44 protein-coding genes and 1 tRNA gene (2 of these 45 cut by a window edge) are annotated in these 57671 nt (G+C 36.8%); 30 read left to right on the top strand and 15 right to left on the bottom strand.

Annotated elements, in window-relative coordinates; all coding sequences use genetic code 11:
- Positions 1-733, bottom strand: partial view of a DUF6291 domain-containing protein gene (locus VJJ03_RS06345; protein ID WP_323974490.1) — the 5' portion only. Its footprint begins 77 nt before the window's first position; only the first 733 of its 810 coding nucleotides appear in the window; its start codon is at positions 731-733; its stop codon lies off the left edge, out of view.
- Positions 734-1258: 525 nt separating this feature from the next.
- Between VJJ03_RS06345 and nirK the strand changes: the two genes are divergently transcribed.
- The 5 genes from nirK to VJJ03_RS06320 all read left to right on the top strand — a co-directional run bounded on the left by nirK (position 1259) and on the right by VJJ03_RS06320 (position 6618).
- Complete coding sequence (gene nirK / locus VJJ03_RS06340) at positions 1259-2701, top strand: copper-containing nitrite reductase (RefSeq protein WP_323974488.1); 1443 nt, start codon at positions 1259-1261, stop codon at positions 2699-2701.
- Positions 2702-2814: 113 nt separating this feature from the next.
- Complete coding sequence (locus VJJ03_RS06335; RefSeq protein WP_083808025.1) at positions 2815-3537, top strand: formylglycine-generating enzyme family protein; 723 nt, start codon at positions 2815-2817, stop codon at positions 3535-3537.
- A 142-nt stretch (positions 3538-3679) separates the two neighbouring features.
- The gene (locus VJJ03_RS06330) at positions 3680-4351 is read left to right on the top strand and encodes an SCO family protein (RefSeq protein WP_323974486.1); all 672 of its coding nucleotides are present in this window, start codon (positions 3680-3682) and stop codon (positions 4349-4351) included.
- A 116-nt stretch (positions 4352-4467) separates the two neighbouring features.
- Positions 4468-5901: an L-serine ammonia-lyase gene (locus tag VJJ03_RS06325; RefSeq protein ID WP_323974484.1), complete on the top strand. Its 1434-nt coding sequence runs from the start codon at positions 4468-4470 to the stop codon at positions 5899-5901.
- 84 nt (positions 5902-5985) lie between these two features.
- Positions 5986-6618 (top strand): endonuclease III domain-containing protein, encoded by a 633-nt coding sequence (locus tag VJJ03_RS06320; protein ID WP_009746058.1) that lies wholly within the window; start codon positions 5986-5988, stop codon positions 6616-6618.
- Positions 6619-6700: 82 nt separating this feature from the next.
- On the opposite strand, the gene metE is transcribed toward VJJ03_RS06320, so the two are convergent.
- Positions 6701-9007, bottom strand: coding sequence for a 5-methyltetrahydropteroyltriglutamate--homocysteine S-methyltransferase (metE, locus tag VJJ03_RS06315; RefSeq protein ID WP_323974482.1), 2307 nt, complete (start codon positions 9005-9007; stop codon positions 6701-6703).
- A 398-nt stretch (positions 9008-9405) separates the two neighbouring features.
- Between metE and VJJ03_RS06310 the strand changes: the two genes are divergently transcribed.
- Positions 9406-12225 carry a TonB-dependent receptor gene (locus VJJ03_RS06310; RefSeq protein ID WP_323974480.1) on the top strand — a complete coding sequence of 940 codons (2820 nt, stop codon included), beginning with the start codon at positions 9406-9408 and terminating at the stop codon, positions 12223-12225.
- An 87-nt stretch (positions 12226-12312) separates the two neighbouring features.
- Here VJJ03_RS06310 and VJJ03_RS06305 read toward each other — a convergent pair whose 3' ends face one another.
- Positions 12313-14313: a hypothetical protein gene (locus tag VJJ03_RS06305; RefSeq protein WP_009746055.1), complete on the bottom strand. Its 2001-nt coding sequence runs from the start codon at positions 14311-14313 to the stop codon at positions 12313-12315.
- Positions 14314-14504: 191 nt separating this feature from the next.
- A complete protein-coding gene (gene rpe / locus VJJ03_RS06300; RefSeq protein WP_009746054.1) occupies positions 14505-15152 on the bottom strand; it encodes a ribulose-phosphate 3-epimerase in 648 nt (215 codons plus the stop codon).
- A gap of 148 nt (positions 15153-15300) precedes the next feature.
- Here rpe and VJJ03_RS06295 point away from each other — a divergent pair, with 148 nt between their 5' ends.
- From VJJ03_RS06295 to VJJ03_RS06255, 9 genes are all read left to right on the top strand, one after another.
- Positions 15301-17490, top strand: a complete 2190-nt coding sequence (locus tag VJJ03_RS06295) for a heavy metal translocating P-type ATPase (RefSeq protein WP_009746053.1) — start codon at positions 15301-15303, stop codon at positions 17488-17490.
- A gap of 162 nt (positions 17491-17652) precedes the next feature.
- Positions 17653-17859, top strand: a complete 207-nt coding sequence (locus tag VJJ03_RS06290) for a heavy-metal-associated domain-containing protein (RefSeq protein ID WP_009746052.1) — start codon at positions 17653-17655, stop codon at positions 17857-17859.
- Positions 17860-17895: 36 nt separating this feature from the next.
- Positions 17896-18759, top strand: a complete 864-nt coding sequence (locus VJJ03_RS06285) for a sigma-70 family RNA polymerase sigma factor (protein ID WP_009746051.1) — start codon at positions 17896-17898, stop codon at positions 18757-18759.
- Positions 18760-19035: 276 nt separating this feature from the next.
- Complete coding sequence (locus tag VJJ03_RS06280; protein ID WP_323974478.1) at positions 19036-21564, top strand: hypothetical protein; 2529 nt, start codon at positions 19036-19038, stop codon at positions 21562-21564.
- Positions 21565-21566: 2 nt separating this feature from the next.
- Positions 21567-21992: a bactofilin family protein gene (locus tag VJJ03_RS06275; RefSeq protein ID WP_009746049.1), complete on the top strand. Its 426-nt coding sequence runs from the start codon at positions 21567-21569 to the stop codon at positions 21990-21992.
- Positions 21967-22182 carry an AtpZ/AtpI family protein gene (locus tag VJJ03_RS06270; protein ID WP_009746048.1) on the top strand — a complete coding sequence of 72 codons (216 nt, stop codon included), beginning with the start codon at positions 21967-21969 and terminating at the stop codon, positions 22180-22182. The genes VJJ03_RS06275 and VJJ03_RS06270 overlap by 26 nt, the downstream gene beginning before the upstream one ends.
- A 10-nt stretch (positions 22183-22192) precedes the next feature.
- Positions 22193-22885: a M949_RS01915 family surface polysaccharide biosynthesis protein gene (locus VJJ03_RS06265; protein WP_416377847.1), complete on the top strand. Its 693-nt coding sequence runs from the start codon at positions 22193-22195 to the stop codon at positions 22883-22885.
- Positions 22886-22913: 28 nt separating this feature from the next.
- Complete coding sequence (locus tag VJJ03_RS06260; RefSeq protein ID WP_009746046.1) at positions 22914-24632, top strand: phospho-sugar mutase; 1719 nt, start codon at positions 22914-22916, stop codon at positions 24630-24632.
- A gap of 49 nt (positions 24633-24681) precedes the next feature.
- Entirely contained in the window at positions 24682-26511 is a 1830-nt protein-coding gene (locus VJJ03_RS06255; RefSeq protein ID WP_323974474.1) for an ABC transporter ATP-binding protein, read from the top strand.
- A 1-nt stretch (position 26512) separates the two neighbouring features.
- Here VJJ03_RS06255 and VJJ03_RS06250 read toward each other — a convergent pair whose 3' ends face one another.
- Both VJJ03_RS06250 and VJJ03_RS06245 read right to left on the bottom strand, forming a co-directional pair.
- On the bottom strand, positions 26513-27355 hold the full coding sequence (locus tag VJJ03_RS06250) for an ion transporter (protein ID WP_040358434.1): 843 nt from the start codon (positions 27353-27355) through the stop codon (positions 26513-26515).
- Between the two features lie 59 nt (positions 27356-27414).
- Positions 27415-27825, bottom strand: a complete 411-nt coding sequence (locus tag VJJ03_RS06245) for a BrxA/BrxB family bacilliredoxin (protein WP_323974472.1) — start codon at positions 27823-27825, stop codon at positions 27415-27417.
- A 163-nt stretch (positions 27826-27988) separates the two neighbouring features.
- Here VJJ03_RS06245 and VJJ03_RS06240 point away from each other — a divergent pair, with 163 nt between their 5' ends.
- Genes VJJ03_RS06240 through VJJ03_RS06230 form a run of 3 tightly spaced genes read left to right on the top strand, consistent with a single transcriptional unit; the run spans position 27989 to position 30782 of the window.
- Positions 27989-28456 (top strand): hypothetical protein, encoded by a 468-nt coding sequence (locus VJJ03_RS06240; protein ID WP_009746042.1) that lies wholly within the window; start codon positions 27989-27991, stop codon positions 28454-28456.
- A gap of 36 nt (positions 28457-28492) precedes the next feature.
- A complete protein-coding gene (gene ribB / locus VJJ03_RS06235; protein ID WP_009746041.1) occupies positions 28493-29620 on the top strand; it encodes a 3,4-dihydroxy-2-butanone-4-phosphate synthase in 1128 nt (375 codons plus the stop codon).
- Between the two features lies 1 nt (position 29621).
- A complete protein-coding gene (locus tag VJJ03_RS06230; protein ID WP_323974470.1) occupies positions 29622-30782 on the top strand; it encodes a GlmU family protein in 1161 nt (386 codons plus the stop codon).
- A 394-nt stretch (positions 30783-31176) separates the two neighbouring features.
- On the opposite strand, the gene VJJ03_RS06225 is transcribed toward VJJ03_RS06230, so the two are convergent.
- From VJJ03_RS06225 to mrdA, 6 genes are all read right to left on the bottom strand, one after another.
- The gene (locus VJJ03_RS06225) at positions 31177-31599 is read right to left on the bottom strand and encodes a lipocalin family protein (RefSeq protein WP_323974468.1); all 423 of its coding nucleotides are present in this window, start codon (positions 31597-31599) and stop codon (positions 31177-31179) included.
- Positions 31600-31792: 193 nt separating this feature from the next.
- On the bottom strand, positions 31793-33088 hold the full coding sequence (locus VJJ03_RS06220; protein ID WP_323974466.1) for an NAD-dependent succinate-semialdehyde dehydrogenase: 1296 nt from the start codon (positions 33086-33088) through the stop codon (positions 31793-31795).
- A 96-nt stretch (positions 33089-33184) separates the two neighbouring features.
- Positions 33185-35329 carry a prolyl oligopeptidase family serine peptidase gene (locus VJJ03_RS06215; protein ID WP_323974464.1) on the bottom strand — a complete coding sequence of 715 codons (2145 nt, stop codon included), beginning with the start codon at positions 35327-35329 and terminating at the stop codon, positions 33185-33187.
- Between the two features lie 222 nt (positions 35330-35551).
- Positions 35552-37705: a prolyl oligopeptidase family serine peptidase gene (locus VJJ03_RS06210; RefSeq protein ID WP_323974462.1), complete on the bottom strand. Its 2154-nt coding sequence runs from the start codon at positions 37703-37705 to the stop codon at positions 35552-35554.
- Positions 37706-37867: 162 nt separating this feature from the next.
- Positions 37868-39133 (bottom strand): rod shape-determining protein RodA, encoded by a 1266-nt coding sequence (gene rodA / locus VJJ03_RS06205; protein ID WP_009746034.1) that lies wholly within the window; start codon positions 39131-39133, stop codon positions 37868-37870.
- A 9-nt stretch (positions 39134-39142) separates the two neighbouring features.
- A complete protein-coding gene (gene mrdA / locus VJJ03_RS06200) occupies positions 39143-41008 on the bottom strand; it encodes a penicillin-binding protein 2 (protein WP_009746033.1) in 1866 nt (621 codons plus the stop codon).
- A gap of 546 nt (positions 41009-41554) precedes the next feature.
- On the opposite strand from mrdA, the gene VJJ03_RS06195 reads away from it, so the two are divergent.
- The 4 genes from VJJ03_RS06195 (at position 41555) to VJJ03_RS06180 (ending at position 45892) form a co-directional block, all read left to right on the top strand.
- Positions 41555-43012: a sugar-binding protein gene (locus tag VJJ03_RS06195; RefSeq protein ID WP_009746032.1), complete on the top strand. Its 1458-nt coding sequence runs from the start codon at positions 41555-41557 to the stop codon at positions 43010-43012.
- 124 nt (positions 43013-43136) lie between these two features.
- Complete coding sequence (locus tag VJJ03_RS06190) at positions 43137-44582, top strand: sugar-binding protein (protein ID WP_009746031.1); 1446 nt, start codon at positions 43137-43139, stop codon at positions 44580-44582.
- A gap of 101 nt (positions 44583-44683) precedes the next feature.
- The gene (locus VJJ03_RS06185) at positions 44684-45694 is read left to right on the top strand and encodes a glycosyltransferase (RefSeq protein ID WP_323974460.1); all 1011 of its coding nucleotides are present in this window, start codon (positions 44684-44686) and stop codon (positions 45692-45694) included.
- A gap of 124 nt (positions 45695-45818) precedes the next feature.
- A tRNA-Asn gene (locus VJJ03_RS06180) sits at positions 45819-45892 on the top strand.
- A gap of 124 nt (positions 45893-46016) precedes the next feature.
- Here VJJ03_RS06180 and VJJ03_RS06175 read toward each other — a convergent pair.
- Both VJJ03_RS06175 and VJJ03_RS06170 read right to left on the bottom strand, forming a co-directional pair.
- Complete coding sequence (locus tag VJJ03_RS06175; RefSeq protein WP_323974458.1) at positions 46017-47957, bottom strand: DUF349 domain-containing protein; 1941 nt, start codon at positions 47955-47957, stop codon at positions 46017-46019.
- A 145-nt stretch (positions 47958-48102) separates the two neighbouring features.
- A complete protein-coding gene (locus VJJ03_RS06170; RefSeq protein WP_040358427.1) occupies positions 48103-48834 on the bottom strand; it encodes a 16S rRNA (uracil(1498)-N(3))-methyltransferase in 732 nt (243 codons plus the stop codon).
- A gap of 258 nt (positions 48835-49092) precedes the next feature.
- Here VJJ03_RS06170 and VJJ03_RS06165 point away from each other — a divergent pair, with 258 nt between their 5' ends.
- From VJJ03_RS06165 to VJJ03_RS06135, 7 genes are all read left to right on the top strand, one after another.
- Positions 49093-49662, top strand: a complete 570-nt coding sequence (locus tag VJJ03_RS06165; protein WP_009746026.1) for a DUF1599 domain-containing protein — start codon at positions 49093-49095, stop codon at positions 49660-49662.
- The gene (locus VJJ03_RS06160) at positions 49649-50746 is read left to right on the top strand and encodes a BT_3928 family protein (protein ID WP_009746025.1); all 1098 of its coding nucleotides are present in this window, start codon (positions 49649-49651) and stop codon (positions 50744-50746) included. The genes VJJ03_RS06165 and VJJ03_RS06160 overlap by 14 nt, the downstream gene beginning before the upstream one ends.
- Positions 50746-51570 carry a twin-arginine translocase subunit TatC gene (gene tatC, locus VJJ03_RS06155; RefSeq protein ID WP_009746024.1) on the top strand — a complete coding sequence of 275 codons (825 nt, stop codon included), beginning with the start codon at positions 50746-50748 and terminating at the stop codon, positions 51568-51570. Before VJJ03_RS06160 ends, tatC begins: the two co-directional genes overlap by 1 nt.
- Before the next feature lie 10 nt (positions 51571-51580).
- The gene (locus VJJ03_RS06150) at positions 51581-52231 is read left to right on the top strand and encodes a hypothetical protein (RefSeq protein WP_009746023.1); all 651 of its coding nucleotides are present in this window, start codon (positions 51581-51583) and stop codon (positions 52229-52231) included.
- 73 nt (positions 52232-52304) lie between these two features.
- Entirely contained in the window at positions 52305-54242 is a 1938-nt protein-coding gene (locus VJJ03_RS06145; protein WP_009746022.1) for a helicase associated domain-containing protein, read from the top strand.
- A complete protein-coding gene (lptB, locus tag VJJ03_RS06140) occupies positions 54242-54976 on the top strand; it encodes an LPS export ABC transporter ATP-binding protein (RefSeq protein WP_009746021.1) in 735 nt (244 codons plus the stop codon). Before VJJ03_RS06145 ends, lptB begins: the two co-directional genes overlap by 1 nt.
- A gap of 31 nt (positions 54977-55007) precedes the next feature.
- Complete coding sequence (locus VJJ03_RS06135; protein WP_323974499.1) at positions 55008-55853, top strand: transketolase; 846 nt, start codon at positions 55008-55010, stop codon at positions 55851-55853.
- Between the two features lie 50 nt (positions 55854-55903).
- Here VJJ03_RS06135 and VJJ03_RS06130 read toward each other — a convergent pair whose 3' ends face one another.
- On the bottom strand, positions 55904-56971 hold the full coding sequence (locus VJJ03_RS06130; protein ID WP_009746019.1) for a branched-chain amino acid aminotransferase: 1068 nt from the start codon (positions 56969-56971) through the stop codon (positions 55904-55906).
- A 376-nt stretch (positions 56972-57347) separates the two neighbouring features.
- Between VJJ03_RS06130 and fmt the strand changes: the two genes are divergently transcribed.
- A protein-coding gene (gene fmt / locus VJJ03_RS06125) for a methionyl-tRNA formyltransferase (RefSeq protein ID WP_323974456.1) crosses the window boundary here: on the top strand, positions 57348-57671 show its 5' end (the start). 621 nt of this gene lie beyond the right edge of the window; 324 of the gene's 945 nt are visible here — the first part of the coding sequence; the start codon lies at positions 57348-57350; its stop codon lies beyond the right edge, outside the window.

Here is a 57671-nt window from a genome sequence, read left to right as displayed (position 1 = left end):
CTTTTTTCTGCTTCTCTACTGCCTCCTCCTGTTTCCTTTTCCGGATCCAATTCTTAAAATGGCTACAGTAGTCCCGAATATCTTTCTCATATTCTCCCTGTGATTCCAAGTGTTCGTGGAACTGACACAAGAGCTTAGAGAGCTGTTGCTTATCATTGATATTTAGTATCTTGAACATTACTTGTGTAAGCCTTTCATTGCTAAGGTATTCTTCCTTAAGTGCTTCTATGGGTTTAATCTCCCAGTATGTATTCCTTTTTTTAGGAATATAAGGGACAATCTGGTCTATAGAGATACTTTCCATAGAATTATGAGCAGGCTCCGCTATGTTTTCCTCTTTTTTAGTTTCTTTTCCCTTGGAAGGACGGTTTTTTTTACTACGAGCCTCCTCTTCAGCTTCTTCTAAGGAGAGTTCTTGGGCTACTACTTTGTTGTAAAGCTCAGGATGCCACCGCTTAAGGTTTCCCATACGTCCCTTTTTTCTGTTATTCACGGCGCTTTGGTGCCACTGTTTGGCTTCTCGGTTGAACTGAGCCTTGAAGGAAGCAAAGGCAATGCGAGTTACAAAGTCATCCACAGGGAAGGGAGGAATCTCTTGCGGTTGAGGGTCAAGATGATTGTTTAGGTGTTGCTGGTAGGCTTTGATGGTTTTGAAGAGCTTACCGGCTTGTTCGTCGGTGAGCTCGTCCAGTACTTCGAGCATGTCATTGTAGAGGATGAAGAATTTTTTCATAATAATGAAGGGATTTGTTTACTGAAATCATGAAGCTGAAGGGCGATGTGCTCCCTTCAATAACACCGCAAATATACAACATTTTTGTAGCTATGTCAAGGAAAAACAGAAAGAGAAGTGTCCACCCCTTAATAAGTGAAAAACGAAAAGTGAAAAACGAAAAGTGAAAAACGAAAAATTCTTCACTTTTAACTGTTCACTATTCATTATTCACTATTCACTGTTTACTGTTCACTTTCAAAGGAAGGTAAAGAATCCTTTTCCTTGAAAAATGGAGAAGTCGCTGGTGATGATGAATGATTTCGTTGTTTGTTTTTCGTTCCTTATTTTATTTCTTCTTCTTTATTTTTTTGTATTTGTATTTTTCTTCTTTTTTGTCTTTGTTTTAAGCGATAACAGGGATAGTAAGTATCGCACACGGCGAGTGTGGGGATAAGAAAAATTTTCTAAAAAAACTTGAAAAGATATTTGTTTGTTTATCAAGAAAAATTTATCTTTGCCAGGTTCAATAAACACTATATTTTAATGAAAGAACGTACAAGAAAATTAATGACTTTAATGGCTTTCTCGGCACTATTTGTAGCCTGTGGAGGAGAAGAGCCTAAGAAAGAAACAACCCCTATAGCAACTGTAGATATTCCTGTGGAAGGAGAAGCGGTTCAGGCAGAGCTTACCTCCCCCCCTCATGTACCTAAACCTGTAGGAACTCGTAAGGCAATGAAGATTAAGGTGGATTTGGAGATTATCGAGAAAGAGGGGGAAATTATGGATGGTACCAAGTATCTCTTCTGGACATTTGGAGGTACAGTGCCTGGAAGTTTCATCCGTGTACGGGTGGGAGATGAAGTGGAATTCACTCTTAAGAACCATCAGGATAACAAGCTCCCTCATAATATAGATATGCATGCGGTAACAGGTCCTGGAGGAGGTGCTGAAGCAACTTTGGTCGCTCCTGGTGAACAACGCACTTTCACCTTCAAATGCTTAAGTCCGGGTCTGTTTGTGTATCACTGTGCACAAGCACCAGTACCTTTGCATATCGCCAATGGGATGTATGGACTTATCTTGGTAGAACCCGAAGGAGGACTTCCTCCGGTGGATAAGGAGTATTATGTGATGCAAGGGGATTTCTATACTGATGGAGCCTATGGAGCAGGAGGAACACAAGCCTTTAACCAAGATAAAGCTTTGGCTGAAACACCTGATTATGTAGTATTTAACGGTAGGGTGGGAGCTCTTACCAATGATGGAGCTCTTACAGCAAATCCTGGAGAAACCGTCCGTCTTTTTGTGGGAAATGGAGGTCCTAATAAGGTCTCTTCTTTTCACGTAATTGGTGAAATCTTTGACCGTGTACATGTGGAAGGTGCCAGCTTAATCAATGAAAATGTACAAACAACCCTTATCCCTGCCGGTGGAGCCGCTATCGTGGAATTCAAGGTAGATGTACCTGGATCCTATGTGATTGTGGATCACTCCATCTATCGTGCTTTTAATAAGGGTGCGTTGGGATTACTTGTTGCTAAAGGAGAAGAAAATAGAAAAATATATGGTAAAAATGACCCTAAACCGTATGTCTCTGACCTGAAAATAGCAGTAACCCCTAAGAATGAGGGAACCATTGTAGCTAAAACTAAGCAACAACAGATAGACGATGGAAAAGCTGTATATACCAAAACCTGTGTTGCCTGTCATCAAGCGCAAGGACAAGGACTCGAAGGAGCTTTCCCTCCATTGGCAAAATCCGACTTCCTTAATGCCGATGTGAATAGGGCTATCGGTATTGTATTGCACGGAAAAACAGGAAAAGTTACCGTGAATGGAAAAACTTATGAAAGTGCTATGACCCCACAACCCCTCTCAGTGCAGGAAGTAGCCGATGTGCTTACTTATGTATATAACACTTGGGAAAACAGCAAAAAGGTGGTAACTCCTGAAATGGTACAGAAAGTGAAAGATCAAAAATAAAAGTGAAAAATAACCACTTATCTATTCAAGTTCCAAGCATTGGCTTGGTGGTGATACTCTCTGCCCTCTCCCTGCTTTTGCAGGGTACTTTATGGGGGCAGAAGGTAACTCCTATGGTACTTATAAAGGAAGGAAGCTACCTACCTATGTATGGAGTAAAGGAAAAGGATAAAGGAACTCAAAGAGTGAAAATAGCCTCTTTCTACTTGGATGTATATCCGGTAACCAATGCACAATATAAGGACTTCTTAGAGAAAAATCCTCAATATCAGCGCTCCCGTATAAAGGCTATCTTTGCTAAGAAAAGTTACCTATCCCAGTGGAAGGATGATTTGGACTTTGCTCCTCTTGACCCGCAGGCTCCTGTAACCAATATATCATGGTTTACCGCTAAGAAATATTGTGAATGTCAGGGAAAGCGCCTCCCCACTACCGATGAATGGGAGTATGTTGCCCAAGCGGATGCAACTACTCCTAATGCACAAAACAAGAAAAGCTATTCGGATTATATTACTCATTGGCTGCAAACCCCTAAAACCTATGAAAACAAGATAGGAAGCACCCCGAAAAACTATTGGGGAGTGTATGATATGCATGGCTTGGTATGGGAGTGGGTCAGTGATTTCAATAGTGTATTCTTCTCTGGAGAGGCACGTAAAGATAATTTTGGCGATGATGCGCTCTTCTGTGGAGGAAGTGCCCTGAATGCCTCAGACCTTACTAACTATGGTGCTTTCATGCGCTATTCTCTCAGAGGCACCCTAAAGGCAAACTATACCAATAAAAATTTAGGCTTCAGGTGTGCTAAGTCAAGGGAAACGAAAAGTGAAAAATGAAAAGTATCGCCAGACAAGTGTGACAGTTTAGAAAGTCGCCCAAGCGAATATATGAATAAAACTAAGTCATTCCTGTATGAGCCATAGCTGCTCAATACTTGAAATAGAACAAATAAATTAAGAATTATAACCATTAATTATTATGAAAAAATTATTATTCATGGCTGTGAGCCTCCTTATGCTCCAAGCCTGTAAAAACAATACCACAGAGGCTAAATCATCTACTGAGGCCACTTCAGAGCAGCCTGCTGCTGAGCCAAACGCTTCTCAGAAGACAGATACACAGGCAAAATCTACAGAAATCTCCGACCTTTCTATCTACAACCTGCCAGAGACCTGGACTACCCAAAATGGGAAGGATATTCAGTGGAAGGACTTTAAAGGAAATGTTTTGGTGGTAGTGATGATATATACCTCCTGCAAAACGGCTTGCCCTATCCTTATTCAGGATATGCGTGAGATTCGCAAGGCAGTGGAAGCTCAGAACATCGCTCATAAGGATAAAGTCAAGTACATCTTGGTGAGTATTGATCCTAAGGTGGATACTCCTGAACACTTGAAAAAGTTCGCTCAAGAGAATAATATGGATGATGACCAATGGGTATTCCTTCGCTCCGATGAGGAAAAAACACGTGAGTTCGCAGCTGTCTTGGCAGTGAATTATAAACAAATCTCTCCTATTGACTTCTCCCATTCCAATATCATTAGTGTATTCAATGCACAGGGAGAACTTGCTGTCCAACAGGAAGGATTAGGTATTGACCGTACCAGCATCGTAGAAGAGGTGAAAAAACAACTTGAAAAAGTAAACTAATAACTGTATTTAGACTATAAATAAATAACAGAAACCTTCCCTATAAGAAGAAAAAATTCCCTATTAATCATTGAAAAATCAATCATTAATTTGTAATTTTGCACCAAAATTTTTTTATGGAATACGTAAGTGTTTTTGAAATGCTTAAGATAGGGATAGGTCCCTCCAGTTCTCATACACTAGGACCTTGGCGAGCTGCAGAAGCCTTTCTCAAGGAACTTAAGGAAAAACAAATCTTAGAAAAAGTTCAAAGTGTACGGGTGGACTTATATGGCTCCTTGTCCCTTACCGGAAAAGGACATGCTACTGACTTGGCGGCTATGTTAGGACTTAGTGGAACAGACCCTGAATATATCCCTGTGGAGAGTATTTCCTCCATTATTGAAACTATTAGAAAAGATAAAAAACTACACTTAGCAGGGAAATTCTTTATTCACTTTGACCCAGAAAAGGAAGTCGTTTTTAATAAGAAATTTTTACCTTTTCATGCTAATGGAATTACCTTCACGGCACAAGGAAAAGGAATGGAAACTTATGAATCCACCTTTTATTCCATAGGGGGAGGATTCATTGTCAAAGAAAAAACAGAAGAGTCCACAAAAGGAGAAGCAAAACAACAACCGGCTTTCCCTTATGAGTTTGATTCCGCTAGGGAGCTCTTAGCACACTGCCAGAGAGAGGGAAAGGAGATTTCTGAAATTGTCTTTGAGGACGAAAAAGCCCTCCGTAATCCGCAGAAAATACATGCTGAACTCTTACGCGTATGGAGTACAATGGCAGAATGTGCCTATATAGGGTGCCATACAGAAGGGACGCTCCCTGGAGGACTCAATGTAAGGCGTAGGGCTTATGATATACATAAAAAACTCATGGGAGGGGAGGTAATACCTTATGCTTCTTTTCAGGATTGGATAGAGGCAATCCGAAAGAGAAAAGTGGACTTCCGTGATACCCTTAAGTGGGTAACTTGTTTCTCCTTAGCGGTCAATGAGGTGAATGCCTCCTTAGGAAGGGTGGTAACCGCCCCTACCAATGGAAGTTCAGGGGTTATTCCTGCCGTATTACTTTATTATCTGACTATAGATAATCACAAAGGAACTCAGGCGCAAGTGGAGCAATTCCTCCTTACGGCAGGGATTATAGGAAGTCTCTTCAAAAAGCATGCTACTATCTCGGCTGCTATGGGAGGCTGCCAAGCTGAAATAGGAGTATCCTCTGCTATGGCGGCAGCGGGATTGTGTGAACTCTGGGGAGGGACACCCGAACAAGTGATGATAGCTGCTGAAATAGCTATGGAACACCACTTAGGACTCACTTGTGACCCTATTGGAGGATTGGTACAAATTCCTTGTATAGAACGCAATGCTATGGGAGCTATTAAGGCGATTAACGCTGCTGAATTGGCGCTGGAAACCAACCCTAAGAATGCAAAAGTACCTTTGGATAAGGTCATCCAAACTATGTGGCAAACCGCTCAGGATATGAACACTAAGTACAAAGAAACTTCAGAAGCAGGACTCGCAGTTGCTGTAAGTATAGCAGATTGTTAAGAATATTTTTATTACTTTAATATTTGGTGTTATAAGAGGGCTATCCCTAAAGGGATAGCTTTCTTTGTAATACTCCATAACCCCATGAACAAAAAAGAAAAAATACGCTTTATTATGGATACTTTGGAGGAACTATATCCTAACCCTCCTATCCCTCTTAATCATAAGGATCCTTATACCTTGCTTATTGCAGTTATCCTTTCTGCCCAGTGCACTGATGCTCGGGTGAACCAAATTACGCCTTTGCTTTTTGCTCAGGCTGATAACCCTTATGATATGGTCAAGCTCACTCAAGAGGAGATACGCCAGATTATTAAGCCTGTGGGACTCTCTCCTATGAAGTCCTATGGTATCTATCACCTCTCCCACATCCTTATTGAAAAGTATCAAGGGCAAGTACCTCAGTCCTTTCAAGCATTAGAAGCCCTCCCTTCTGTAGGACATAAAACAGCAAGTGTGGTTATGAGTACTGCCTTCGGGGTGCCTGCTTTCCCTGTGGATACACATATCCATCGGATGTTACAGCGTTGGGAAATCTCCGATGGTTCCTCCGTAGTGCAAAGTGAAAAGGACGCAAAAAAAGCCTTCCCTAAGCACAAATGGAACAAACTCCATCTGCAGATTATCTATTATGCCCGAGAATACTCCCCAGCACGCAATTGGGATATCTTTAAGGATATTATCACCTGTAAGATAAAAGGTAAAGATGAAAAATAAAAGATTACTTTTTACTTAACTTAACTAAAAAGGAGGCTATCAATTTCTTGACAACCTCCTTTTCGAACAATAAAAACAAACATTATTTCTTATACTCCTCTCTGAGCTTCTTAGCCGTTGCTACCATGGCGGATAATGCTAATTTGGTTTCCTCCCAATGGCGTGTTTTGAGTCCACAGTCAGGATTCACCCAGAGATTTCTGAAAGGGATCACAGCAATAGCTTTCTTCATTAGGTGGTAAATTTCCTCCTCAGAAGGCACTCGTGGGGAGTGAATATCATATACACCAGGACCTATTTCATTTGGATATTTGAAATCGGCAAATACATCCAAAAGTTCCATTTGAGAGCGAGAGCATTCAATAGTAATCACATCGGCATCCATATTGGCAATAGCTTCTATCATGTCATTGAACTCAGAATAGCACATGTGGGTATGGATTTGTGTTTTGTCCTCCACTCCTGAGGCGGAAATACGGAAAGCCTTAATAGCCCAGTTGAAATAATCCTTCCACTCATCTCGTCGCAAAGGTAATCCTTCACGGATAGCAGGTTCGTCTATCTGGATTATTTTAATGCCTGCTTTCTCTAAATCCATCACTTCATCGCGGATAGCAAGGGCGATTTGGTAACAAGTCTCCCAGCGAGGTTGGTCATCACGTACAAAAGACCACTGGAGAATGGTTACCGGTCCTGTAAGCATTCCCTTTACAGGAAGCTTGGTCAGGGATTGTGCGTACTTGCTCCAACGCACTGTCATAGGATTGGGGCGGGAAACATCTCCGAAGATAATAGGAGGCTTTACGCAGCGGGAACCATAGCTCTGTACCCAGCCGAACTTGGAAAAAGTATAGCCATTGAGCAGCTCTCCAAAGTATTCCACCATGTCATTACGTTCAAATTCTCCATGTACCAACACATCAATTCCTGTTTGCTCTTGCCAACGGATGGAGTCCTCTATTTCTTTTTCAAGAAGGCGGTCATATTCTTTCTCGCTAAGCACTCCTTTCTTGAAGGAGGCTCTCCAAGAACGTACCTCTTGTGTTTGTGGGAAGGAGCCAATGGTAGTGGTAGGGAAAAGGGGCAAGTGTAGGGCTTCTTCTTGCATTTTTCGGCGGATAGAAAAAGGACTCTTGCGCTTGCTGTCACTCTCAGTAATCTTTTTTACACGCTCTTTAACTTTAGGGTCATGAATTAGCGGGGAAGTCTTGCGATTCTCAGCAGCTCGCTTGTTTTCTTCAAAAGCAGCTTTTACCTCTGGACTAAGATCATGCCCTTGAGCAAGGGTTTTAAGAGTAGAAAGTTCCTTTACTTTCTGTTTGGCAAAGGCAAGCCATTGCTTGATCTCTGCAGTGAGCACCTTTTCATTATTTTCATTCTCTAAGTTACAAGGTGTATGTAGCAAGGAAGAAGAAGTACCAATAAGTAAGCGGTCATAACCGATAACCTCCTGTGCCTTTTCTATAAGGGTGAGAGAATGCTCAAAATTGTTTTTCCAGATATTACGACCATCTACCACTCCTAAGGAAAGCTTCTTGTCCTTATCAAGTGCCTTAAGTACCCCATCTAACTGTGCGGTAGCACGAACAAGGTCAATGTGTAATACGTCAAAAGGGAGAGACACTGCTAAAGAGGTATTATTATCCAAGGCTCCAAAGTAGGTAGTTAGAATAAATTCTGTTTTAGGGAACTTAGCCTTAAGCTCACCATACACCTTTCGGTAGGTTTCCTCAGCCCCTTGGGGAAGGTCAAGTACTAAGTAAGGTTCATCTATTTGGATGCTCTTAGCTCCTGCATCCACAAGGCTTTGTACAATCTGTATATAGACAGGGAGCAGGCTTGTTGCAAGCTCTAAGCGATGGAAGCCAGCCTCCTTTTCTTTTCCTAAGAGCAGGTAAGTAACCATGCCTAAAAGTACGGGTTTGGTCTCAAATCCATGTTTTTTAGCCAAATTATATTCGTTCAAAGGCTTGTTCACCTTCAAGGAAAAGGTTTGATTTTTGGTAAATTCAGGAACAATATAATGATAATTGGTATCAAACCATTTGGTCATTTCTGAAGCAGTAACATCTATGCCATCTTTTTGATAACCACGGGCAATGGCAAAATATTGCTTAAGTTCACAGAGTTCTTTGGTAGGGGCAAAACGCTGAGGAATAGCATTTACTGTAAAGGAAAAATCCAATACTTGGTCATATAAGGAAAAATCATTAGAAGGGATAAGATCTATACCTGCTTCCTTTTGCAAGCTCCAGTTATGGACACGGATTTTCTCTGCAACCAAGAGGAGTTCCTCCTCACTGAGATTACCTTCCCAAAAAGCCTCATTGGCTTTTTTTAGCTCGCGCTTCTCTCCAATACGCGGATAGCCTAACACATTTGTTCTCATATTCGCTTTATTTGTTTATTATTATTTAATAAGGATAGATAATCCCTTTTTACTTTTAGGGTGCAAAGATATAATATAATATTCTAATATCAAAAAAAAATTCAAAAAAAAATTCTAATTAAATAGAATTCTTTCAGAAACAATAATAGAAATAAGGAATATTGATAATATTTAAATATATTGCATGAGAAAATATATATTATATGGATATTTAACTATTTAATTAAATTATCTATAATATATTGGAACAAAATGAAGTTATGAACAAAAAATAAAGGTTTTGAACAGTGATTGTTGGTAAAAAATAATTAAGATTAACATATCCTTAGAAATTAATATGCGTGAAATTTACGAAATTTGTACCACAAAACCATTGATATAATTATACATAATAAAAGATGAAAACAGTTAAACATTGGCTGAGCTTGTGGGCATTCTTTATGATAGCCACCCTCTCGGCACAAACAATCACAGGAACCGTGTTTGATGGTGAAGAAAAAGGACCTCTTTTAGGGGCAAACGTCCTCATCAAAGGAACTACTCATGGAACTTCCACCGATGAAAAAGGAAAATTCACCCTTAAAACTACTCAGAAAAAGGGAATCTTAGTTGTCTCCTTTGTTAGTTTCAAAACCAAAGAAGTACCTTTTACTATTGTCAAAGGAAAGGCTTCTGTACAGGTAACTCTTATGCCCGATGCAGAGGAACTTACCGGATTGGTGTTCACCGGGAACACCTTGGTGGATATGGCAAAAGAACGCAAAACACCGGTGGCGGTCTCTACCATCCGTGCTGCTGAAATTACCAGCAAGTTAGGAAATCAGGAATTCCCCGAACTACTGAACAAAACCCCTTCGGTATATGCAACTAAGTCAGGTGGTGGCTACGGAGACTCTAAAATTAATATCCGTGGCTTCGGTAATGAAAATATCGCCGTGATGATTAATGGAATGCCTATTAATGACATGGAGAACGGTAAAGTATATTGGAGCAACTGGGCAGGAATCTCCGATGTAACCTCCTCTATGCAGATACAGCGTGGATTGGGTGCCTCTAAGTTAGCCATTGCCTCTGTAGGAGGAACTATCAATATTGTAACCCGTGCCTCCGATATGAATGAGGGAGGTACTGTATCTGCCGCTTACGGAAATGACGGATTCTACAAAGGATTGGCTGCCTATAATACAGGGAAAAGTAAAAAAGGATGGTCTACTTCTGTCCTACTAAGCCGTACTGCAGGAGCTACCTATGCGGAAGGAACTAAGTTCGAAGCCTATAACTACTTCTTCGCTTTAGGGTACGCCCCTAATGATAAGCATGCCCTTCAATTCATGTTCACAGGAGCCCCTCAATGGCACCACCAGCGTAGCAACCATATCTCTATTCAGGATTATCTGAAGTATGGAAAAGATGGAGAACCTAATCGCCGTTATAATTCCGACTGGGGATACTATAATGGTAAGGAATATAGCTTCCGCCGTAATGTATATCACAAACCTGTGATAATGCTTAATTGGGATTGGAATATAGAGGAACGATCCACCCTTAGCACTGTAGTATATGCTTCCTTCGGTCGTGGGTCAGGAACTCGTGATGCAGGAGGTGCTTGGACAGGAACCCACCGAAATGGCAGACCCACTATGCTGAATGCTTCTAACTTTAGAACTCCTGACGGACTTATGGATATTGAAAGAATGGTTAGGTATAATCAAGGAGAAGATGTCTCCACACCTAATCAACATGTTGAACTCCATGGAACTCCTTATGTAGCCAATGCAACTCGTAAGGTAATCAATTCCAATAACCAAGAAATGAACGTTACCGAAGGTTTCGCTCGTAAGGCTTCCGTGAACTCTCATAATTGGTTCGGATTCCTTACCAATTTCAATCATAAGCTCTCTGATCATCTATCCTTCAGTGTTGGACTTGACGGCAGGTACTACAAAGGGTATCACTATGAAGTGGTAAGTGATTTCTTAGGAACAGATTTCTACCGAGATGCTTCCAATAGGAATATTACCATCCCTCGTAATGTAACTCACTCTATCTCTGACAGACCTTCCTTTAACCCTTTTGGAGGACGTATAGAAAATCTGGATGACCAGATAACCTTCAGTAATGATGGTAATGTACGCTGGCTAGGGGCTTTCGGTCAGGTGGAATATACCAATGATAAGCTCTCCGCCTTTGCTCAATGGTCAAGCTCTATGCAGGCTTACCAGAGGATAGACCATTTCCTCAAAGAAGGTACTCTCGCCCTTAAAGGAAAACCTGAAACAGCTATGCAAACTGAGACCACCTATAAGAATATTCCTGGATATAACATGAAGGCTGGGGCTAATTATAATATTGATAATCACCATAATGTGTTCGCTAATATAGGTTATTATTCCCGACAACCTTTCTTCAACTCAGTATATCCTAACTATAAGAACTTTGTTAACCCTAATCTTACCAATGAAAAGATATTTGGAATAGAGTTAGGCTATGGTTTCAAAAGCGAAAATATCGCTGCCAATGTAAATCTGTATCGTACCTCTTGGAAAGACCGTTATGTACGTCGTGATAACCAATGGGACAGAAATACACAGTACTTTTTTGAAATGCTTGGGGTAACTGAAATCCACCAAGGGGTGGAAATGGATGCTACTTATCGTATCAATGAGTTAGTCAAGGTTAATGGTATGTTCTCTTTTGGAGATTGGTTCTACCAAGGAAAAGCCCAAGTGAATACTTTCCTTAGTGCAGATAATACCGAATATACGCTCTCAGGAAAAACAAGTAACCAGTTTGATGTGGATTTGGATAAAATAAAAGTAGGGGACTCTGCTCAGATGACCGCTAATCTCGGAGTGGTGGTAACTCCTATTGATAATTTCAATATTGACCTAAGTTGGCGCTATGTCAATAACCTATATGCAAGGCTGGATGTTGCCTCCTTAAGTAGTGCAAATAATACCAATAGGGAAAGTATTAAGCTCCCTCAGTATAACCTTTTTGATGGAGGACTTTCTTATAAGTTTGCTTTCGGAAAAAAACAATCCATTACTCTTTTAGCAAATGTAAATAATATATTGGATACTACCTATATTTCTGAATCCAATACCAATATTCATGCTACCAATACCAGTAAGACTTACAAAGGTATAGATGTGGCTAATAAAGTGTTCTTTGGCTTCGGTCGTACATGGAATGTGGGTGTAAAATACCAATTTTGATATGTTTTCATCAATAATTAAATCAGAAAAGCTGCCAACTGGGCAGCTTTTCTCCTTTTTATTATGAATGTATGAAATGTATACTTTTTACTTAAACCATGATTTTATCCTATTGAAAAATCCTTTAGGGAGCACATCAATCCCTAAGCCAAAGTTACTATCCCCTATGCGATGATAATCCTCTTTGATTGGCTGGATATTCTCTAAGGTAATTTCAACATTTGTGAGTGGGTCATAGGAAATCTCTACCTTCCCTGAACTCTTCTCAATAGTCTTTTTACTGGAATAGGAGAAAAAGTCATTGGAGAGTTCAAGCTCTTGTGTGGTATATTTTTCCTTCGTGTTAATAGGCTTATCAGCATAGAGCTCAATGAGGTAATGTTCGCTATCATAGTTATGCCAATAGCTGCTATCCTTATGGCGAAAGTCTATAAGGTCTTTCTTCAGTACACTATGGTCAAAGTACATAAGGAACTCTTCTCCTTCTTTGTTGGTGAAATAAGGATTAAGAATAGTAGCTTCATAACCAATGGTAAGTTCATTTTCTTCCTTGTCATCTTTCTCTATCTTAATGCTTACATCCTTGAATATCTCACGAATATCTTGCTCACTTCGGTCATTGACATAGTTCAGGTTATAGAAGAGGAAGCGATTCCAGCCATCTATGAGTTCCTTCTTGTTCGTTTGCTTAAAGTAGTTCCTCATATTGTTGGCACGGTTATAGCGATAGGTAGTATGTAGGGTTATCTTTCCTTTTCCTTCTTTGACCACTACCTTTACATGTTCATCTATACAAGGTAGGGCAAAGTGAGTAGGCTTACGCACACTAAGGGTTGAATTCTCCTTGATTTCCATGTAATGACAGAAGCTAAGTACCGTTCTTTTCTCTAATCTTCCAAACTCATTACGTGAGGTAGCATCTATGAAGTAATCCTCTCCTTTGTAGTGAATTTTTACAATTACGTGATTGAATGAGAGTAGGGAAGGAAGGTAATATTTTAAGTAAAAGTCAGCATTATAATTCACCAATACTACACTGGTCTCCACCCCTAAGTGGTCAAGAATAGTCTTCAGGAGTACACACTTAGCCTTACAATCCCCTTGCTTGTTATGATAAGTAATGGAAGGCTCCTGAGGCTTATGACCATTCATCTCATCGGCATTGTAAGTATAGTATATATTATTCTGTACATATTCAATGGCAAACTGTATTTTCTCATCTAAGGATGAGAATTTATCTAATTTTTCTACCAAATCCGGAGCAAAATCCTTCAAATCGGATGACTCCAATACATCTTTATATAAGGGATAAATATAATTGGAAAGGTCTTTCCAGGTACTCTCTGTAGCGAAGTCTATAAAAGGAAATATCTCTCTATTAGGGTCTACAGGGTTGATATAATCGGTATGCTCAATCTCTAATACTTCTCCCTTGTCCAAATATTTAATGGGCTGCTCTAAAGCGTTCCCCTGTTCATCTCGGAAGAAAAATTCTTTATAGGCTACTTTCTTTTGGCGATTGTTAATGAATTTGTAGTGGTATTTTCCATAGGCCCAATAGGTGTCAGGAGTAACATATATGTGTTTTACAAAATCACGACGAACGAACTCCTTCTCGGAGAACACTTTTGTACGTGAATCCTCCAAAATGAGAATATCATATAACCTGAGATCTCGAATAGAAATATTTATTTTCTTGGATTTGCTTAATACACCTCCATTACTATTGTTTTCATTATCAAGAACCTTTATATTAGTATCGGAGAGCTTATCTATATAAATACCATCACGAATAACAGCGATACGGTTGATTTCGTAATATTCATTCTCTTCCAAAACCATATCATTCACCGAGGCACGTTCTAAGTTCTCTGGTTGAGTGAGGGTGTATGCCATCAGAGCATAATCGGTGTTTTTCTCATCATCTACATAGAAATATTTGTTAAGAAGATAACAAAAATCTCTTCCTTCGTCTATCTGTTCTGTGGCAAAATCTGAATCCTTGCATAAGTCTATAATCTGCTCATTGGTCAAAGTAGCTGCCCATTCAGGAGCAGGCGCTATCTTATACCCTTGTTCTACTTCCATTATTAAATTTTTTATGTTTTTTTAAATAATTTTAATATTAAGGTTATTAACTCAAAAGCAAAGATAATTAAAAAATATCATTGCATAGGTAGAAAATAATTATTTTATCAAAATAATTAACAATTCATATAAACACATTAGTTTTTATTTTGTTTTGCTTAACAAAATAATATCTAAATATATCAAGACGCTTATTTCCCTGCTTTGAGAGCAGCTATTGTTTCTTCTGGATTAGGAGCATTGAATACAAAGCTACCTGCAACTAGTACATCGGCTCCTGCTTTTACCAGTTCAGGAGCATTGGTAGCATTAACCCCTCCATCTACTTCTATGAGTGTCTTGGCATGGTTCCTTAGAATAAGTTCCTTTGCTTGTCGCACTTTCTTATAAGTGTTCTCTATAAAGGACTGTCCTCCAAAGCCAGGGTTTACACTCATAATAAGGAGCAAATCCACTTCTGTAATAATATCCTCCAGAACGCTAATAGGTGTGTGAGGGTTTAGGGCAACTCCTGCCTTCATCCCTTCTTGCTTGATAGCCTGCAGGGTGCGATGCAAGTGCACACAAGCTTCATAATGTACTGAAAGAGTCGTACTTCCCAGCTGAGCAAAAGCATGTAGGTATCGGTCTGGGTCTATTATCATCAAATGTACATCCAAAGGCTTTTGAGCATATTTGTGAATGGCTTTTACCACAGGCATACCATAGGAGATATTAGGGACAAATACACCATCCATTACATCTATATGAAACCAATCTGCTTGGCTACGGTTGACCATCTCTATGTCCCTTTGTAAGTTAGCAAAATCAGCTGCTAATAGGGAAGGAGCAATAAGCATATTTAATCTAAATTAGAGTGTTTTTTAATTCAGTTACAAAGATACGTTTTTTTTCGAGGAATCAAAATAAAATATGAAAAAATGTCATATTCTTAAGTAGGCATACTTTTTGAAATGCTTACTCTCCCAAAGTTATTCTTTTCAATTTATGATACAAAAAGAACATTATCCTATAAGTGGTATGATGTGTGCCTCTTGCGCTATTACCGTTGAAAAGGTACTGCAACAGGCTCCAGGCGTTAAAGAAGTAAGCGTGAATTATGCCAATCAAAAGGCAAATATCACTTTTGACTCTCACATAACCTCTGCCCAAGCACTTAAAAAACTCGTTATTGATGCGGGCTATGATATGGAAATCAATGCCCTTAGTGAGCAAGATCTCAGGGCAAAGGAACAAATACGTTACAGGGCATTACAGCGCACCTTCTGGGGAAGTTTGCTTTGCTCTTTACCCGTCTTTGCCATCGCTATGTTTCATCTGCATTTTCCTTATAGTGATTATTTACAAGCCGTTTTAGCAACTATAGGGCTGTTTTTCTTTGGTAAACGTTTCTTTGTGGGGGCGTATAATCAATTAAAACATCATACTGCTAATATGGATACCCTGGTGGCGCTCAGCACCTCGGTGGCTTACCTATACAGTCTCTCAAGCCTTGTTTTTAGAGAATTCTGGCAAAGACAAGGAATCACCCCACACTTATACTTTGAAGCCGCTGTGATGATTATCTCCTTCATCCTACTGGGGAAGGTGCTGGAAGAATCTGCCAAAGGACGTACCTCTGAGGCAATCCGAAAGCTCATGGGACTTAAGCCTACTTCTGTATGGGTTAAGAAGGATAACCAATGGCAGGAAATACCCATTGATCAGGTGCAAGTGGGAGATGTTTTATTGGTAAAAGCAGGACAAAAAATAGCCGTAGATGGTCAGGTAACCCAAGGAGAAACCTTTATAGATGAAAGTATGATTACCGGAGAATCCTTGCCTGTCAAAAAGACAGTGGGGGATACAGTTTTTGCGGGAACTGCCAATGGACAAGGCAGTATTCAAATGCATGCCGAAAAGATAGGAGCACAGACCCTTCTCTCCTCCATTATTAAAGCTGTAGAGGATGCACAAGCAAGCAAGCCTCCCGTACAAAAACTTGTGGATAAAATTGCCGCTCTCTTTGTCCCTACTGTGATTGCGATTGCCCTATTGACTTTCTTCTTATGGTTACTTCTGGATAAGGAAAATGGATTCTCTCATGGACTGCAAGCCTTCGTTAGTGTGTTGGTCATAGCTTGTCCATGTGCCTTAGGATTGGCAACCCCTACTGCTATTATGGTAGGAATAGGTAAAGGTGCCGAGAATGGAATCCTTATCAAAGATGCGCAAAGTATAGAATTATCTAGCAAAATGAACGCTGTCGTACTGGACAAAACAGGGACTATTACTCAGGGAACTCCTACAGTAATATCTGATTTCTGGACAGATAAGCAGAAATATTTACCTGTATTATATAGCTTAGAACTACACTCCTCTCATCCCTTAGCTGAGGCGATTACTACCTATTGGAAAGGTACAGAACCTGTAGAACTTACTCAAGTAGAAGAGTTCGCAGGAGCAGGGGTACAAGCCCTTTGGGAACAAGAATGCTACCGAGTGGGAAGCTTGCAGTGGATTCAGGAAAATAATATTCCCCTCTCTTCTGATTTCAAAGAGAAAATACAGACCTACACCGTAGAGGGAAGCTTGGTGGTACTTGCCAGCAGTAAGGAAGTATTAGCACTTATATTCATAGCTGACCAAGTGAAAGATAGTTCCGCAAAAGCAATAAAAGCATTACAAAAACAAGGAATAGAGGTGTATATGCTTACAGGGGATAACCTACAAACAGCCAATATCATTGCTCAAAAGGTAGGAATCTCTCACGTAAAAGCACAAGTAAAACCCGCTGATAAACAGGATTTCGTAAAAGAACTCCAAGCACAAGGTAAGATAGTAGGTATGGTAGGCGATGGTATTAATGATAGTCAAGCCCTTGCCCAAGCCGATGTAAGTATCGCTATGGGAAAAGGTAGTGATGTTGCTATGGAGGTAGCACAACTGACAATTATTTCCTCTGACCTACTTAAAATCTCTAAAACGGTCAATTTGTCAGTGGAAACCTTGCGCACAATTCGGCAGAACCTCTTCTGGGCATTTATCTATAACCTTATAGGGATTCCTATTGCTGCAGGAGTACTTTATCTCTTTGGAGGAGGACTACTTAACCCCATGTATGCAGGAGCGGCTATGGCTTTCAGTAGTGTTAGTGTAGTAACCAATAGCTTACTCTTAAAACAAAAGAAAATATAAAAATAGTTATTTTGTCACTATACATGGTTAAAATTCTTTAATTAATGATAATTTGGAATGATTTTTGTTAATAATATAAGTTATCAATTTATTTTACATGGGGACACTTAGAGTTTGTCCTCCTAAGGAATATTGAGTTTATTTATTAATTAATAATTAATTATGAGTGTTTTTGAATTTAAAACTAATTTCAAATGTCAAGGTTGCGTGGATAAAGTAGGCAAAGAACTTGACAAAAATGGGCAAATTACCTCTTGGAAGGCGGATCTGACCTCTTCAGATAAGACTCTTACTGTAGAAACTTCCCTTTCTGCCTCAGAAGTAGCTAAAATAGTAGAAAAAGCAGGTTACAAGGCAGAACAAAAGTAAGATTAATCATCAGTCATTAACAATTTATCATTATAAATGAGACAGCTTAAAATTACCAAACAGGTTACCAATAGGGAAACTGCCTCTTTGGATAAGTATTTGCAGGAGATAGGTAAGGTGGACTTGATTTCTGCAGATGAAGAAGTGGAACTGGCTCAACGTATCAAAGCAGGGGATAAAGTCGCCTTAGAACGACTTACAAAAGCCAATTTACGATTTGTGGTCTCTGTAGCTAAGCAATACCAAAACCAAGGTCTTACCTTGCCCGACCTTATCAATGAAGGAAATATGGGACTTATTAAGGCAGCTCAGCGATTTGATGAAACTCGTGGATTTAAGTTTATCTCTTATGCTGTTTGGTGGATTCGTCAGTCTATTCTACAAGCATTAGCCGAACAGTCACGTATTGTCCGCTTGCCCCTGAATAAAATTGGTTCTATTAACAAAATTAACAAAATGTATGCCTATCTTGAGCAAACTCATGAGCGAATTCCTTCCGCTGAAGAGATAGCAAGAGAATTGGATATGTCCGTAAGTGATGTGAAAGAATCTATGAAGAACTCAGGACGACATATTTCCATGGATGCCCCTTTGGTAGAAGGAGAGGACTCTAACCTATATGATGTCTTACGTAGCGGAGAATCCCCCAATCCTGATAAGGAACTTATGCATGAATCCCTTAAAACCGAGATAGAACGTGCCTTGGAAACCCTTACTCCGCGTGAGGCAGATGTCATACGGCTCTATTTTGGATTGGGAGAGAATTATCCTATGACTCTTGAGGAAATAGGGGAAACCTTTGAACTTACTCGCGAACGTGTTCGCCAAATCAAAGAAAAAGCCATCCGTAGGCTCAAACATACTTCCAGAAGTAAAATCCTGAAAACTTACTTAGGATAATCTTGCTTAATAAAATTATTTTTTTTGAATTGTTGATTTTACGAAAGGGGGAGCAGATATTTCCTGACCCCCTTTCTGTTTTTTACTGAATCTACTAAGAAAGAACCTATTGACCTATCTACAAGTAATAGGTTTGATTCTTATTGATACGGTTACTTCTTAAAAAGAGATAGGAAAAAAGAGAGGAACAGGCGAAAATTTTCTTATAAATTGTTTAAATTTATTTGTCTATTGAAAAAAAATGATTAACTTGCGCCTTGTTATTATATCTTTTAAATGAAGTTATTAAAGTATCTTACTAATATTTTATTAATTACCTTTCTGATAGGCTGTTCAACTACAGCCGATACTTATTATAACCGACAATTTCGTATGATTCCTACGATGTATAACGTGTTATATAACGGAAATTTAGCCTTAGAAGAAGGTAAAAAGGAAATCGCTGAGAAACACGCTGAAAACTATTTTGAAATCCTTCCTGTGGAGCCTGAAACCTTATCGGATGAATATTTCCTTTCAGGGGAAGGAAACAAACATTTTGACCGTGCTGAACAGAAAGCAATTAAGGCAATTCAGCGCCATTCTATGGTCTTTGATGGAAAGCAAAAAAACCGAAAAATTGATGATGCTTATATGCTCTTGGGAAAGGCTCGTTACTATAATGGTCGCTATATCCCCGCTTTAGAAGCTTTTAACCACTTGCTAACTAATTATGGGCAAACCAACCAACGCTATAATGCTGCCTTTTGGAGAGAAAAAACACTTATTCAATTAGGTCGTGAGCAAATGGCGATTACTGATGTACATAAAATGCTCTCAGAAGAAAATCCGAAACGAAGAGAACGTGCCAACCTACATGCTATCCTTGCTCAAGCTTATATCAATCTTAAAGAATATCCACAAGCCATTGAAACTCTTAAACTTGCCAGTGAAGAAACTAAAGAAAAAGCCCAAAAAGGTCGCTATCTTTTCATTACAGGACAGCTCTTTGAGGCTATTAATCAAAAAGACTCTGCTCAGGTATATTACCAGAAAACCATTGATCTTAACTGGAATATCCCCCGCCGATTATGGGTGGAGGCTCAAGTAGGAAAAGCTCGTACCCAAACACTTTCCCAAGAGGAAAAACTTACTTATTCCAAGCAGTTACAGAAAATGGAGAAACTCTATGAACATAAGAACTTGCTTGACCTTATCTATTTCCAACATGGGGTGTTCTTGGAAGGAGAACAAAAAAATAAAGGAGCAATTAAGTATTATCTGCTCTCTTTGGACAAAAATAAGGAAAATGAGGGACTCAAAAAACGTACGCATGAACACTTAGGAGAACTTTATTTTAAGGAAAAAAAGTATCCCCTTGCTTATTCCCATTATGATAGTACTTTGGTGTATACCCCTAAGAATACATTAGAATATCTCTATATGAGAAGGAAAAGGGATAACCTCTCTCAAATTACCTCCTTTGAAAATACTATAGAAAAAGTCGATAGCCTCTCCCGTATTATGGCTATGTCTAAAGATGAAAAAATTGCTTTCTTCCAGAAATATTTGGATGATAGAAAGCAAACAGCTAAGAAGAATGAAGTTAAGATTACCAACTTTGGAAAAACCGTACAGAACCAAGCACAACTTCCTCAGGATGGTTTTTACTTCTATATACCTCAGGCAGTAGCCTACGGTAAGCAACAGTTCATTGAGCAATTCGGTGACCGCCCCTTAGTGGATAATTGGCGTTGGTCAAGCCTTATAACCACCAAGCAAACTGCAGAAGAACAAGCAGAGAGTCCAACCACTCAACCCCCTTCTCCTCAAGATTTTATAGAAAAGTTGCCTTCTGAAGCACAAATGGAACAACTGCGAAAAGATAGAGAATTAGCTCTCTATGGAGTAGGAGAACTTTATTGGGAGAAATTCAAAGATGACAAATTGGCACAGGAACGCTTTGCTCGCCTGCTCTCTATCACTCAAGATGATAAGCTTAAGGAGAAAACATTGTATCAACTCTATAGAATCAACGAAGAAAAAAATCCGACAGAAGCAGTCTCTTATAAGAATCGGTTAGTGAATCAGTATCCTCAATCAATATATGCAAAAATTATTTCAGGAGAGGCTAATACGAATGAAATAGAACTGCAAAAACAGTATGATTCTCTACAAAAACAGCTGGAAAACCAACAATATCAAGAGGTGATTGCTTATATTGATACTCATAAGCCTCAGTACGAAACCTCTCCTGAGGCTCCCAATTGGGAAATACTCCGGGCAAAAGCTTTGGGTCGCTTAGAAGGAAAAATTGCTTATCAGAACGAACTGGAACGTATTGCTCAGGAATATCCTAATACCAAACAAGCAGACCAAATACAAGAGATTCTTAAGAAACTCAAAGAAGAGGAAAATAAGCCTACTTTTGAATCCGATGAAAAAGCTTCTTCCTGGAAGGTGGTAACCCCAGTGTTGGATGAGCAACAGCTAGAGACCCTGAAGAATTATTTGGAGGAAAAGGGATTTGCTTACCTCTCTTTAAGCCAAGATGTATATGATGCTAATGAACAGTTTACTGTAATTCACGGATTTATGACCAAGCAAATGGCTGAGAGTTTTGTAGAAAAATATATTCAATATCAGGTAGAACAACAAGAACAAGCAGAAAAAGAACAAGCAGAAAAAGAACAAAAGAAAAAGAAGGAAGAAAAAAATGAAGAAAAAATAACTGCATTTAAAGAATTTTTTGTAATTTCGTCTGAGAATTATAGGATTATTCAGATGTATAAAAATAAAGAAGATTTTTTAAAAAAAAATAACTAACAATGTTTAATAAAGAAAATAAAAAACCTATGGCAACAGACAATTCAGTAGCGGGAAGTAACCGCATCGTAGGAGGAACTAAAATTAAAGGAGAGGTGAATTCCGGATCAGATTTCCGTATTGATGGTGAAATAGAAGGAACTATACAAACCTCCGGACGTCTTGTAGTGGGAAAAACAGGCGTTATACATGGAAATGTTATTTGTACCAATGCCGATATAGAAGGTAATGTACGGGGAACTCTCGTGGTGAAGAGTACTTTGAGTCTCAAGGCAACAGCCATTATAGAAGGAGAAGTACAAGCCGATAAACTCGCTATAGAACCAGGAGCAGTATTCAATGTAAAATGTAGTATGGGAAGTGGAAATCATAATGCCTCCAAGGAACCACAACCTTTGATGAATGAACCCAAAAAAGAAGTTAAATAATTGGGTGAAGTTTTCCCAATTGGGAATACAAATGGCAGTTACTATTGGTATTTGTGCCTATTGTGGGAATTGGTTAGACCAGAAATATCCTACTATTGCCCCTTGGGGAACAGTAGGAGGGGGGCTTTTTGGGGTATTTGCTTCGCTATATCTTGTAATAAAACAAGTAAATCAGATGGAAGAGGAATGATTTATTTATGATGAAAAAATGTTTTTTATGGGGCTTTCTATGTCCCTTATGTGTACAAGCACAAGAGGTACAACTCTTACAAGAAGGGAAAGTACAGGAGTTATTCCCCTTCAAAGTACAGAAAAAATTAGGAATCTCATTTCCTATAACCAAAGTGTATACTTACCAAGATGAAGAAGGAAAACACTTTTGGGTATTCTCCGAGAATAAACTCTATGACTCTTCCAAAAAAGGAGAAAAAGTATATAGAAAAAATAATGAAGGAGAGGTCATTAATGATAAGATTAAGGCTTTTCACCTTCTTAGACAGGAGAATACTTTTCAAGTAGTGAAAATACTCTATGATTATCGTCCTAAATGGGAAGAATGGGAGTTTTCTATTGGGTTCTGGACAAAGTTCTCCTCTTTAACGGATTTGGACAAGGACGGTTATGTGGATCCTATTATTGTCTATGGGGCAACTCCTACTGACGGAGACCCTGACCGGGGAAAAGTAAAAATTATAACCTATTATAAGGGAGAGAAAGTGGGGATTCGCCATCAAGATGCTCCTGATGACAGCGGAAGAGAAACACAGATAGATGCTACTTATTATAAGTTACCTAAGCCGATCCGACAGAGAATATTTGATACCATTAATCGCTTACAAGAACAACAATTGACCCTATTCAATCCAGAGGATTTCAGAAAATTAAAAAGATAAAAATGCAATTCTGCAAAAAACAATAAATATGGACTTACTAGAAAAAAGTAAAATGAATGCTCAATCGTGGCTTACTCCAGCCTTTGATGCAGCTACTCAAGAAAAAGTTCGTCAGCTACTCGCCGGAGAAAAAGAGGAACTGATAGAATCTTTCCATAAGAATTTGGAGTTTGGTACCGGAGGAATGCGCGGTATTATGGGAATAGGTACCAATCGTATGAACCGTTATACTTTGGGTAAAAATACTCAGGGATTGAGTAATTACCTCAAGAAGGTATATCCTAATGAGCAAGTAAAGGTAGTGATTGCTTATGATTGCCGCCATAATTCACAAGAATTCGCAAAAATAGTAGCCGATGTGTTCTCTGCCAACGGTATTAAGGTGTTTCTTTTCTCACAGTTGCGACCTACCCCTGAACTTTCCTTCGCTATAAGATTCTTGAAATGTCATAGTGGGGTAGTCCTTACGGCTTCCCATAATCCGCCAGAATATAATGGATATAAAGTGTATTGGACAGACGGTGGACAGCTCGTACCTCCTCAAGATAAAGAAGTAATGGAGGCTATTGATAAGGTACAGTTCGCTGATATAAAATTTAATGCCAATGAAGCACTTATTGAAAAGATAGACACTCAGGTGGATGAAGCCTTCATGAAAGCCTCTTTAAGCAAAGCTAATTTCCCTATCAAAGGAAAGGAAAACCTAAAAATCGTATATACCCCTTTGCATGGCACTTCAGTAACCATTATCCCTAAACTTTTTGAACGTGCAGGCTATACCTCCTTACACATAGTGGAGGAACAAGCGACTCCTGATGGAAGTTTCCCTACAGTGAAATCTCCAAATCCTGAGGAACCTGAAGCTCTTACCTTAGCACTAAAGAAAGCAGAAGAACTTGGGGCTGATATTGTCTTTGGAACTGACCCAGATAGTGACCGTATAGGAATAGCCGTACGGGACCTCCATGACAAAATGGTATTACTCAATGGAAACCAAACTATGCTCATGATGACTAAGTACCTTCTGGACAAATGGAAAGAAAAAGGAGAGAAAACAGGGCATGAGTTTATTGCCTCTACAATCGTTTCTACTCCTATGATGCGGAAACTTGCCAATGCCTATGGTGTAGAGTATAAGGAAGGTCTTACTGGATTCAAGTGGATAGCCAAGATGATTAAGGACTTCCCTAACCAACAGTTTATTGGTGGAGGAGAGGAAAGTTTTGGTTTTATGGTAGGAGATTTTCTCCGCGATAAGGATGCGGAAACCTCTTCCTTATTGGCTATGGATATTGCCGCTGAAGCTAAGGCTAAAGGAAGTTCTTTCTTTAAGGAAATGCTTAAAATGTATCAAGAATACGGACTTTATCAGGAATACTTAATCTCTATTGTAAGAAAAGGAGTAAGCGGAGCTGAGGAAATTAATCAAATGATGAAGAACCTCCGTGAAAATCCTCTTAAAACCATTGGAGGAGAAAAAGTAGTACGCATTGAGGATTATCAAACTTCTATTGCCAAAAATCTCCTTACAGGTGAGCAAACTCATATAGAAATTCCTAAGTCCAATGTGCTTATTTATTATACTGAAAAGGGAACTAAGGTAGCTGCACGACCTAGTGGTACAGAACCTAAAATTAAGTTCTATTTTAGTGTTAATGCACCTTTGTCCTCCCCTGAGGCTTTTGAACAAACACAAAAAGAACTCTTATCTAAAATCCAACAGATTACCAAAGAATTGAATCTGTAATACTTAATACTTTTTTGGATGAAGAATTGATTTTCTTATATATTATTGAATGAACGTAGCCAATATAAAAAGACTCTATCCGTATGTACTTCCTTATAAAAGGTATGTATTTTTGAATATTTTTTTCAATATCCTATATGCACTCTTTAGCTCCTTATCCTTTGTGGCACTCATCCCAATGCTTGAGGTATTGTTTGATTCTAATAAGAGAATATATCATAAGCCTGTATATAAGGGAATTGCAGAGGCAAATACTTACTTTAAGGAATACCTTAACTATCAGGTAACCCAGCATACAGGAGGAGATCCCGTACAAGCACTCTCTTATATTATTGTATTAGTGTTATTCTTATTCTTTCTAAAGAATATATTCAATTATTTAGCTATTGTATTTATTAACCTCTTACGTAATGGAGTGTTGAAGGATTTACGTAATATGATGTATAAGAAAATCATTTCTTTACCTATTTCTTACTTTTCAGAGAAGCGAAAAGGGGATGTTATCTCACGCATTACTACAGATATCAATGAGTTTCAAGTCTCTTACTTGAGTATATTGGAATTTATTGTAAGGGAGCCACTTACCATTATCTTTACTATTATTATCATGTGTGGGATTAGCCTTAAACTTACTATATTTGTTTTTGTTTTTATTCCTATTGCAGGACTGGCAATCTCAAGAGTAGGGAAAACACTTAAGAAACATTCAGGACGTGTACAAGCCGAACAGGGTTTCTTCCTCTCCTTGATAGAAGAAACTATCTCAGGGCTCCGTATTATTAAGTCCTTTAATGCACAAAATGCATTTATTAAGCGTTTTACGGATTCTACCCAGCGGTTCTTCTCCTATTCTAATAACTTATCCTATCGGCAGAACTTAGCCTCTCCTATTAGTGAGTTCTTGGGAATCTTGGTCATTGGGATTCTCTTATGGTTCGGTGGTACTATGGTACTGGTGGATAGAACTTTAGGGGGCTCTGAGTTTGTTGCCTATATGGGGCTGGCTTATAATATATTGACCCCCGCTAAGGAGATTAGTAAGGCTGCTTATCGGTTGCGACAAGGAGATGCAGCAGCACTCCGTGTATTGGAGGTAATTCATGCGCGGAATCCTATTTTTGATAAGGAAAATGCCTTAGAAAAAACAGATTTTCAAACCGCAATCTCACTCAAGAATATATCTTTTAAATATGAAAATGAGTATGTACTCAAGGATTTCTCTCTTGAAGTACCCAAAGGAAAAACAGTGGCTTTGGTAGGTCAGTCAGGAAGTGGAAAGAGTACCATTGCTAACCTTATTGCTCGGTTCTATGATGTGGATAAAGGGAGTATTGCCTTTGATGGGATTGATATCCGAGAGATTAAGATACATTCTTTGCGAAACCTTATTGGAATTGTCTCTCAGGACTCTATACTTTTTAATGATTCTATTACTAATAATCTCCTTATAGGAAAGCCTTCAGCTACAGAAATAGAAATACAAGAAGCAGCAAAGGTTGCTAATGCTTATGAGTTTATTGAAGCTCTACCTGAGAAGTTCCAGACCAATATTGGTGACATGGGAGGTAAGCTCTCCGGAGGACAAAAACAACGCTTAAGTATCGCCCGTGCTGTACTGAAAAACCCACCTATCATGATACTGGATGAAGCTACCTCCGCTTTGGATACAGAAAGTGAAAAATTAGTGCAAAATGCCTTAGAGAAAATGATGATGAATCGTACTTCTTTAGTGATTGCACATCGCCTTTCTACCATTCAAAAGGCGGATATTATTGTAGTGATGGAGAAAGGAAAAATTATAGAACAAGGAAATCACACTACACTCATGGCTCAGAACGGAACTTATCGTAAACTTGTGGAAATGCAATCCTTTGAGTAGATTACTTTTCGGTATGAAGAGAAAGTTTCTCCCCACATTTGTGACAGAAAACAGCATCCTTGGGCAGGTGGTCTTCCCCACAATGAGGGCATTTTTTGTGGATACTATATTTCTCTCGCATGCGAGTATATTCAGAGGTAACGATGCCCGTAGGAACAGCGATAATACCATATCCCAATATCATAATGATGGAAGCCATAATTTGTCCGAAGGTAGTAGTAGGCACCACATCGCCATAGCCAACGGTGGTGAGTGTTACAATACACCAGTAAATACTACGAGGAATACTGGTAAATGCTTTGTCATGAGGCTCTATCATATACATAAGAGCTCCTAAAATCACACAAAGCACTAGTACAAAATAGATGAAAACAAATATTTTGGTTCGACTACTCTTTAAGGCTCTTTTTAGCTCATTTGCCTGTTGGGTGAACTGTACCAAATCCAAAATACGAAAGATACGTAGTAACCTGAGAATACGAATAATAGAAAGAAATTTGGATTCTTCAAAGAAGAATGAAAGGTACATAGGAAGAATAGAAATTAGGTCAATAATACCATAAAAACTAAAAATATATCTTCTTTGGTTGGGTGCACAGATAATACGTAATAGGTACTCTATGGAGAAAAAGAAGGTAATAATCCATTCCAAAACAACTAATAAAGTGTGTATCCTATCGTCCACCCTCTGTATACTCTCAGAAATAGCTAAAAAGGCACTTATTAGAATAAATCCAAGAAGAATAAGGTCAAATAGTTTTCCTAAGAAAGTATCTCTCCCATAAATAATGGTAAAAGCCTTTTCTTTTAGAAGTTCATATTTGGATTTTAACAGTTTTTTCATCTGAAATAAATAAAAAATCCAATGGAAAGTTCTTTCCATTGGACTTAATCTTGAGTTACTTAACAATATTCATCATAAGCAGCTTCCAAATTCTCAGCAATTACCTCTGCGAAACGACCTTCTATATGATGACGCTCAAGCATGTGAACCAATTCACCATCTTTGAAGAGAGCAATACTTGGAGATGAAGGAGGAAAAGGAAGCATATAATCCCGCATTTGTGCAGTAGCTTCTGTATCAAAGCCTGCAAAAACCGTTACTAAATGGTCGGGTTTTTTAGCGTGGTTTAAGCTCAAAAGAACTGCAGGACGGGCATTCCTTGCCGCACAGCCACATACCGAATTCACTACCACAAGGGTAGTACCAGTGCGCTTAATAGCCTCATCTACAGCTTCTGTAGTGTGGAGTGATTCAAAGCCTACATTTTCAAGCTCCGCTATCATAGGAGCTACTATCTCAGGTGGATACATAATTTTTAGTATTATTTTTATTCGTGGGGCAAAGATACGAAAAATAATGATGAATGGTTAATGATTAATGACTAATTTTGTCCAAGAAATAATCTATACCAAAACGTGTAGAATTAGAAAAAAAATTGTACTTTTGCCTAAGAAATCTGTTAAATGAGATTTTATGAGGAAGCTATTTTTCTTTCTGTTGTTTCTACCCTTGTGGGTTGGAGCACAGGATTTTGAGTATTGGGGAGGAAGGGCAGCCTTTACTCATACCAATCGTTCCCATAACTTGGGTTTTGTAGGGGTGTCTCTCAATACGGAGTATAACTGGGTAAGCCGCTCGCTCTATGCAGGAGTGCACTTGGGTTCACAGAACAGCCTTACTGAGGACGGGCGGAAACAGTCCAAAATGGAAATAGTACCAGAGATAGGGTACGAGTGTAACCTTATTATCTTAGGATTGGGTGCCTCGCTCAATACCCATGCCATCCAGCCACGTATAGGTTTTTCCTTTTTCAATATTCATCAGGCCTATGTGGGGTATTCAATTCCTTTCCGCCACGATGCAGTCTTCAAAGGGCTGACCTTTACGCTGGTGCTTAATCTCTCTAATGCAGAAAGCAGTAATGATCTTAGACTGTGGTAATTCAAGAAAATTTCACAACAAAATAAATATAAATTAATGAACCAAGAAATAAAACTCAATACCATAGAAGAGGCTATTGAGGACATCAAACAAGGGAAAATCGTCATCGTGGTAGATGACGAAAACCGTGAAAATGAAGGGGACTTTATCGCTGCTGCTGAAAAGGTAACTCCCGAAATGATCAACTTTATGACCCAGTACGGACGTGGTTTACTCTGTGCACCTTTGTTGGAGAAGCGTTGTAAGGAATTGGGATTGGATATGATGGTGGAGAACAACACTGTGTTACACCATACCCAATTTACCGTTTCTATAGATCTCAAGGGAGAGGGGTGTACTACCGGAATTTCCGTATTTGACCGCGCTAAAACGATTAAGGCACTGGTAAAGCCTGAGACAAAGCCAGAGGATTTTGGTCGCCCAGGACATATATTTCCGCTTAAGGCTAAGGAAGGTGGGGTACTTCGCCGTACAGGTCACACCGAAGCAGCAGTGGATTTGGCACGCTTGGCAGGACTGAAACCTGCAGGGATTCTCATTGAGATTCTCAATGAAGATGGATCTATGGCTCGCCTACCACAACTCGTGAAAGTGGCTGAAAAACATCATCTTAAGATTATTTCCATAGAGGACTTGATTGCCTACCGTATGCGTCATGATAGCCTTATTGTAAAGCGAGAAGACTTTTCTATAGATACCGACTTTGGACAATTCCGCCTACGTGCATACGAACAAACTACTAATGGACAGATTCATTTGGCTTTCACTAAAGGAACTTGGAGTAAGGATGAAGCAGTGCTCACTCGTATCCATGCCAACTTTATTAGCAATGATATCTTGGAACTTTTGCGTAAAAGAGACAACGAACTCAATCGTATCTTCCAGCAGATAGACGCTGGGGGCAAGGGTGCTTTTATTGTCATCAACCAAGGGGGCTATTCTCAAAATCTCCTTCATCGTATCCAAGCCATTAAGGCTGCTCAGGAAGGGAAACCAGCACCTTCGCAAACTCCTACTTCTCAGATGAAAGATATAGGAATAGGTGCCCAGATTCTGATAGATCTTGGCATTTCCCGAATCAAACTCCTTACCAATTCCGAACCTTCTCACTATGTAGGGATGTCGGGCTATGGCTTGGAAATTGTAGACTATGTAAGCTATTAAGATGAAAATAAAACAACTTCTTTTCTGGGACAAAGACACTATAGGGGATTTCTTTCCCTTGACTTTTACCCGCCCATCGGCTGAGTTGCGTGCGGGTATCTTGACCTTTGCCGAGCGCTGGAAATGGCTCTTGGGAATAACACAAGCCTCTTACCACACTGCGGATTACCTCCAAGAAAAGTACCCTTATACAGAGGTATCGGAAGAGGATACCCTCTCTATTTATGCTAATTTCTTGCCTACGTCCCGCCTTTTAGAACAGTTAAGATCTCTTAGGGTAGGGGAGGCTATTACTTATCAAGGGAGAATGTTGGCTTTTGTGGGAAAAAGTATTACACTTTCATCTATACCTCCTATAGAGTGGGAAGAGCCTTTGCTACTTTTTGAAAAACCTACTGATCTTTTTACTTATAACGATAAGACGATAGATTTTGATTTTGAGCTACTTACTAAAGGACGAACTTCTTCACCTCTTTCACCAACGAATGGCTTTTTGGGAGACAGGGCAAATCTTTTTATAGAGGAAGGTGCCAAGGTAGAGTTTGCCACACTCAACTGTCAGAAAGGAAAGATCTACATAGGCAAGGATGCCGAAGTGATGGAGGGCAGCCACTTGCGTGGGTCTATCGCCCTCTGCCAGCATGCTACTATAAATATGGGGGCTAAGCTCTATGGAGCCACTACCATAGGTCCTTATAGTAAGGTAGGCGGTGAGATAAGCAACTCGGTTATTTGGGGTTACTCCAACAAGGGGCATGACGGTTTCTTAGGCAATTCCGTACTGGGGCAATGGTGTAACTTGGGGGCTGATACCAATGTCTCCAACCTCAAGAATACCTATAATACTATACAGCTATGGGACTACCAGAAGGGCGACTATACTTCTTCAGGCTTGCAATTCTGTGGGATACTGATGGGTGACCATTCCAAAACGGCTATTAACACCCAACTCAACAGTGGTACTACCATAGGGGTCTTTGCTAATCTTTTCTCTGCAGGATTTCCGAGCAAGTATATACCTAACTTTGCTTGGGGTACCTCCTCTGAGAAATACCGTTTGGACGAGGCTTTTGCGGTAGCCGAGCGTGTTATGGCACGTAGAGGTATCACTTTTGACGAGAAGGAACAGCATATACTTCAGTGGTTGTTTGATAATCAATAGGTATTATTATCCCCTTGTAGGTATACAAAACTTACAAGGAGATTTTATGAGTACCCTACAGTCCTGCCTCCTAAATAATCATGAAATACTTTTCCTATCGCTGTTTCTCCAAAATCAGAAAGGAAAAATAGCGAAAACACGAGGAAAAAACAAAGAGATAACAACTCTAATACATTTAGGAATATAAAAAATCGCTTCATAATACTTTTATTTTGTGTGCCCCCTTGTTATTCTAATCTTATTGTGCCATCTGGTAACTTTTCAATTATAAAAAGCCAAAAAACTCTTCCTGATAACAAATAAACTAAAAGAAGTTTTTTTAAATAAAAATTCCTCTAAAGAAATTGAATATTCTTTAGAGGAATTGATTTTTTAGTTTATAAAAGAATATTTTCTATCGCCTTACAAAAACCTTTATTAAAGGAGTTTCTTTACCAGTATTCCCTTTTTTATATTCAGAAAGGGTAAGTTTTTTCCCTGATATAGTTATTTTAGGTTCAGCATTAGTATTGGAATTGTATCCGTATTTAACTAAAATAGCATTGCCCGAAATGGTATAAGTACCTACTTGTTTATTAGAAGGGGTACAATTACCATCTGTTCCTGCATATTCAGTTTTGGTATATTCAGTATCTGTAAAAACTATTTTTGATTCCTTAGCACAATTACTAATGTGATAGGAGGTATCTCCAAAAGTTACACTTTCTAAATACCAAGTACTACCGACAAGGTCTTTAGGATCAAAATTATCTGATTTTCCACAAGACATTACAAAGAAGGCTATAGCTACTAAAACGGCTTTAAAAATATTTCCCATTTGCTTTATTAATTCAATGATGCAAAAATACAATATTACCTTTCTTATTACCTTATAGTATTGTTAAATATTTATCAAACTTTCCCTAATAGAATGTATCACTCCGTTGATGTGAACTTAAAGGATCGTACCATGAAGAAAAAGAGGACAAAATTAGTAGAAATATAAAAGAATACTCCAAATATAGATGTCTTTACTTCACTACTACCGTTTTGATATTGGCAAATTCTGATACACCAAAATGAGAGAGTTCGCGACCATAACCTGAGTGCTTGATACCGCCAAAGGGCAAATGCGGATCGCTGATGAGCATTTCGTTAATATATACTGCTCCTTCGTCAAAGCGAGGGGCTTGTGATTTTACAAAATCTACATTCTGGGAGAAAATGGATACTCCTAAACCGAAATCAGATTGATTGCTCAGGGCAATCGCTTCTTCAAAATCTTGGAAGGTAGTAATCACTGCTACAGGTCCAAAGGTTTCTTCCCTGAATACTCGCATGGTAGGAGTAACACCAGTAAGGACAGTAGGGGCATAGAAAGCACCTGTACGCTTGCCCCCACAGCGTAGGGTAGCGCCTTCGGAAAGGCTCTGTTTGACCATTTCTTCTATTTCTATAGCCAAGTCTTCCCGTGCCATAGCACCTATTTCGGTATTAAGGTCATACTTGTCGCCTTGCTTGAGGGCTTTGACCTTTTCGGTAAAGGCGGCTGTAAATTCCTCGACGATGGATTCTTGCACTAAGATGCGCTTACCAGCAATACAGCTCTGTCCTGCGTTCTGCATACGGGCATTGACAGCTGTGGCAATGGCCTTGTTAAGGTCGGCATCTTCACATACGATAAAGGCAGCACTGCCACCGAGTTCTAAGACGGATTTCTTTAGGTACTTACCTGCAGATTGTGCCACTGACCTACCTGCAGGTTCGCTTCCGGTGAGGGTAACACCTTTGATAGCAGGGTGAGCAATGATGGCTTCTACGTGTTTACTGGGCAAGGTCAAGTTCTTATAGATAGGAAAACCTAAGCTCTCATCAAGGAAGACTTCTTCCAACAAGGCAGCCGTGGTAGGGACATTGGAGGCATGCTTTACGGCCAATACATTTCCCAAGAGTAGGTTGGGAATAGCTACACGGAATACTTGCCAAAAAGGGAAGTTCCACGGCATGACGGCCAAGAGTACTCCTAAGGGATCTAAGCGTACATAACTCTCTGTCCAACTACTCTGTAAGGGTTGTGGGCGGAGAAAATCATCAATATGAGTTAGGTAATAATCACAGAGGGTTGCACACTTCTTAACCTCGGCAATGGATTGTGCTAAGGGCTTATTCATATCAGTGGTAATAGCCTTGGCGTACTTCTCTGTATGGCTCAAGAGCTTTTTCTTGATACGGCTGATAGTCTCTTTTCTTAAAGCTAAGGATTGCATTCTCCAAGTATGGTAAGCGCTCTCCATCTCGCTTACGATGGTAAGGGATTTTTCTAACATCTTTGTAATGGTTTGGTTAAAACAAATGACAAATCTCTTCGGAAATTAGAGAGATTTGTCATTTATCACTTGTTACTTGTTACTATTCATTATTCACTATTTGGGTAGTTCCTTATATCCCATATTCCAAAGTGCAAAAGATTGTTCATCAGCATGTTGCTCAATAGATTTGCTTATAGGAGTTCCTGCTCCATGTCCTGCATTAGTTTCTATACGAATGATAACAGGGACATTCTTACAGGCTTGTTTTTTCTGCAACTCAGCGGCAAACTTGAAGCTATGGGCAGGTACCACACGGTCATCGTGGTCGGCAGTGGAAACCATAGTAGCTGGATAGCATACTCCGTCTTTTACATTGTGAACTGGAGAGTATTTGAGTAGATAGTCAAACATCTCTTTGCTATCATCGGAAGTACCATAGTCATAAGCCCAACCTGCGCCTGCAGTGAACTTGTGATAGCGAAGCATATCCATTACCCCTACATCAGGAAAAGCAACACGCATTAGGTCGGGACGCTGGGTCATCACGGCTCCTACCAATAGACCTCCGTTGGAAGCTCCTTTGATAGCCAATTTCTCTTTAGAGGTGTATTTCTCTTTGATAAGGTATTCAGCAGCAGCAATAAAGTCATCAAATACATTTTGTTTTTTGAACTTAGTACCGTCGTCATGCCATTTTTTACCATATTCACCACCTCCACGGATGTTAGCAGTGGCATATATTCCACCATTATTCATCCATACTGCGATGCTTACACCAAAATAGGGATAAGTAATAATATTGAATCCGCCATAACCATAAAGTAGAGTAGGGGCAGTACCATCAAGTTTGGTAGTTTTCTTGTAAGTAATAGTCATAGGTACTTTAGTACCGTCCTTAGAGGTATAGAATACTTGTTTAGACTCGTACTCATCTGAATTGAAAGCGATGGATGGTTTCCAGTATTGGGTAGTTTCCCCACTTTCCAAATTGAGTTTGTAGATACTTGTAGGAGTATAAGTATTGGTAAACCAGAAATAAGTATCTTTTTGATCATCTTTGGAAGAGAATCCACCTGCTACTCCTATGGAGGGGAGTTTAATATCACGAATGAACTTACCTGAGAAGTCATATTGTTTTACTTCGGTAAGGGCTGCTACGGTATATTTGGCAAGGATATAGCCGCCTGCAGTGGTGATGTCCAATACATTTTCATTTTCAGGGATAAGGTCTCTCCAGTGTTCAGGAGTTGGAGTCTTTACATCGGTAACCACTACTTTCCCGTTAGGTGCATTAAGATTAGTGAAGAGGTAAAGTTTGTCTCCCTTGACATCAATCACAGAAGTATCGGAAGAATAGTCGTTAAGGATTGTTACCAAAGGTGCTTTAGGATTTTTCAAGTCCTTGATGAAGAGCTTATTACCAGAAGTAGCATCAGCACCAAAGATAATAAGGTATCTCTGGTCATCGGTTACATAAGCATCGGTATAGCGGTTCTTTTCTTCAGGAGTACCTCCGAAGATGAGTACATCTTCTTTTTGAGAAGTGCCTAACTTATGGTAATATACTTTATTCTGGTCGGTCTTTTCAGAGAGTTCACTACCTTTTGGTTTGTCATAAGAAGAATAGTAGAAGCCTTCGTTTCCTTTCCAGTTACCACCACCAAATTTCACATCTACAATGGGGTCGCCTATTTGTTCTTTGGTCTTGGCATTGAGAACAATCGCCTTTTTCCAGTCGCTACCTGCCTCTGAGATAAGGTAGCATACTAAGGAACCATCTTTGGAAAAGTTGATACTCGCCAAGGAAGTTGTTCCGTCAGCAGCGAATTTGTTAGGGTCGAGGAATACCTCTTCGTTGCCGTTTTTATCTTTGCGATAAAGGACACTCTGGTCTTGCAGGCCGTTATTACGATAGTAGTAAGTATAGTCTCCTTCTACGAAAGGAGCACCTGACTTCTCATAATTCCAAAGTTTTTCTAATTGTTCTTTAATTGTCTTGCGATAAGGAATTGTATTGAGGTAATCAGCAGTGAATTGACTCTGTGCCTTCACCCAAGCTTCCGTCTCGGCACTTTTGTCATCTTCGAGCCAGCGATAAGGGTCGGCTACTTTAGTGCCAAAGTAATCATCTTCTACAACTTGTTCTTTGGTGGGAGGATAATTGAATTCTTTCATCTCTTTCGTTTCAGTAGGTTTGGTATTGTTGTGACAAGCGGAAAGAACGAGTACACAACCCAATGGAATAAAAAAACGTCTCATAGATATAATAAATTAAATGTTCTGTTAGCTTTCAAAATTTTGTTTAACTGCTACAAATTTACGAATATTTTTTGAAAGACACTTAATAAAAATTAGTAATATTGATAAAATAGGAAAATATATTGCATATCATTATATTAGAAATGTAATCTAATATGAAAAAAGTATAGAGTAAAAGGTAAAAAGTAGTATATTTATTCCCTTCTACCTTTTACCTCTTGTTTATTTGCTATTGGGGAGATCTTTATAACCCATGTTCCAAAGAGCAAAGGATTGCCAATCTGCCATCTGGTCAATAATCTTGCTTACAGGAGTTCCGGCTCCATGTCCTGCATTTGTCTCTATACGGATGAACACAGGATTTTTGCATGATTGTTTACTTTGAAGTTGAGCTGCAAATTTGAAGCTATGAGCGGGTACTACACGGTCATCATGGTCTCCTGTGAAAATAAGGGTTGCAGGATAGCAAGTACCTTCTTTTACATTATGAACAGGAGAGTAACCTTTTAGGTACTGGAACATCTCTTTACTGTCATCAGAGGTACCATAATCATAAGCCCAACCTGCCCCTGAGGTGAATTTGTGATAACGAAGCATATCCATTACCCCTACATAAGGAAGGGCAACACGCATAAGATCAGGGCGCTGGGTCATCACCGCTCCAATGAGTAAGCCCCCGTTAGAGCCTCCTTTGATAGCAAGTTTTTCTTTAGAAGTATATTTGTTATCTATTAGGTACTGGCAGGCAGCAATAAAGTCATCGAATACATTTTGCTTTTTGAACTTAGTACCATCATCATGCCATTTGGTACCATATTCTCCACCTCCACGAATATTAGCCACAGCAAAGATACCTCCATTATTCATCCATACCGCATAAGTAACAGCAAACCAAGGCGTATAGCTAATGTTAAATCCGCCATATCCATAAAGGGTAGTAGGAGCCGTACCATCTAAAGGAGTTCCTTTTTTATAGGTAATAATCATAGGTACTTTGGTACCGTCCTTAGAAGTGTAAAATACTTGCTTAGATTCAAAATCATTAGGATTGAAATCCATCTTTGGAGTCCAATAAAGTTCTGTTTCTCCACTTTCTAAATGTAGTTTGTAGATGCTCAGAGGAGTATAGTAGTTCTCAAAGGTAAAATAGGTGTCCTTATCTTCTTCATCGGCGGAATCTATGGCAGCAGTACCAATGGAAGGAAGTTCGATTTCTCTGATGAGTTTGCCCTCGAAGTCATATTGTTTTACTTGAGAAATGGCATCTTTCATATAGTGAGCCAAGATATATCTTCCAGCAACTACTGGAGTAAGTACATTATCTGTTTCAGGAATAACATCCCTCCAATTCTCAGGAGTAGGATGCTTAACATCAGTTACGACTACTTTTCCATTAGGAGCATTTAAGTTGGTTTGTAGGTATATTTTATCTCCTTTGATGGAAAGGATAAAAGTATCAGATGAATAGTCATTAAGAATATTTATCAGGGGACTATTGGTTTTTCTAAGGTCTTTGATCCATAATTTTCCTCCAGAGGTAGTTTCTTCTCCGCGAATAACTAAGTAATTCTCATCATTGGATACGTATCCCCCTACAAAACGATTTTTTTCTTCAGGAGTACCTCCGAAAATAAGTTTATCTTGGCTCTGAGCAGTACCTAATTTGTGATAATAAAGCTTATTCTGATCAGTTTTTTCAGAAAGTTCACTTCCCTTGGGCTTATCATAACTACAGTAATAGAAACCATCGTTTTTGTACCAGTATCCTCCTGAATATTTAATGTTTACAATAGTATCTCCTATTTGTTCTTTGGTTTTAGTGTTAAGTACAATAGCTTTGCGCCAATCACTACCTCCTTCTGAAATAAGGTAGCATACTAAGGAACCATCTTTGGAAAAATTTACCTCGGCAAGGGAGGTGGTACCATCAGCGGCGAAGGTATTGGGGTCAAGGAATACTTCTTCTTTTCCTTCTTTGTCCTTGCGGTAGAGTACATTCTGGTTTTGCAAACCATTATTTTTGTAATAATAGGTATAATCTCCTATATCAAAAGGAGCAGTGAGTTCTTCATGATTCCACATTTTTTCCGCTTGTGCCTTTATTTTGTCACGAAATGGAATGGAATGAAGATAGCCAAAGGTTACAGCATTCTGTGCTTTTACCCAAGCTTCTGTTTCAGGGCTTTGATCATCCTCAAGCCAGCGATAGGGATCTATTACCTTTTCACCAAAATAAGTGTCTTCAACATTCTCTTTCTTGGTCTCAGGATAAGTGAACTTCTCCCAGGCTTCTTGAGTTTCTTCTTCTTTCTTGGTATTGTTATTGCAAGCCGAAAGGACAAGCAGGCAACCCAACGGAATAAAAAAACGTCTCATAGATATAATAATTAAATATTTTGTAAGCACATTTGGGTAAAATTCTCTCCAAATTCATTTTCCTATGATAAGGTAATATGAATCTAACAAAGAAAACTTTCTCAAAAGAATGCAACAAACTTACGTTTTTTTTCTAAAATATCTAAGAAAAAATTGAAAAAATTAATGCCTTTCTTTGTCCATATTCAATCTCAAGAAGATAAATAATAACATGGTAAATCCCCATAAACCTGAACCTCCGTAACTGAAGAAAGGAAGCGGAATTCCGATGGTAGGCATTATACCTATGACCATTCCTATATTTACGAAAAAGTGTAAGAAGAATATGGAAGCAACACAATAACCATAAATGCGATAAAATTTGCTCTTTTGGTTTTCAGCTAAGTACCATATTCTAAGACAGAGGAAGGCAAAGAGTAAGGTTACTGTAAAAGTCCCATAGAGTCCCCATTCTTCCCCTAAGGTAGTGAAAATATAATCAGTATGTTGTTCTGGAACAAAGTTGCCTTTGGTAAGAGTTCCTTCAAGAAATCCCTTCCCTGAAAGTCCTCCTGATGAAATAGCTGACTCTGCTTGTAAGGTATTATAAGCTACAGTTTGCCTAAGTGTCTCGCTATCTGTAATCTCATTCTCCAAACGAAGCCAAAGGCTGAATCTGTCTCTATGATGTTGTTTGAATACGTTATAGAATATGAAATTTGCTGAAAAGGAAGTAAGAATACATAAAATAACTAAAAGAGTCATATTCTTATATGGAAAATGCCCCTTGCGCTTTTTGACCCAATAACCATAGAGAGAGGTTAGAAAGGTAAAAAAAGTAATGGTATTGCCTACTCCAAATTTTAAAGTTGTTAAGAAAACAGCTAAAAACAGCAACATGATGAATACAAAAGAAGAACTCATCCCTTCACGATTGAGGGCGAAGATGAAAGAACCATATACAAGGGTACTCCCAGGATCAGGCTGAAGAATAATTAGAACACAAGGAACTAAGATAATTAGTAAAACATTTAGTAAGTCTTTGAAATACCTAATATTTGTTTGTAAATAACTTAGGTGTTTGGCAAAAAGAAGGGCAGTAGCGGTTTTAGCAAACTCTGCAGGTTGTATGGTAATAGGACCTAATGAATACCAAGCTTTAGCTCCATTAATTGTTTTTCCGAAAATGAGAACTCCAGCTAAAAGAAGCATAGCAATAATATAGAAAATCTCTGCTGAATTCTCATAAAAACGAGGTTCTATTGCTAAAATGAAGAGAATAAGAATCACACTAGTACAAACAAAGAATAATTGCTTGGAAGCGTGCTGGGAGAAATCTAACAGATTTGCTGAAGTTTCATTGTATCCAGTAGCATAGATACATACCCAACCGATACTCACTAAAGCAAGATATAATAGGACACTTATCCAATCAAGATATTTTAGCATAGCATATTCTTATTTATTAATAGAAAAGGGAAGTCCTGAATAAGGTTTTGCATATTCCTCTTCTAAACTCTTTTCAAGCATTTGTTTTTCAAGTTCTTTCCTTTTTACATTTTTCGTTAAGTATTTTTCTATCATTAATGAAGCAATAGGACCGGCAATACGAGCACCAAAGTATCCATTCTCTACAACGACTACAATAGCAATTTTAGGAGCTTCTACAGGAGCCATCGCCATGAATATGGAGTGGTCAGTCAGCTGCATACGTTTCCCATTAATACGTATATAATTCTCAGCGGTACCTGTTTTAGCGGCTACATTAATACTATCTATTTTGGTACCTCGCGCAGTTCCTCCCGTATAGGCTAAATTCATTCCTTGTATAATGGGATCAAAATATTTAGGGTCAATTCGAGTATGTTTCTTCTCTGTATATTGAGTGAAAGGGGTTACTTTCCCATCTATCTTTTTTACCACATGAGGAGTATAAAAATAACCTTTATTAGCAATGGCTGCCAGCGCATTGGCAAGCTGTAAAGGAGTAACTAACACTTCTCCTTGTCCTATACCATTGGAGATGTTATAGGTAGCTGCCCATCGGTTCTCTCCATATTGACGATTATAGAAAGCAGCATCAGGAAGGTATCCCTTGCGACCAATTGGGAAATCACTTCCTAAGAATTCTCCAAAACCAAAGCTTTTCAGATCATTATCCCAAGCAGTAATCCCTTCTGAAGGAGTCTTGTATTTCTCAATAATTCTTCGGTATTCGTATGCGAAATAAGCATTGCAGGAATTGGCTATGGCATGGGTCATATCCAAGGGAGAAGGATGGTGGTGACATCTCATCACTCGTGACCCATAATGATAACCTCCATTACAGGCTACTAAAGTTTGTGGAGTCATGACTCCTTCCTGTAATCCTAAAAGAGCTGTGAAAGGTTTGAAAGTGGATCCTGGAGGATATTCTGCCAATAAAGCACGGTCAAAAAGAGGTTTTGCTATGGAATCATTATACAGTAGAGTATAGTTTTCCGAACGTTTACGCCCTACAAGAAGATTAGGATCATAAGAAGGAGCAGAAACTAAAGCTAATATTTCACCCGTTTCCGGTTCAATGGCAACAATACTGCCACGCTTACATTGCATAAGCATTTCTCCATAGGCTTGTAAGCTCTCATCAATGGTAAGTTCTAAGGATTGTCCTGCAACAGGAAGGGTATCATATATACCATTTTTATAGGATCCTATTACTCTGTTGAATTTATCTTTTTGCAGATAGCGAACTCCCTTCTTGCCGCGTAAAAAGTCCTCATATTGTTTTTCAACTCCTTGCCTTCCGATAATTTCTCCCGCAAGATAATAAGGATTATTTTTTAGTTCCCAGTCATTTACTTCACTAATATACCCTAATACATTTGCCGCACAAAAGGTCTCATAATGCCTAAGAGAACGTTTTTGTACGAAAAAACCATTAAACTTGCGTAATTTTTCCTGTAATGGAGCGTATTCTTCTTTGGATAATTGGCTCACAAAAACAGAAGGTTTACGATAAGAATACTGTTTAGCTTTTTTTAAATTTTCTCTGAATTGTTCTATATTAATACCTACCAGATTACAAAACTCTAAAGTGTCTAAAGCCTTCACTTCATGAGGAACAACCATAATATCATAAGCAGACTGGTTAGTAACTAATAATTTCTCATTTCTATCGTATATATATCCTCTTTGAGGATAATCATATTCTACTTGTATAGCAACATCACTGGCAATGTTGTCTTTAGTTTTTTCTTTAACAATGATTTGTAAATAAAAAAGTCTTGCCAACAAAAATAATGTTCCTACACAGATAACTAAAGGAAGGAATATTTTTTTCATTATTATAAGAGCTATTTAAGGTTGCAAAAATAAGCATTATATTTGAAAACTATTGTTTTTTGTGAAGAATTTTTGTTTTGAAAGAATTACTTAAGAAAGAAATTAATAATAAATAGAAATAATATTAAAATTATTAAATTTATCTATCAATAAAAATAATTATATAAATATATTCTATATTAATTGCTTATGTCTAAATTAACAATTGGTTTATATAATTCCGCTTACTTTGTTATCAAAAGTTAAATTTCACATTTGAATTAAGATATATTTTATTCATATGTAAGCTTTTATAAAGTGATTTGAAAAATAATACTTAATAAAGGACTTTTATGTTTTTTAAAAGTATTGTAAAATTTAAAGATAATTTGTAATTTTGTAGAGTCAAAATAAATTAAAATGGATTTAAAAAATTTAATTATTTATATTCCATTTTCTAACCTGAAAGTTATTAAAAACCACAAAAGTAAATATGAAAAATGGTTTGATTTTGAAGTGCATTAAAAGCACATAAGATATTGAAAAGAACTATTTTTATATTTTAAGATGTTAAGAACAAAACAAATTATTTTAGCTTCCTTATCAGGGATAATGGTAGCTATTGCTCAAAATTCTAAAAAGGACTATAAGAGTACTCTTAATGGACTTGTAAAGAGCATTCGTACAACTACTTATGTAGCCTTAGACAAAGGAGGGGGACACTATGGAAAAGGAAGTGTGGCAAAAGGAACCGATAATCTGCTTACCCATTATGATAGAAAGGGTAATATTACTGAGAGGATAGCCTATTATACTAATGGAAATCTTTGGTATACGAAGAATTATGTTTATGAAGGTAATGATGTAAAGAAAGAAACTCTCCTTAAAAAGACAGAACCCAAGCTATTAAAATCCTTTGAAGAAGGAGAGGAAGGACTCATAGGACGTGTAGCTTATCGGTATGATAAGAAAGGTCAGAAAACAGAGGAATCATCTTATGATGATAAAGGAGTCCTCTTGTGGCGTTATGTATATCGTTATGATAATAAAGGACATATAATAGAAAAGGATAACTTTGATACACAAGGAATACTTCTTAGTAGAGAATCTTATAAGTATGATCAGGAAGGAAATCTTTTGGAAAAGCTTATTACAATGAATCATCAGACAGCTTATAAATGTACGTGGAAATATAATGAGAAAGGAAAGGAAATTACTAAAGAAGAATATTTCACAGAGTTGATAACTCCTGAGAAAATTAATAAAATTATAGAAAATGAATTACTTGCAAAAGGTGCTTTGTGGAAGAAATTTAGATATTCTTATGATAATAAAGGTAATCGATCAGAAGTGTTTGTCTATAATGCATCTTCAGAGAAAAGTAAACTAAATGAAGGAGCCGCTCAAAATCCCAGCAAAGAGGCTCTTGAAAATACTCCTAAAAGGCTCTCTTATGAAGAACTCCCCAATCCTAAACTCTTGTCTACAAATGAATATGATAATTTAAGAAATCTTTGGGTGAAAGATATTTATGTGTATGATAAAGAGGGAAAGATTATAGAAGTGAGAAGCATTGATAATGAAGATAAAACCTTATTCCGATACACTTACAAATATGATGATAGGGGTAATGAAATAGATAGAGTAAGTTATGGTAAAAATAATGAAGTGATTCAAAGGACAACACATTCCTTTGATAGTAAAAATAATTTGACTGAACGTTCTGAGTATGACACTTATGGGGAATTGATACAGAAAAATATCTATAAATATAATGAAAAGGGACAGAAAATAGAACAACAAGGACTTAATTCAAATGGTAGTTTGGCTTTCCTTATAAAGTTTATTTACAATGCTACAGGTGAACTTATAGAATCTCTTACTTATAATACCAAAGGAGAACTTACCTCTAAACTTATACAACAGTATAAGATGGATAATTATAATAACTGGACAAAGCTTACTCAATATACAGATGGAAAGGCTACTTTTATTACAGAACGTATTATTGAATATTATCGTTAAGTGAAGAGATTATAAGTTCATAACCACCTTGAAAAAAGTGGTTTTTTGTTAAATAAATGTTATTTATTGAAGATCTCCTAATATTTTTATAATTTTGTGCTCTGAAAATTTTAATAATTATAAGATGAGACATTTTTTTCTTATTTCTTTGTTAAGTACAATAGTTGCCTTTTCTCAAACAATAGGAAAAGAGGAATACAAAAAGAATCTAAAAGGACCTGTAAAGAGCATTCGTATTGTTACGTATAAAGCCTTAGATAAGGGTGGAGGACATTATGATAAGGGAGATGTGGAAAAAGGAATGGATAATTTCCTTGTCAATTATGATAGAAAAGGGAATATGATAAAGAAAACCGCTTACTATCCTAATGGAAGTATTTGGTGGACTGCTAATTATATATATGAGGGGAGCGATGTAAAGAAAAAGGAGCCCCCTCTACCGAAAATAACAATTCGTCCAGAAAAAGGAGAAGAGGGATTTAAGGGAAAAGTAACTTATCGTTATGATAAAAAAGGACAAAAAACAGAAGAAGCTTCTTATGATGCTAAAGGAGTCCTCTTATGGCGTTATGTATATCGTTATGATAATAAAGGAAATCAAATAGAACGGGATAGCTTTGATTCTCAGGGAAATCTTATAGGAAGGGAACAATCTCGTTATGATTTGCGTACTAATCTTATATTGGAAAAAACTATTAATACGAAGAGTCAGCTAGCTTATCAATGTAAATGGGAATATGATGATAAGGGAAAAGTAATTAAAAAAGAAGAATATTTCACTGATCATATTGCTCCTGAAAAAATTAATAGTCTTATCGAAGATGAGCTCCGTATAAAAGGAGTCCTTTGGAAAAAGTTTGTCTATTCTTATGATAGTAAAGGAAATCGTACAGAAGTGAATGTATATGATGCTAAGGAAAGTGAACGCTCTTTTAGTAGTGTTTCTTCTACACAAGAATCACCTAAAGAAGAAAAGCCTAAACAACCTTCCTATGATGAACTTCCAAACCCCAAACTCTTTTTCGTAGAAGAGTATAATAATGTAGGGGCTCTGTGGAAAAAGGATGCTTATACTTATGATCAAAATGGAAAAATAACTCAAGTGAAAACGATAGATAATAAGAGTAGGCCTCAATTCAATTATACATATATGTATGATGATAAAGGAAATGAAATAGAACGGGCAATTTATGACCATAATGATAAGTTAATGCAACGCACTATCTTTACTTATGATGATAAGGGAAATATTACTGAAATGATAGAGTATGACACACAAGGGGCTCTTTCTCAAAAAGAAACTTATAAATATGATGATAAAGGGAAAAAAGTAGAACAACAGGGATACAACCTTAATGGTAGTCTTGCCTATACTTTTAAGTATTTTTATAATCCAAAAGGAGAACTTATAGAAACACGAACTTTCAACCAGAGAGGAGATCTTACTTCTAAACTTACTCAACATTTTAAGGTAGATGCTTATAAGAATTGGATAGAACGCATTCAATATACAGATGGTAAAGGCTCTTATATTACTGAGCGTATAATAGAATATCATGAAAAAATCTAATAGCTAAAAATGTAATAAATGTAAGCAGACTTTGATGAAGATTAAGTTCTTTGTCAAAGTTTTTTATTTTATATTTGCATTTTGAATAGAAAGATTACCATATGCAATTAAAATATACTATAATCATTCCTGTATACAATCGCCCTGAAGAAATAAAAGAACTTTTGGAAACAATTGTACAGCAAACTTTTGAGGGTGATTTTGAAACACTTATTATAGAAGATGGATCTACTATTACTTCTCAATCAATAGTATCCTCCTTTACAGATAGAATAAATGTTCATTACTTGAGTAAGAAGAATTCAGGTCCTGGAGATTCAAGAAATTTTGGGATGCGGCATGCTCAGGGGAATTATTTTATCATTTTGGATTCCGATTCTCTATTGCCTCCTCATTATTTAGAATCTGTAGATGAGTATTTACAACAGCATTATGTAGATTGTTTTGGAGGTGCGGATGCTGCTACGGATAGTTTTACAGGCATTCAGAAGGCTATCAATTATGCGATGACTTCTTTTCTTACCACAGGAGGAATACGAGGTAATAAGCGTAGTGTAGGAAAGTTTGAACCTAGGAGTTTTAATATGGGAATTTCTCGCAAGGCATTTGAGGTTACAGGAGGATTCGGAAGAATACATCCTGGTGAAGATCCTGATCTTAGTATTCGTTTATGGAAAGCTGGCTTTCAAACGGCTTTTATAGAGGATGCCTTTGTATATCATAAAAGGCGAATATCTTGGGAAAAATACTATAAACAAGTAAAGAAGTTTGGACAAACGCGTGCTATTCTTAATCGTTGGCATAAGCAGTCGAGAAAGGTTGTACATTGGTTTCCTACCTTATTTGTATTGGGTTTTCTATTTTCATTGGTATTTCTCTATTTTGGAGAATGGGAATTTATTTTTTGTTATCTTACTTATTTTATACTTATTTTTGTTCATAGCAAGCATATTAATAAGAGTATCCATATTGGACTTTTATCTGTATGGGCGGTTTGTATTCAATTTTTTAGCTATGGGATAGGTTTTTTGGGAGCTACTTTACGGCTTTTTTTTAGTAAAAAAGCACCAGAATTACTTTTTCCACAGTTATTTTTTAATGATAATAATTGATATTCAGTAAGTTAATATTTTTTAGTTTATTAGGTAAAAAAATAGAAAAAAAGTTTGTCAGTATAAAAAAAAGTTGTACCTTTGCACTCGTAAAATTGAAAGGATAGAAATAATTATTATATATTCCTCCTTAGCTCAGTTGGTTAGAGCATCTGACTGTTAATCAGAGGGTCACTGGTTCAAGTCCAGTAGGGGGAGCAAGAACATCTACTAAATGTAGATGTTTTTTTATTATAACTACTCTACTTCCTGTACATAAAAAAGCTACCCTAAAAGGATAGCTTTTGTGTAAATAGTATGACAACCCTATCTTAAAAAGAAGTTACTCGTCTTTCTGCTCTGTTTGAATCTCATTCTCTTCTGTCTTTGTTTCACGTGCATGGAGTTCTTTTAGCTTATCCTCCCAAAGAATAAGAGCATTTTGTTGCTGCTGAATACTCTTCATAGCTTCTTTCATCAGAGGATGGCTTTTATCAACATTAGTGAAAAATTGTAAATTATTTTCAAGTTGAAGAATATCTCTTTTAATATCTTCAATTTTTTTACGAACAAATGCCTCTTCTTTGATAAGAGAATTTTCTCCATCGGGTAAGTGTTCTAACTTGTTGTTATATTTGATAAGTTCAATTTGCTTTTTATCAAAATCTAATTTCTTATAAAGAGTATTCATTATCTTATTGAAGCGAGTATCTATTACACGCAATTTCTCAGGGAGTTTACCTAAAGAATTCCATTTTTCTTGGAAATCTTCAAGTTTCTTAACATCATCTTCTTTGTTTCCTGAAAGTTTGAATGCCTTCAATTTATCGAGAAGATTCTTTTTCTTTTCAATGTCAGCATTTTCTTGCTTATGTTGATTTTTCCTTTCTTGATGTAAGCGATCAAAATAATGATTACAAGCAGAGCGGAATTCTTCCCAGAGAGTATTTGAGAGCTTGCGAGGAATGGCTCCTATTTTTTTCCAATCTTCTTGTATTTTTTGAATGATAGGAGTTACTTCTTCCCAGTCAGAACTGTCTTTATAGGTATTAGCAATGTTGATAAGCTCTTGTCGTTTAGCAATATTCTCATTTTGGATTTTTTTATTTTCCTTATAGAAATGATTCTTTTGTTTGCTAAAAGCACGTATAGCTTCAATAAAACGCTGCCAAATATTTTCAGAATCTTCTTGAGGAACACGCCCTATTTTCTGAAATTCTTCACGTAATTCATTTACTTGAGCGATCGCTTTTTGATACTCATTATGTGAGGAGATATTCTCTTGTGTAATTCCTTCTATTTGGGAGATAATACCTAATTTTTTATGCTTGTTATCCACAAAAGATTCCTCCAAGCGCTTGAGAAAGTCTTGTCGTTTATCATGAATTTCTTTAGTAATAGCGCTAAATTGTTCCCAAAGTTTTTCACGATATTCTTTTTCCACAGGACCTGTTTCCTCTTTCCAAACTTTGTGTAGAAGTTGAAGCTCACGGAAAGCCTTCTGTACATCCGGTTCATCAAGGAGTGCTTTAGCTTTCTCAATAAGTTTATTTTTCTCTTCTAAATTGTGCTTGAAGTCAATTTCTTGAAAGTTACGAGTGAGGCTTAAGTAATCAAAGAAATTCTCTGTATGATGATTAAAGTTATTCCATATATCATTATAGTATTCCCTTGGAACAGCTCCTATTTCATACCATCTCTTCTTTAAGTCATAGAACTTACGTAAGAGGGTCTGTATATCCCAAGCTACATCATCTTTCCCAATAGCAATAAGATTCTTTATTTCATTAATAATTTCTTGTTTGCGAACTAAATTATTTTGTAGTTCACTCTCTAATTGTTTTTGATATTGATTTCTAAGTTGTTTGTATTGCTGATAAGTCTTATAGAAAGTATCATGAATAGGTAAGGAGAACGAGAAATCCTTTTCTTCATTATTTTCTTCGCTCAAGAATTGTTCCTTTTTTTCTTCTAAAAGCTGATTATATTGGGAGTCAAATGCTTTCTTAATAGCCTCCACATGTGCTTTTATAGAGGAGATTTTCTCATTGCTAATGAGCCTCTTCAATTCATTTTCAAGGGATTCCAAATTCATTTTTTCATAATCCAGCATAGGAACTTCATGTAACTTCTTATTATCCAAATCTTCAGCATTAAGGGCATTCTCTTGCTGAATTTCATCTAAGAAGTTGGATGAGGGTTCTGGAGGAACTTTTTCTAAGCTCTTTTCAGTAGGAGTTTCTTGAGAAACTTCAAGGGTTGATTTTTTTTCGCTTTCTAACATAGAATGAAATACTATTGTGATTAATTTTCCTCAAAATTACAATTTTTTTATCAATTTGCCAAAAAAAATAGTAGAAAAATATAAAAAAAATAAAGTTTGTGGTGTAAAAATTTGAATATAAATAAAATACAATAGAAGTGAAAAATTATTTTTTTACACCAAAAGCATCGGCTGTACTGCTGCAAGCAACTATTGCAGCTGTTTCTGTACGTAGCCGATTGGATGATAATATCACTGGAGAGAAGTTCTTTTGTATTGCCTTCTGAATTTCTTTTTCAGAAAAATCTCCCTCAGGTCCTATTATAATAAGAATATCTCTTATATTATTATGGTATGATGTACTTAATTTGTCAAACAGTAGTTCTTTTTTCCCTTCTTGACAATGAGCAATAAATCTATTTTTTTCATGTATATTATTGTCTAACCAATTAAGCATGTTAATAGGTTTGTTCAGGATAGGTCTAAAGCATTGTAGAGATTGTTTCATAGCGGAGAGAATAATTTTCTCAAAACGTTCTATTTTTACTGTTTTTCGCTCAGAATGCTCACAGATAATAGGAGTAATTTCATGAACACCTATTTCTGTTGCTTTTTCTAAGAACCATTCATAACGCTCATTCATTTTAGTAGGTGCTACTGCCAAGTGTAATTGATAAGGAAGAGGGGGGGTAAGGGTACATGATTGGATGACAATACTACATTTTTTATCATTGATATCTTGGATTACTCCCTCGTATAGGTTCCCACGTCCATCAGTAATATATAAAAGATCCCCTATTTTTCTCCGTAATACACGATGTATGTGGGTACTCTCCTCTTTGTCTAAGAGGATAAGATTACTCTCAGGAGAAAGATTCTCATGGTAAAATAGTTGCATTTCTTTTTTAGGCAAAAATACTATATTCTTTAGAAATAGACAAATATTTTGTTTTGAAATTGGTTGTGAAAACATTTTGATAATTGAAATACTTTTTATACATTTGCTCCGTAGTAAGAGTATCCTTAATAATTAGTAAGAGATATTAATGCTGATAAAGCTTGATATTGAATATGATATAGAATATTATGGTTAAATAATTGTTATTTCTTTAAAAAATATTATTTTTTTAAACGAAATTTACACCAAATTTCTGAAATGAATACAGATAAAACAATTGTACAATATAATGAAATAATAGCTCATTGTCAATCTATATTTATAGATAAAATGAAAGATTATGGAAGTGCTTGGCGCACTTTGCGCTTGCCTTCTCTTACGGATCAGATCTTTATTAAGGTACAGCGTATTCGAACACTTCAGGAGCATCAGGAAAGGAAGATAGAAGAAGATGAGACTACTGAATTTGTTGCAGTGATTAATTACTCATTAATGGCACTAATTCAAATAGAGAAATCTGTTGCTAATGAGCCTGATTTGGATTTGGAACATGCTATTGCCTTATATAATGAAAAAGTAGAAGAGACACGAGGGCTTATGTTACGAAAAAATCATGATTATGGAGAAGCATGGCGCAGTATGAGAATCAGTTCTCTAACAGATTTAATCTTTCAAAAGATACTTAGAATAAAACAAATAGAAGATAATCAAGGAAAAACACTTATTAGTGAAGGAGTGAAAGCTAATTATCAAGATATGATTAATTATGCAGTATTTGCTTTAATCCTATATAGTGAAAAAAATATGATAAATAATGAAAAAAGCTAGTGCATCCATTATACGTTTCTTAGTAGGAATTATTTTTATAATTAGTGGATTTGTTAAGTTAGTAGATCCTATGGGATTTTCTTTTAAATTAGAAGAATACTTCCATCCAACGGTTCTTAATATAGAGTTCTTCACTCCTTATGCATATCCCATAGCTGTATTCGTCGTGGCATTTGAACTTATTTTAGGAGTTCTATTACTGTTGGGAGCCTTTAAGCATTTCACTTTAATATCCCTATTGGGGCTTACTATCTTCTTCGGATTCCTTACTTTCTATACAGCATATTTTAATAAAGTTACTGATTGTGGTTGTTTTGGAGATGCTTTGAAATTCACTCCTTGGGGATCTTTTACTAAGGATATGATTCTTCTGGCTTTGATAATAATTTTATGGTTACTTAGAGAGTATATCACCCCTCTATATTCTCAAAGGACTTCTATAGTTCTTCTTTTGCTTACTATTATAGCTTGTGGATGGCTGGTATATTATACACATAAGCATTTACCTATTATTGATTTTCGCCCTTATAAAATAGGCGTAAATATAGAAAAGGGAATGGAAATTCCCTCTGATGCTCCAAAACCAATATATGACTATCATTGGAAATTTAAAGTAGGAGATAGGGAAGAGGTGATTACTACACAAGGGGCTTACCCAGAAGTAGAAGAAGGAACTTTCATTTCAGTAGAAACAGAACAGATATCCAAAGGATATCAGCCTCCTATTCATGATTTTGTAATAGAAAAAGATGGAGAGGACTATACTCAGAGTATGCTTGAAGAATCTAAATTATTAATGATTATTTCTTATGATCTTTCTAAGGCGGATGAAAAAGGCTTCTCCCCTATAAAGAAACTTACAGATAAAGCGTTAAAAAAAGGTTATAAGGTGATAGGACTTACTCCTTCTCCTGAACAAGCCAAAATATTAATAACTAAGTATGGATTGAATTTTGATTTCTATGCTACAGACCTTACTACGCTAAAGACAATGGTTCGTGCCAATCCTGCAATTATCCGTTTGGAACGAGGTACAATTAAGCAAAAAGTAAGCTATAATGATGTTCAAAAAATAGATTTGTAATGGAACAATCACAAGAGGAAATGTCTTTTCTCAGCCATCTGGAGATATTACGCTGGCATATTATAAGATCTATTGTTGTGGTTCTTAGTGTGGCACTTTTGGCATTTGTCTTTAAAAGCTATATCTTTAAGTATATTATTCTGCCTCATACACAAGGGGATTTTCCTACATATCAGTTCTTTTGCAGAATAGGACGTTTTTTTGGAACAGAGACTAATTTTTGCAGCGAACAGTTACCTTTAGTAATTCAGAATCGTACTATGACAGGTCAGTTTTCAGCAACCCTTTGGATATCTTTTTGGACAGGAATTGTGATTGGATTTCCCTATTTAATGTATGAGATGTGGAGATTTATCTCCCCTGGACTTTATGAAAAGGAAAGAAAGTTGGCTCGTGGTTTTATAGGAATTACTTCTATGTTATTCTTTATAGGAGTCCTTTTTGGTTATTATATCATAGCTCCATTATCTATTCATTTCTTTGCTAATTATTCTGTAGTTGGTGGAGAACAAATGGTTAAGAACGAAATTGATATAAGCTCATATATAGATATGCTACGTTCTTCTGTAATTTCATGTGGACTCATTTTTGAACTACCTGTAATTATTTATTTTTTAGCTAAGTTAGGACTGATAACTCCTGAATTTATGCGAAAATATCGTAAGCATGCTATCATTATTACTTTGATAGTAGCTGCTATTATTACTCCTCCCGATGTGGCAAGCCAAGTAATTGTATCTATACCTATATTGATATTATATGAGGCAAGTATTTTTGTAGCCAAATATGTACAGAAAAAGCAAGAAAAACTTAAATTAAATTGATATAACAAAAATGAATTTTACTCCTGATTGTAGCCAGATACCTCATTGGTTAACGCTTAAAAAAATTTGTAAAGCCCAAGCCGTATTGGATTTGATTATCTGTGGACAAGAATTTGAAACCTATCATAGGTATACATCCAGTGATCAAGAAGAATATGAAGGACAGGAAGCTCGTATAGGCTTTGATTTCGAGGAAGACGATGGTCCATCTCTTCACCTATACTTTATAGAAAAGGGATGCATGATTGTTCCAAGTGTTTGTGAGAATTTCCAGAGTATCACCGAAAATTTTGAAAAACAGATACCTAAGGAATTTCAAGCTTTTTATAAGAAAAATTACCATGAACAGGATATTCCTTTTGTTATATATGCTCAGGGAGATGCCCCTTGGCAACTTATTACACAATTTGAAATAGAAGAAGAAATTTTTACTCTAAAGCATCTGACTTCTGACCCAGAATTCTACAAAGACTGGGCAACTATTTTCTTTGGTGATGAGACAGAATACCTTAATGATAATGCCAGTACAGATACCATTGCACAGTTATATGAAGGAAAAGTACTTACTGAAAAAATGGTTTACTCCATAGTGAACAATATTCCAGATTGGCTTTTTTTAGAGAATGAATTGAATCATCTCCCTTATCGTTTTGATTTTTAGTTATTTATTATGATATAAGAATATTGAGAAAGATATTTTTATTAAAGGAATATTATTTTAGATAATATATGATATGCTTGTAAAGGAACTATTGAAGAATAATAAAATAAGTTTACGTACTTATAATATATGTAAGGAAAAACAGTGGAATTCCTTGAAGGATATTTGTAATTACTATAATGAATATCATACGTTTGAGGGAATAAAAAATTGTGGTAGACGTTCTATACAAGAACTTATGCAAGTATGTTCTCCAGGTTTTCTTGTTTCTTTACAGGAAGAAGATAGAATTAATTCCCAACTTTCTTCTATTTTGAAATCATTAACTCCTTTACAGAAAGAAGTAATTAGTGATTATATTCTAAGAACAGCAGAATATCTTTCTATAGGATTACAGGATTTTGTAAAAACTCACTTACAATCAGATATTTCATTGTTTTATGAATTTTGTATTGAAGTCTTACAGAAAAATACAAAAATAAAAGAAAACAGAAGTAAGAATGAACTGAACTTGAATATTTTTTTTGATAAGGTAAAGCATTTTATATATGAAGTTGCTAAAATAAAAACGCCCTCTCAATTAATGTCTCTTAAAAAAACTTATTTATTGAAAAATATTTATCCTATTGAAACAATTCCTACTTATATAAGTAAGCTTGGGCTTTTAAAAGTGGTAGATTACTTACTTACAACTCCTTTCTTGTTTGATGAGAATAAGATTAAATTATTTCCAAAAGCTTTTAGTTTTTATCAAGATTCAGAAAAATTAAAACTAAAGGAAGTAGGTAAGCAAATGCAAGTTACTCATGAGCGGGTACGACAAATTCGAAATCAAATTATTGATGAATTCTTTAAGAAATTTGTAGTAATCAGAGCCTTTGATAATACATTGCTCAAAGATTGTAAAATACAAATATCAGGAGACTTCTTATACCTTACTAAGGAGCAGATTACAACTCTTAATGAGAGAAGTCATACCAATTTTACAGAGAATTTTATCTATATTATTCTTTCTATCTATTTGGAGAATTTTACTATAATAGGTGATGTTTCTGATGTGATATATCCGCATTTTTCAAAGAAAAAAAGTAGACATAATTGGAGAAAAATTTATCTAATTTCAAAGGAATTAGCTCCATATTTTGATTCAAATAAGTTTATAGAGGATTTTTCTTTACGGAAAACAACTAAAAATAATAAACAATATGAACTTTGCCTAAAGGAATACCTCTTAAATTTTGTTTCCAAACCGGAGTTGGTAGATAGGGTAATTCCTTTAGTAATTTTTATAGTAAAAGACGAATTTGATTTAGAGATTCGTGGAACTAGAGTTGTCTTTCCTCGTAATACCTATAAGCAGATTTATGAGTATGCTTATGAGGCATTGGATATATTAGCAAAACCTTCTTTTGTAAAGCAGATTTCTCAAAAAGTAAGAGAATTATATCCTAAAACTAATTTTACGTATGAGGGAATACGTTCTTCTCTTAAGAGAGAATATGGATTTATTCCTATTGGTAGAAGTAGTTGCTTTGGACTAAAAAAATGGGAAACCATTATAGAAAATTTTAAAGGAGGTACTATTAGAGATATTGTTAAGGAATATCTGCAAGATCTAGATAATCCTCAATCGCTTACTGAAATTACTAAGTATGTGCTCCAATATCGCCCTAATACTAATTCCAAAAGTATACTAACAAATTTGAAATCGGAAGCATCGGATACTTTTGTTTTCTTTCAGAATTCATTTGTGGGGCTTAAAGGGAAAAAATATTCTTCAATATATATACTTCTTCCAGAAAAAGCTGTGAAGAAGCGTACTTGGCAAGAGAACTATGAAGCTTTGGTGAATTTCATTAAAGAAAATGGGCGTCGACCATTTTCTTCTGATAAGGATTCTCAGGCTATTATTCTCTATCGCTGGATAAGTGTACAAAAAAATTTGATAAAAAATGGAAGAGTTCCAATAGAAAGAAAGAAATTATTTCAAGAAATTATAAATATGAATTAATGAAAACATTACGTGCTGAAAATATAGTTAAAGAATACAAAGGACGTAGAGTAGTCAAAGGAATCTCTTTGGAGGTGAAGCAAGGAGAAATTATAGGATTATTGGGACCTAATGGGGCAGGAAAAACAACTTCGTTTTATATGATAGTAGGTTTTATAAAACCTAATGAGGGACATATTTACTTAAATAATACAGAAATTACTAAGTTTCCTATGTATAAAAGAGCACAATATGGAATAGGCTATCTGGCGCAAGAACCTAGTGTGTTTAGAAAATTGAGTATTGAAGATAATATTCTTTCAGTATTACAACTTACAAAGTTAAGTAAGAAAGAACAACTTTATAAAATGGAATCGCTTATAGATGAATTCAATCTTGGGCATATCCGCAAGAACAGAGGGGATCTCCTCTCAGGGGGAGAGCGCAGGCGTACTGAAATAGCAAGAGCCTTGGCAACTAGTCCTGATTTTATTCTATTAGATGAACCCTTTGCAGGGGTTGACCCTATTGCAGTGGAGGATATTCAGAATATCGTTTTTCAATTGAAAGATAAAAATATAGGTATTCTCATTACTGACCACCGAGTAGAGGTAACTCTTCCTGCTACTGACCGTACTTATCTGATGTATGAAGGAGGGATACTTAAGGCAGGACTTCCTGAAGAATTAGCTTATGACCCTATGGTACGAGAAGTATATTTAGGAAATAATTTTGAACTTAAGAAAAGGAACTAAAAATGAATTAGATAACTTAATTTTATATATGATGTCAGATATTCAACAACTTACTGACCTTACTACACAAGTACGTAGGGATATTTTACGAATGGTACATAAAGTGAGTTCAGGACATCCAGGAGGATCCTTAGGATGTGCAGAATTCCTTGTATGTCTTTATAATGAGGTAATGGATATTAAATTACCTTTTACAATGGATGGAAAGGATGAAGATTTATTTTTCTTGTCTAATGGACATATTTCTCCTGTATTTTACAGTGTGTTGGCACGACGAGGATTTTTCCCTATAAGTGAACTTAATACTTTTCGTTTGATTGGTTCTCGATTACAAGGGCATCCTACCCCACAAGAAGGATTAGAGGGAGTACGTATTGCCTCTGGTTCTCTAGGACAAGGACTTTCTGTAGCAATAGGTGCTACTTTGGCTAAAAAACTTAATGGAGATAAGCACCTTGTTTATACTCTTCATGGAGATGGAGAATTGCAAGAAGGACAAATATGGGAAGCTGTTATGTATGCTGGAGGAAAAGGAGTGGATAATCTTATTGCTACGATAGATTATAATCATAAGCAGATAGATGGCCCTACGGATAAGGTACTCCCTTTAGGAGATCTTAAGGCAAAATTTGAAGCTTTTGGATGGCAAGTAGTAGATATTGAGAAAGGAAATGATATTCCTTCTATTTTGGAAGGATTGAGTAGAGCAAAAGCGCTCGCAGGAAAAGGAAAACCTGTATGTATTCTCCTTCATACGGAAATGGGGAATGGGGTAGATTTCATGATGGGGACTCATACTTGGCATGGTAAAGCTCCTAATGATGAACAACTGGCTAAAGCTTTAGCTCAAAATCCTGAAACTTTGGGAGATTATTAAAAATAAAAGAGGCTGTTTGAAAAAATTTTTTCAAACAGCCTCTTAATAAATTAGATCTTTACACGCCATCCAAATGGGTCTTCTGACTTATTATACTGGATATTAAGTAAGAATTCCTTGATACGAGGAGCATAACCATCCTGAATGTTAGGTAATTGGTATTCTTTGTCTTTGTAGCTAAAAGCAGTTACTGGACTTATGACTGCTGCTGTTCCACAACCAAAAATCTCTTTTAATGTACCTTTATTAGCCGCTTCTGTAAGTTCTGTTACAGTGATAGTGCGAGATTCAAACGGAATGCCTAATCTTTCTGCTACAGCAATTACGCTCTTACGGGTAACACCATCCAAAATACGTTCGGTAGGAGGGGGAGAGATAAGGGTATCTCCGATACGAAATACTACATTCATAGTGCCACACTCTTCTAGTTTTTCGTGAGTGGCATCATCTGTCCAAATTACTTGTTGGAAGCCTTCTTCTTTTATCAAAGCTGTAGGGTAAAACTGGCCCGCATAGTTTCCTGCAGTTTTTGCAAATCCAGTACCTCCATTGGCTGCACGGCTATAATGATCCGCTATCTTCACTTTCACTTCTTTGGTGGTATAGTAGCTTTGTACAGGTGAGGTAATAATCATGAAACGATATTCAGTGGCTGGATTGGCTTGCACTCCAGTGGAGGTAGCAATTACAAATGGGCGAAGATAGAGAGAGTTCCCTAATCCTGGTTGTACCCAATTGCGATCTATATCTACCAAAGTTTTAAGAGCCTGATCAAATAATGCTTCAGGGAACTCAGGAATTGCCATACGTTTGCAAGATTTATTCATACGAGCGTAGTTCTCTGTGGGACGAAATAAGAAAACATCTCCCTTATCATCTTTGTAGGCTTTCATTCCCTCAAATACAGCTTGCCCATAATGGAAAACACTCAAAGAAGGTTCTACAGAGAAAGGTCCATAGGGAACAATACGTGCATCTTGCCATTTGCCTTCCTTATAATCACAGATGAACATGTGATCAGAAAAGATATGTCCAAAAGCTAATTTTGAGAAATCTATATTTTGTAGCTTGCTTTTAGCTACTTTCTCAATAGAAATGGGAAATTTTGTAGTACTCATTATTTTCTTTTTTTGGCAAAGGTACTACTTTTTTTTTAGGGATACTACTTTTTTTTAATCTTTATTTTTAGATTGAAAGATTAGAGATAGTAAAAAGACTCTTATTAGATAAATTTTTTATTGATACTATACAAATTAGTAATTCCTTTATATAATTAAGGTGTATAGAATTAGATACAAAATGTTAGTTTTGTAATATGTAACTTTCTGATTATTAGTTATTTGTTATAAATAGGTGTGTTGCTTCTCCTATGTTATAGATAATTATATGGATAGAAAATATTACTATGTTAGATTTTAGATTTTAAATGGATGAAGTTTTTAGAAATTAATTCTATTTTTTTATTATATTTGCACCTATCTTATGTGAGTTATAATGAAAAATTTACGTATAGTTTTTATGGGAACCCCTGATTTTGCCACAGGGATACTAAAAAAAATAGTAGAAGTAGGCCTTCAAGTAGTTGCAGTAGTAACTGTAGCTGATAAACCTTCGGGAAGAGGACAGAAATTACAGGAATCATCTGTAAAGAAATATGCACTCTCTCAGGGAATCCCGGTGCTTCAACCTGTTTCCTTGAGAGAAGAAAAGTTTCTGGAACAACTAAGGACTTTCAAAGCAGATATACAAGTGGTGGTAGCCTTTAGGATGCTTCCTAAGGTAGTATGGCAAATACCTAAAAAAGGAACTTTTAATCTA

The sequence above is a fragment of the Capnocytophaga sp. G2 genome, from assembly GCF_035282625.1.
Taxonomy (GTDB): Bacteria; Bacteroidota; Bacteroidia; order Flavobacteriales; family Flavobacteriaceae; genus Capnocytophaga.
This window is presented reverse-complemented; position numbering and strand designations above follow the sequence as displayed.

What these genes read in the sequence shown, in the direction of transcription:
- rodA (WP_009746034.1), bottom strand. Translation starts at nt 39,133, where the DNA reads ATGCTAAAATATCTTGATTGGATAAGTGTCCTATTATATCTTGCTTTA.
- VJJ03_RS06190 (WP_009746031.1), top strand. Translation starts at nt 43,137, where the DNA reads ATGAGACATTTTTTTCTTATTTCTTTGTTAAGTACAATAGTTGCCTTT.
- rpe (WP_009746054.1), bottom strand. Translation starts at nt 15,152, where the DNA reads ATGCTTATTGCTCCTTCCCTATTAGCAGCTGATTTTGCTAACTTACAA.
- VJJ03_RS06305 (WP_009746055.1), bottom strand. Translation starts at nt 14,313, where the DNA reads ATGGAAGTAGAACAAGGGTATAAGATAGCGCCTGCTCCTGAATGGGCA.
- VJJ03_RS06185 (WP_323974460.1), top strand. Translation starts at nt 44,684, where the DNA reads ATGCAATTAAAATATACTATAATCATTCCTGTATACAATCGCCCTGAA.
- VJJ03_RS06145 (WP_009746022.1), top strand. Translation starts at nt 52,305, where the DNA reads ATGCTTGTAAAGGAACTATTGAAGAATAATAAAATAAGTTTACGTACT.
- VJJ03_RS06250 (WP_040358434.1), bottom strand. Translation starts at nt 27,355, where the DNA reads ATGAAAAAACTGTTAAAATCCAAATATGAACTTCTAAAAGAAAAGGCT.
- VJJ03_RS06150 (WP_009746023.1), top strand. Translation starts at nt 51,581, where the DNA reads ATGAATTTTACTCCTGATTGTAGCCAGATACCTCATTGGTTAACGCTT.
- VJJ03_RS06285 (WP_009746051.1), top strand. Translation starts at nt 17,896, where the DNA reads ATGAGACAGCTTAAAATTACCAAACAGGTTACCAATAGGGAAACTGCC.
- VJJ03_RS06260 (WP_009746046.1), top strand. Translation starts at nt 22,914, where the DNA reads ATGGACTTACTAGAAAAAAGTAAAATGAATGCTCAATCGTGGCTTACT.
- metE (WP_323974482.1), bottom strand. Translation starts at nt 9,007, where the DNA reads ATGAGAACAAATGTGTTAGGCTATCCGCGTATTGGAGAGAAGCGCGAG.
- VJJ03_RS06160 (WP_009746025.1), top strand. Translation starts at nt 49,649, where the DNA reads ATGAAAAAAGCTAGTGCATCCATTATACGTTTCTTAGTAGGAATTATT.
- VJJ03_RS06320 (WP_009746058.1), top strand. Translation starts at nt 5,986, where the DNA reads ATGAACAAAAAAGAAAAAATACGCTTTATTATGGATACTTTGGAGGAA.
- VJJ03_RS06135 (WP_323974499.1), top strand. Translation starts at nt 55,008, where the DNA reads ATGTCAGATATTCAACAACTTACTGACCTTACTACACAAGTACGTAGG.
- tatC (WP_009746024.1), top strand. Translation starts at nt 50,746, where the DNA reads ATGGAACAATCACAAGAGGAAATGTCTTTTCTCAGCCATCTGGAGATA.
- VJJ03_RS06330 (WP_323974486.1), top strand. Translation starts at nt 3,680, where the DNA reads ATGAAAAAATTATTATTCATGGCTGTGAGCCTCCTTATGCTCCAAGCC.
- VJJ03_RS06220 (WP_323974466.1), bottom strand. Translation starts at nt 33,088, where the DNA reads ATGTTAGAAAAATCCCTTACCATCGTAAGCGAGATGGAGAGCGCTTAC.
- VJJ03_RS06230 (WP_323974470.1), top strand. Translation starts at nt 29,622, where the DNA reads ATGAAAATAAAACAACTTCTTTTCTGGGACAAAGACACTATAGGGGAT.
- VJJ03_RS06280 (WP_323974478.1), top strand. Translation starts at nt 19,036, where the DNA reads ATGAAGTTATTAAAGTATCTTACTAATATTTTATTAATTACCTTTCTG.
- VJJ03_RS06310 (WP_323974480.1), top strand. Translation starts at nt 9,406, where the DNA reads ATGAAAACAGTTAAACATTGGCTGAGCTTGTGGGCATTCTTTATGATA.
- VJJ03_RS06270 (WP_009746048.1), top strand. Translation starts at nt 21,967, where the DNA reads ATGAACCCAAAAAAGAAGTTAAATAATTGGGTGAAGTTTTCCCAATTG.
- VJJ03_RS06295 (WP_009746053.1), top strand. Translation starts at nt 15,301, where the DNA reads ATGATACAAAAAGAACATTATCCTATAAGTGGTATGATGTGTGCCTCT.
- VJJ03_RS06255 (WP_323974474.1), top strand. Translation starts at nt 24,682, where the DNA reads ATGAACGTAGCCAATATAAAAAGACTCTATCCGTATGTACTTCCTTAT.
- VJJ03_RS06215 (WP_323974464.1), bottom strand. Translation starts at nt 35,329, where the DNA reads ATGAGACGTTTTTTTATTCCATTGGGTTGTGTACTCGTTCTTTCCGCT.
- VJJ03_RS06265 (WP_416377847.1), top strand. Translation starts at nt 22,193, where the DNA reads ATGAAAAAATGTTTTTTATGGGGCTTTCTATGTCCCTTATGTGTACAA.
- VJJ03_RS06165 (WP_009746026.1), top strand. Translation starts at nt 49,093, where the DNA reads ATGAATACAGATAAAACAATTGTACAATATAATGAAATAATAGCTCAT.
- lptB (WP_009746021.1), top strand. Translation starts at nt 54,242, where the DNA reads ATGAAAACATTACGTGCTGAAAATATAGTTAAAGAATACAAAGGACGT.
- VJJ03_RS06130 (WP_009746019.1), bottom strand. Translation starts at nt 56,971, where the DNA reads ATGAGTACTACAAAATTTCCCATTTCTATTGAGAAAGTAGCTAAAAGC.
- nirK (WP_323974488.1), top strand. Translation starts at nt 1,259, where the DNA reads ATGAAAGAACGTACAAGAAAATTAATGACTTTAATGGCTTTCTCGGCA.
- VJJ03_RS06175 (WP_323974458.1), bottom strand. Translation starts at nt 47,957, where the DNA reads ATGTTAGAAAGCGAAAAAAAATCAACCCTTGAAGTTTCTCAAGAAACT.
- VJJ03_RS06335 (WP_083808025.1), top strand. Translation starts at nt 2,815, where the DNA reads ATGGTACTTATAAAGGAAGGAAGCTACCTACCTATGTATGGAGTAAAG.
- VJJ03_RS06245 (WP_323974472.1), bottom strand. Translation starts at nt 27,825, where the DNA reads ATGTATCCACCTGAGATAGTAGCTCCTATGATAGCGGAGCTTGAAAAT.
- mrdA (WP_009746033.1), bottom strand. Translation starts at nt 41,008, where the DNA reads ATGAAAAAAATATTCCTTCCTTTAGTTATCTGTGTAGGAACATTATTT.
- VJJ03_RS06170 (WP_040358427.1), bottom strand. Translation starts at nt 48,834, where the DNA reads ATGCAACTATTTTACCATGAGAATCTTTCTCCTGAGAGTAATCTTATC.
- VJJ03_RS06240 (WP_009746042.1), top strand. Translation starts at nt 27,989, where the DNA reads ATGAGGAAGCTATTTTTCTTTCTGTTGTTTCTACCCTTGTGGGTTGGA.
- VJJ03_RS06275 (WP_009746049.1), top strand. Translation starts at nt 21,567, where the DNA reads ATGTTTAATAAAGAAAATAAAAAACCTATGGCAACAGACAATTCAGTA.
- ribB (WP_009746041.1), top strand. Translation starts at nt 28,493, where the DNA reads ATGAACCAAGAAATAAAACTCAATACCATAGAAGAGGCTATTGAGGAC.
- VJJ03_RS06225 (WP_323974468.1), bottom strand. Translation starts at nt 31,599, where the DNA reads ATGGGAAATATTTTTAAAGCCGTTTTAGTAGCTATAGCCTTCTTTGTA.
- VJJ03_RS06195 (WP_009746032.1), top strand. Translation starts at nt 41,555, where the DNA reads ATGTTAAGAACAAAACAAATTATTTTAGCTTCCTTATCAGGGATAATG.
- VJJ03_RS06325 (WP_323974484.1), top strand. Translation starts at nt 4,468, where the DNA reads ATGGAATACGTAAGTGTTTTTGAAATGCTTAAGATAGGGATAGGTCCC.
- VJJ03_RS06290 (WP_009746052.1), top strand. Translation starts at nt 17,653, where the DNA reads ATGAGTGTTTTTGAATTTAAAACTAATTTCAAATGTCAAGGTTGCGTG.
- VJJ03_RS06210 (WP_323974462.1), bottom strand. Translation starts at nt 37,705, where the DNA reads ATGAGACGTTTTTTTATTCCGTTGGGTTGCCTGCTTGTCCTTTCGGCT.